This window comes from Yersinia aleksiciae (genome assembly GCF_001047675.1).
GTDB lineage: Bacteria > Pseudomonadota > Gammaproteobacteria > Enterobacterales > Enterobacteriaceae > Yersinia > Yersinia aleksiciae.
The window spans coordinates 169,050-226,720 of record NZ_CP011975.1 but is presented as its reverse complement, the minus strand read 5'-3'; the positions used below and the strand labels follow the sequence as shown (position 1 = coordinate 226,720).

The window sequence follows — 57,671 nt, the reverse complement described above, 5'->3', positions numbered from 1 at the left end:
TTACAGCGCAACCCATTCTCGCTTGGGAATATGTAGGCAGTGTGCATCTGCTCAAGGGGTTGTGACCAATGGCTATATTGTGCCGATAGTTGTCTGTCAGGGTAGTTTTCATGTGGTCCTAATCCTATCCAGTCAACTCTTTCTGCGATATCTGATAATTGACAGCACATACCGATTCTTGCCGGAGGGGGGAGTGCTGTCGCCACTTGCGTACGGACATCAATGGTCATACGGCCTTGCTGATCAAAACGGTATAGCCAATGGGTGTGCAATAACCGTTGACCTGCATACTCGTAGCTATATTCGGCACTGATTTGTATTGAGCTGGATAAACTATCGGCCTGCAATGATAAACAACGCGGCTCTAAATGATACATTCCCGCTTTCTCCCAGCGCTCAACCCAGGCGTTGGGATCGATACGAGTGGCTTCACTGATACCAATATCGTTATCAAGCGGCGCACGGACAAACTGATCGCATAGCGGGCTGAGTAACATTGGATTTTCGCCCACCCACCACTGTTCTAACAACCCAGATTGACGATTGAACTGCCAGCGCTGCTGTTGGTGTGTCACCATAATGTGGTGTGTGTCTTGGTGTAGTTGAAGGGGGCTTAGTGCATTGTCTTCGGGTAAAGGACTTGGTTGCGTAGAAAGGGCCTGCGGTAAATGCCACTGATGCCATGCGCTACGATGATCACTTGGCGACCAAGGCGTTTTGCTCACCTGTCTGATCTCAACGTTCAACCATAAATTGTCAGGATTATCGATGATAGGCAACTGCTCGGCCAGTGTGTAATGGCGTGTACTTTCGGGGAGTAAATACAGCGTGAGGCTACCTTCTAGCACGATTTCACCTCCGCATTCAATGCGCCAATAGAGGCGTTCATTGTCGCTGCTTCTGAACAGATATTCACTGGTGATACTGATCACCAGTGGTGTGGTACTCACCAATGAAAATTGGAAGAATTGTTGCGCGCACTGCGCTTCGTACAAGCTTGGATGCGGGCTGCGGTCAGGGAAGACTAACCCATTCATACAGAATTGGCGGTCATTGGGTCTATCGCCAAAATCACCACCATATGCCCAATAAGGCTGACCATGCTCATCATGGCGGGTGAGGCTTTGATCTACCCAATCCCAAACAAATCCTCCTTGTAGCCGAGGATATTGGCGGAATGCTTGCCAATAGCGGGCAAAACCGCCGAAGCTATTACCCATTGCATGGGCATATTCACACAAAATTAATGGGCGAGACTCATCCGGTAAGCCAACCCATTTCTTAATTGACCATTTGGGTACCGCAGGAAAAGGCTGGTCTTCATCTACACGGGCATACATGGGGCATACAATGTCGGTAGCGGGAGTGTTTGCGCCGCCCCCTTCATATTGTACTGGACGAGTAGGGTCACTGCTTTTAACCCAACGATAGAGAGCATCATGGGTTGCACCATGACCTGATTCGTTGCCCAACGACCAGATAATGATACAAGGGTGGTTGCGGTCACGCTGAACCATCCGTGTCACTCGCTCGCTGAACGCAGAGAACCACTGCGGATTGTCTGCTAAACGCCCCATAGGCTGCATTCCATGTGTTTCGATATTGGCTTCGTCAACCACATACAGACCATAACGATCACATAATCGGTACCATAAGGGGTGGTTTGGATAGTGGGAGCAGCGCACGGCATTAAAGTTATGTTGCTTCATCAGGATAATGTCTTGCCGCATGCTTTCTTCATCTATTACCTGGCCGGTTTGCGGATGGTGTTCATGACGATTAACGCCACGAACCAGTATCGCTTTACCATTAACCTTTAGCTGGCCCTGATGAATGGCAACCTGTCGGAAACCGACATCATAGGCTTCAGCCTCAATCAGTTCATTTCTGTTATTAAGCAGGGAAACAACAGCACGATACAGTGTCGGCTGCTCCGCGCTCCATAATGAGGGCTGTTCGACTCGCAAGCACAGGCGGGTGCGATCCGAATAATGGCCACGTTCGTCAATCACCTGAGTCCCCAGAGGTTGTTGCAAGCTCGCAATCAACTTATCGACTAGCCAAAGTTGCACGCGGACTTGATAGGCTTCGGTGACGAGTGGGTCATTGATATCAAGCGGTGGGATGTTAATCGCTGCCATCACATCTAAATTGGCAAAGCTGAACTCCGGGGATAGATGAGTCGCGATATGGATATCACGCAAGTGAATCTCTGGCTTATGCAGCAAACTGACATCACGAAAAATACCGCTCATGCGCCACATATCTTGATCTTCCAGATAGCTGCCATCACTCCAACGCAGCACTAAAACGGCGATACGGTTATTTCCTGCCTGCAAATAAGGAGTGAGATCGAATTCAGCGGGCAAGCGGCTGTCTTGGGAGTAACCGACCCATACCCCATTGCACCACAGATAAAACGCTGAATTAACGCCATCAAAAATAATGCGCGTTTGACCTGACGCAAGCCAATCTGGCGCTAACGTAAAATCACGGGAATAGCAGCCAGTTGGGTTCTCCTTCGGCACGTAGGGTGGATCAACGGGAATAGGGTATTGGACATTAGTATAAATTGGCGTGTCATAGCCATGGAGCTGCCAATTGGCGGGGACTGGCAGTGTCTTTACCCCCGCTAAATCTTGATCAATCCAATTATCAGGGACGTGCTCCGGCTGAGTAAAATAGCTAAACGACCACAGCCCATTAAGCAACTGCCGCTGTGCAGAAGGTGAGTCACTTTGTGCTGCGTTAATGTCACGCCAACTCTGAAAGGGGGGATGCGCCTCAAGGCGATGATATTGCGTCACTTGCGGGTTCTCCCAGTCCCTACGAGACAAAATCTGCGATAGGGTTGGCTTAGCCTGCTGTTGAATCCTCTGCTGTGACGTCATGATATCAACCTCATTTCTGCGATAATTATCTTGTTTTAGTCAGCGATAAAAAAGAATGTTATGCGCTCACAATTGCGATGCCAACAAGATGAATTCAGTGGCAGATAAAGTAAATAGCTGTTGGTTAAATAGTCGAGAGTGATCGCATTTATTCGTTTTTAGTCGTAAATGGCGCGGTTGTCTGACGTATCGTGAGCTTGGTGGCTAATAATAAAGTTTCAGAAGGGGGCTCGATGATATGGTGCAACCGGACTATCAGGCGGGAGACGCTCTCTTCACCCAAAAGTTTGAAATTTTGCCTAATGGTGGTCAGTGGCGGCTGGAAATAGGCGCTGTCTGCGGTGTCATCGTAACCAATAACGGAGACCTGACCAGGCACATCGACATTATGCTCATGCAGTGCACGTAACACGCCAAGCGCCATTTGATCGTTAGCCACTAAAATGGCACTAAATGGGATGTGGCTGGTAATGAGTTTCTGCGTTGCCTGATAACCACTTCGCGCGTCCCACTCCCCGTGATAGACCGCCTGCGGTGCTAATGAAGCACTGCTCAGGGCCTGTAGCCAGCCCTGATGGCGCAATTGAGCTGAAATGGCATCTTTCGGCCCACAGATCAGTGCTATTTGTTGGTGACCTAGGGCAATGAGATGTTCTGCCCCCTGAATGGCACCGACTTTGGGATCAAACAAAACACTGAAAGTGGCAGATTGGGGGTCCACGTCCAGAAACAATACCGGAGTTCCAGCACATTGCTGGACAACCTTCTGACTGCGCGTTGGTTTCAGAGGAACATTCACTAAAATGGCATCAACTCGCTGAGCTAATAGCTCATTTATGGCCTGCTGACAGGCATGGTCACTGTGGTCATCTACCATGGCAATGACGATTGAGTACCCCAACTCACGGGCTTTGCTTTTTATTGCTGCTGCGATTTGCGAGGGGGCATGTAGAGAGAGGTCCGTGGTTGCTAGCCCTAGGGTCAGACTATGCTTGCCTGCCAATTGCTGCGCCACCCGGTTAGGAACATAGTTCAGGTCAGTCATGGCCTGTTCAACCTTACTGCGGGTTTTGGGTGAGACATGAGCCGCCTGATTTAAAACACGTGATACGGTTTGATAGGAAACACCAGCTTGGCGTGCAACATCATCTAAAGTGACAGATTTAGGCCTCATGTCTCTCTCTCGGGGTAGGTGGCTGCTTATTCTAGCAAAATATTAAGATAAACTTTTAGCGCTGACGGATAAACGTGATGAAAAGCAGACCATTTAGCGCATTTTGATATTATTTTTCCTAAATGCACCAGTGCACCTTGATTCAGGGGGGAATTAATTTGGCGATTATTCCGTGTAAAAAAGAGCATCAAGAGTATAATAAATGGCTTTTTTGGCTCTATTTTAGGCAGCTGATCAAGAATCTTGTGTTTGCTTGCCAAAAAGAGTTGCTATTAAAAGCCGGTCATGAGTTAATGCGTCTCGGCCTGTGGTACAGACCTATTTATGCACGACATCTTGAGTAAAGTGGTTCATATTTAAAGCGTTATCGTTGATAGCTCTTCACTGACGAATTTCCTTCATAGTGCCTCCATAAGTAACGACTGATAACCGGCTATAACACGCCCATGGTGGCAAAATTTTTTAATAAAGGAAATAAACATGTCTAACATGATGAAAGGTCAAGTAAAGTGGTTCAACGAGTCTAAAGGCTTCGGTTTCATCACTCCAGCTGATGGCAGCAAAGACGTGTTCGTTCACTTCTCTGCAATCCAAGATCAAGGCTTCAAGACCCTGGCTGAAGGCCAGAATGTACAGTTCTCTATCGAGAACGGTGCTAAAGGTCCGTCTGCAGCAAACGTAACTGCAATCTAATTGGCCTTTGGCTGATTATCAAAAAACCCGCTAAGGCGGGTTTTTTATTATCTCGCGTAAAGTAAAATCGACTGTACACAGTAAATTTTTGATGTAAAAACCCCTCCGAACGAGCTAGTCGTTCTTTTAGTTCCACTGACTGACTCAAGTCTACTTGTTATACGAACAACTGCCTCTCTCGCCTTAAATAAATTCACCAAAAGCATACCGTTCCCTGTTCGTAAGCCTTATCATTCTCATTTGATTCTGTACTATACCCTTTATACTTAAAGTCGCAGGGGGGCTAGCTGCAACTCCAATGACTTGGGTATACACTAGTGGCATTGATTTAATCGAAGGTAATATCATGAAAGTGAATGATCGGGTGACAGTAAAAACCGATGGCGGCCCACGACGTGAAGGGGTTGTTTTAGAGGTAGAGCAGTTTAGTGAGGGCGTCATGTACCTGGTTGCACTGGAAGATTATCCAGCAGGTGTCTGGTTCTTTAATGAAATTGATAGCCATGATGGCACTTTTGTTGAGCCGTTGCACAAGTAGCATCGGGTGTTGTATTAGCGCTTTACAATAAAAAACCGGAGGAAGGTGTCTGCCTTGCCTCCGGTTTTGCTATTTACTGTTATCACTCTTAGCTTGGCTGAATTTTAGTGGCTAATAACTCAGAAGGTTTCCCAATTTAGCGAGTCATCACCTGACTTCTTATTCACACCCTTGCTGTTTTGACCTGTTGGCGCAGGTATTGATGTTTTAATCTTAGAGGCAGGTTTATGGCCATTTAGATGGAACACCGCAACAGCTTGCGTCAGTACTTCAGCTTGTTGTTCCAGAGATGCTGCCGCAGCGGAAGCTTCCTGCACTAAAGAGGCGTTTTGTTGCGTCACGTTATCCATTTCCGAAACAGCTTGCGCAACTTGGCTAATACCACGACTTTGCTCATCAGAGGCAGAAGCTATTTCACCCATAATATCAGTGACATGAGTGACGGCTGTTACAATCTCGCTCATTGTTTTACCGGCATCAGACACCAGAATTGAGCCATCACCAATCAAGTCAACAGATGCCTCAATCAATAACTCTATCTCTTTAGCGGCATCTGCACTGCGTTGTGCCAGATTGCGCACTTCGCTGGCGACCACGGCAAAACCACGGCCTTGTTCACCAGCGCGAGCGGCTTCTACGGCAGCATTCAGTGCCAGAATATTGGTTTGGAAAGCGATACTATTAATGACATTGGTAATTTCAGCAATTTTCATTGAGCTGAGGGATATTTTATCCATTGTGCTGACGACATCATCAACGATATCCCCACCTTGGGCCGCTTTAGCCGAGGCATTCGCAGCCAGTTGGCTAGCATGGTGTGCATTTTCTGCGTTTTGTTTCACTGTTGCGGTGAGTTGCTCCATGCTGGCGGCAGTCTGTTCAAGTGAGGCGGCTTGCTGCTCAGTGCGTGCCGAGAGATCGGTATTGCCCAGTGCGATTTCGCTGGAGCCTTGGTAAATAGATTCAGCACTGCTGCGAACAGCTTCGACCGTAGTGGATAATGAATCCTGCATTTGCTGAATATTGTTGCCCAATACACCGATCTCATTGCGGCCAAAGGCAACGGGCGTTTGCGTCAGATCACCTTGAGCAATGCGCTGAATGCGTTCTACCAGCCAGTTAATCGGCTTGATGATGACCCTGCTGATCACTAAAAAAGCGATCAACGTTAATAAGATCGCCAGGATAAAGGCCCCCCCCATCAGTAGGTAACCGAGGCGCGCTTCTTGCTGGGCGGTCTGATTAATTTGGGTCGCCCGTTCTGTACGATATTTAACCGCTTTTAGCAGTGGCTCATTGTAAGCACTGTCCAACTGATTGAGTTTTTCAGCTTCAAGGGAGATAACTTCTTCAAAATGTCCCTCTTTGGTCGCGTCGAGCATGAGTTTCATCCCGTCGTCGCGATACTGTTCATAGGCTTTTTTCAGCGGTCCATCCAGAGCGGTGTCAGTTTCAGATTTAATCGGGCGGTTATAGTAGAGGTCAAACATTTGCTGTGACTGAGCAATCCAGCCTTCAGCACTTTTCAAACCCTGCTGGTAACCCTCGGTATCACCGATACGTGCCGATGATGCTGCCTGAATAAGAATAAGGCGTGCAGTGCGCAGGTAATTAGAGCTATTAGACAGGCCCAGTCGGATATCCAGCTCTTGGGTTGCTTCTTCAAGTGATTGATTACTCTGCTTTAAAAAGTAGCCGGATGTTCCAATTGCCGCTGCAAATAACAGCAGTATCCCTGCCAAGATGGCGATAAACAAAGTGACCAGACGCATGTTATTAACAAACAATACTTTTGTCTTTGTATCCAGTTCTGGCGTTATTTTTCGTTCCAATGGCTGATGCGTACTTCCACGTTTCATTGTCAGTTCCGTTTCTATAGTCGCTCGAGGAAAGGTCCTTGCCTGCCATACCCTGCTGACTTGAAGTGGCAGCTTGGTTCGCTGTCACTTCGATCACTTTGGGCGCAGGCATCGCTACTTAAAATTCATCCACCCCTATATTTAAAATAATCCAAACTATCCTTTAAGAACCTATCGGCAACGGCCCTAAAATCGTTAGGGCTATAAATGAGATCACGATCGCAATTTAGATTAAAGATTCCTTACATTTCTGTAATTGAGTCAATGACTTGATAGTCGATTTTCGGAACCAAAGCGCAGTCGGAGAATGGCGGGGGATTGAGGTTACTCGGGAGTCATCTTTTCCCGTGATGAGATCCGTGAGGATAATATCCACTCATTCAAAGAAATTAATTAGTTACCAATATTAAAAATATTAATCTTTATTATTTAATTCACTTGGTTTGGTTTAGGGTTTGTTTAGGAATATAAGCTTTACATAATAATCACTCGCAACTATACTCTTGAAAAAATCAGATGGAGAAACTAATGGATACGCAAAGTAGTAGTCAAATAAGCAAGGCAAGCTAACTCATCTCCCTACTGATTTGTTGCTTGCCGAAAAATGGCGGGCAGCACCCTCTCTCTATTTCCTGAGCTGTGCAACCCCAATAATGTTTTAACTCGATAAGAAATTATCGAGGGTATTAATTTGGGTTTTTATTATGAAATTTAACAGCCACGCACTATTTCCTCCCGGCGTAGACATGGGTTCTTGCTGAGTAATACCTTAGGTATCTCTCTCAGCACAATTACCTGTGTGCTAAATAGCACATGATTATTCTACCAATGATTAGATCATGGAGAGAATCATGGCAATAACTCCTTTTGTCGTAAATTTATTATTGGCAATGTGCCTCGGCGCGTTAATTGGTGCTGAAAGGCAATGGCGTCAACGTATGGCGGGTTTACGTACCAATGCATTGGTCGCCACCGGTGCTGCAGTATTTATACTGAGTTCTTATGCCACCTCACCGGACAGTCCTGGGCGTATTGCCGCTCAAGTTGTTTCCGGAATTGGATTCCTTGGGGCGGGCGTCATTATGCGCGAAGGCATGAATATCCGAGGATTGAATACCGCAGCAACACTTTGGTGTTCAGCGGGTATTGGTGTGCTTTGTGGTCTGGGATTGTATTGGAATGCAGTGGCGGCGACTGCGGTTATTCTGTGCGCCAATATATTGCTGCGGGAAGCTGCACATCGTATTAACTTGCAGCCCCAGCAACAAGCCGTAGATTTAGAAGTACGCTACCGGATCCAGGTCACCTGCGGGACAGCGGATGAGATATTGGTCCGTACATTGATTTTACAGGCGTTAAATGGTGTGGCATTACGGTTACAGTCACTCTGTAGTGCCGATATTGCTAAACCTGGTCAATTGGAAGTTTGTGCAGAGATAGTAGCAACACCCGCAGCACAAAAAGAAATTGAGGGTATTGTTTGCCGTGTCAGTCTGGAACGCAGCGTTAGCTCTATTCATTGGCGTATTGCATCTGAATTACCGGCATAATTAATAAAATAAATTAATCTCTATTTCAATCAATAATAAATAGCACTGACCCATGTGGTAGTAAGGAGTTGTTATGGACGATCACCCCGGAGTTAACTTAATTAGCTGCTGCTAATTAAATATAAATTGGCAGCGCAATAATAGTTCAGCACAAACCATCCAAACTTTATCTCAGTATTTGAGTGGGTAAGCCCTGTGCGTTTAGAATTAAAAGAGAAGCGTTATGACCAAATTTAAAAAGACAGCTACCGGCCGCAGCAATAATAAAAAACCTTTTACTATTGCATTAGAGGCTAAGAATAGCTTGGATCAAACATTATCCAAGTTAAATGCCAATCTAAATGGCCTGACTGAAGAAGATGCTAAAGAGCGGTTAGAATTATACGGTATCAATCAAGTTGCACATGAAAAAGCGCCACCCGCTTTGACCCAATTACTGTCTGCATTTAATAACCCGTTTATTTTTGTGTTGATGGTTTTGGCGACCATTAGTTTCTTTACCGACTATTGGTTGCCATTGCAAAAGGGCGAGGAAACCGATCTGGTAGGCGTCACTATTATTGTCACCATGGTATTGATCAGTGGATTATTACGTTTCTGGCAGGAGTTCCGGACTAATAAAGCCGCAGAAGCACTGAAATCAATGGTGCGCACCACCGCAACGGTGTTGCGCCGGAGTAGTCATAGTGCTCAGCCAGCAAAACAGGAAATTGCGATTAAGCAATTGGTACCGGGCGATATTATTCTATTGTCAGCCGGAGATATGATCCCCGCTGATTTACGGCTGATTAAATCCAGAGATCTATTTATTAGTCAGGCGATTCTGACAGGCGAAGCCATACCTATCGAAAAGTACGATGCCATGGCGGCCATCAGTTCAAAATCAGTCGATGCAGATGCCAGTAGTGAGAGCGAACTTCTTGAATTGTCCAATATCTGTCTGATGGGAACTAACGTTGCCAGTGGAACGGCAATGGCAGTGGTGGTTGCTACTGGCGGGCATACTTATTTCGGGTCGCTTGCTAAGTCGATTGTGGGTAATCGTGCGCAAACGGCTTTTGATCGCGGGGTTAACAGTGTCAGTTGGTTATTGATCCGCTTTATGTTGGTAATGGTCCCAATTGTATTGCTGATTAATGGCTTTACCAAAGGGGATTGGACCGAGGCAGCACTCTTTGCATTGGCGGTTGCGGTGGGGTTGACCCCAGAAATGTTGCCGATGATTGTCAGCTCTAACCTGGCGAAAGGCGCAATTGCAATGTCACGGCGTAAAGTTGTGGTTAAGCGATTGAACGCAATACAAAACTTTGGTGCCATGGATGTGTTGTGCACGGATAAAACCGGCACGTTAACGCAAGATCGTATCATTCTTGAGCACCATTTAGATGCCAGTGGCAGTAATGACCAGAAAGTGTTGCAACTGGCGTGGCTCAACAGTTTCCACCAAAGCGGCATGCGCAATCTGATGGATCAAGCGGTCATCAAGTTTAGCCGAGGCAAACCCGAGATAGATGCGCTGCGTGGTTTTAATAAAGTGGATGAGCTGCCCTTTGATTTCATCCGCCGTCGTTTGTCGATCGTGGTAAAAGATGAGCAGCAACATCAGCGCTTAATCTGTAAAGGTGCGGTGGAGGAGATGCTGAGCATCTGCACCCAAGTCCGCGAGGGGAACGAAATCCTCCCCTTGGATGAGTGCCGCCGCGCCGAATTACTGGCACTAGCCACGCAATATAATGAAGACGGTTTTCGTGTGTTGCTGCTGGCGACCCGTGAGTTAGGGACGCAAGCCAGTGAGTTGCCGTTAAATATTGCTGATGAACGTGATCTGGTGGTGCAAGGGTTACTGACGTTCCTCGACCCACCGAAAGAGAGCGCCGAGGCGGCGATCACCGCGTTGCGTGAAAACGGCGTCGCCGTCAAAGTGTTAACGGGCGATAACCCAATTATTACGGCAAAAATCTGTCGTGACGTGGGGCTGGAACCGGGCGAGCCGCTGAGTGGTCGTGAGATTGAAACCATGGACGATGAAACGCTGGCGCGGGAAGTGGAGTTGCGCACGGTGTTTACCAAGCTGACGCCGTTACAAAAATCGCGGGTGCTGAAAATGCTGCAAAGTAATGGGCATACTGTGGGTTTTCTGGGGGATGGCATCAACGATGCTCCGGCGTTGCGCGATGCTGATGTGGGGATTTCGGTTGATACCGGCACGGATATTGCCAAAGAGTCAGCAGATATCATTTTGTTGGAAAAGAATCTGATGGTGCTTGAGGAGGGGGTCATTATTGGGCGTGAAACCTTCGGTAATATCATCAAGTATCTGAATATGACAGCCAGTTCTAATTTCGGTAATGTATTCTCGGTATTAGTTGCCAGCGCATTTATTCCGTTTTTACCGATGCTAGCTATCCACCTACTGTTACAAAACCTGATGTATGACATTTCCCAGCTTTCACTGCCATGGGATAAGATGGATAAAGAGTTTTTACGTAAACCGCGCAAGTGGGATGCTAAAAATATCGGCCGCTTTATGCTGTGGATTGGGCCAACTTCATCCATTTTTGATATTACAACCTTTGCATTGATGTGGTTTGTTTTTGCCGCAAACAGTGTCGAGCATCAGGCTTTGTTCCAGTCAGGCTGGTTTATTGAAGGTTTGTTGTCGCAAACATTGGTTGTCCATATGTTGCGCACACAGAAGATTCCGTTTATTCAAAGTACGGCGGCGTTGCCAGTGCTGTTAACGACAGGGGTAATCATGGCGATCGGTATCTATATTCCGTTTTCACCGCTGGGAACCTTGGTCGGCTTAGTACCACTACCATGGGAATATTTCCCATGGCTAGCAGGGACTCTGATCAGCTACTGTGTTGTTGCGCAACTGATGAAACAATTCTACATTCGCCGTTTCGGTAAGTGGTTCTAACTGCAGTCATGTTTACATAATATGATTTGATAGATAGATAGATAGATAAATAGATAAATAGATAGCTAACCGGGGCCAATTGGCCCCGGAATAATGACGATGATCCGCCAGTTTTCTATTCATTGCTCACGCGAATCACCAGCTTGCCAAAGTTTTTACCTTCCAGTAGGCCAATAAAGGCTTGCGGCGCATTTTCTAACCCATCAACCAAGTCTTCGCGGAACTTGATTTTTCCCTGATCAACCCACAGTGTCATTTGTTGCAGGAAATCGTCGAAGTGGTGGCCGTAATCATCAAAAATGATAAAGCCTTGCATCCGAATCCGTTTACGCAAAATGATGCTTTGTAGCAGAGGCATCCGGTCTGGGCCATCAGGTAATTCAGTGTCGTTATAGCGGGATATTAAGCCGCAAACAGGAACGCGAGCGCGTGGGTTCAGCAATGGTAATACTGCGTCAAATACTGCACCGCCGACATTTTCGTAGTAGATATCAATGCCTTCGCCGCAAGCACTCTCCAGTTGCTGTGCAAAATCTGTTGCCCGATGGTCAATACAGACATCGAAACCCAACTCATCCACAACATAGCGGCATTTTTCGGCTCCGCCAGCAATGCCAACGACTTTGCATCCTTTCAGTTTACCTATTTGCCCAACGACAGAACCGACAGCTCCGCTCGCAGCAGCAACCACCAATGTTTCACCGGCTTTGGGCTGACCAATATCCAATAATCCCATATAGGCGGTAAAACCGGGCATACCTAGCACCCCTAATGCGCGTGAAGGATGGGAGAGCTGTGGCCCTAGATTGCGGATGCCCGAACCATCGGATAGAACATAATCTTGCCAGCCGCTTTGCGCGAGTACCCAATCACCAACCTGAAAATCGGGATGGTTTGAAATTTCAACTCGGGAGACGGCACCACCGACCATGACGTCACCCACTTTAACCGGCGCGGCATAGGATGGTGCATCACTCATCCTGCCACGCATATAGGGATCAAGAGACAGATAACGGGTACGCAGCAATACCTGGCCAGCCGCGGGTTGTGGGATGGGTTGTATATCTAACGTGAAATTTTCGTTGGTCGGCGTGCCGTGAGGCCGCGAAGCCAACAGAATACGGCGGTTATTGGTTTTATCTTGAGGCATCAGATTCCCTTACTTTGATAGAGCTATATATGGATGCTAAAAAGAGTGAGTGCAGAAAATCATAGTAGAACTCTTTAGGGGGGCTTTGCTAATAGTGCGGAAGCCGAAAAATGGCACTGTAAGTTAGGTAGGACAGTGCCATAAGCCGAAGTTGGCGAGTGAACTAAAGTGGGACGATCAGGACATCCACGGTGCTGGTATTGATCAGCCGGGCCGCTGAGCAAGAGAATTTATTCATCAAACGGGTGCTGTGGTTGCCACAGATGACTAAATCAATATGCTGTTGCCGGCAGTAGTAAGCCAGGCTATCGGCGAATTCACCATGAACTACGGTTCGACTCTTAATGGGATAGTCAGCATTAATCGCCAACTCCTCCATAAATAACTGTGCTTCTTCTTGTAACACCGATCGCAAATCACCGAGCATAGGAGCAGCATAGCTGCTGTACATTTCGGGTTCTGTCGTCAATGTGATGAGCGAAACGTTGCCGTTATAGGGGCGAACGATAGAAACGGCTTTATCAACCAGTTGTTGGCTTTCGGGTGAAAGAGCAACTGCGACCAGTACATTGCTGTATCCCATCATTAGGCTCCCATAAGCACGACTATTGATTAAAGATTAGGGGATCACACATTTCAGAAATGGGATATTAATCACGTTTGGCCGCAACCGGCTAAAAAAGTGATTTATTGCAGTAAGTTAATTAATTTAGCAATCAAAGAATCGCGCGTGAAACTTATACCTCAAACATTATTAATTAATTTATCTTACATTTTATTCACAAGTCCTTGCAAAAATGCGGATATGAACCAGAGTTGAAAACGTGGCTGAGAAAATGTGTCCAATTAAGCAGGCATGAAACATACGGTTACCTCTGTTGCCTTTTTTAATACGTGACGTGAATCTTTTTAACGCTAAAAGGTAAATTGGCTAATAAACGATCGATAAAGGGTGTTGCTTGAAATCGCATAAGTATTCGTTAAAACAAAATAGTTTCGCTTGGTTACTTATACTCTTGCCGAGTAATTAAGTGACTTTATAGTCCTTAATGCTAATTATTTCGGGTTATGACAGATTTTTGTTCTGCTATTTTACTTTAGAAATTCATTTGTTCGAATTGATCTAAAAACAGTAAGAATTAGGGCTATATCCTTAGTTTTTTAGCTCTTTTCTGACTTCTGGTTGTTTTTTGAACGCGTGCGTGGTTAGAAAATGAGCGATTGTGGTGGGCAGTAGCAACTTTTTATTTTATTTTTGTGATCTTCGTCACATTACATTTAAAATGAATCACTAGTCACATTGTATGTGCTAACGATTCGGGAGTAGAGTTGGCCTCCTTTAGGAATAATCCTAATATTTTGTAAGCAAAGTTCCATGACGTAGGTGCATTATCAGAGCAGCACAAAACAGAGCTGCCAAGCCTACGACATGTTGTTTCATACCCAAATGGTATTTTTGTAACGTAGCACCAGTAAATTTCAATTACTTTTAGTTCTATAGGTTCTAATTAACTGTACAACGGGAAGGATCCCAGGTCTTGGGTGAAAAATATTATCATCCAACTTATGTGTTAAAACATAATCAGTCGGGATGTGTAAAATGAGTACGTCTGAATTACTCAAACATATTTATGATATTAATTTGTCATATTTGCTCTTAGCGCAACGGTTAATTAACGATGAGAAAGCCTCAGCGATGTTTCGCTTGGGAATTACTGACAGCATGGCCGATGCATTATCACAGTTAACTTTACCGCAGATGGTTAAATTGGCTGAGACTAACCAATTAGTCTGTCATTTCCGTTTCAGTGATCACAATACTATTCATCATCTGACGAAAGAATCTCGTGTGGATGACTTGCAGCAAATCCACACCGGAATTTTATTGTCGAGCCACTTACTCCACGAACTATCGTTAAAAGACGGTAGCGCGCCCAAGAAAAGAGCATGACAGATGGTTGAGAAAAGTATTGTCCAGGAAGCCAAAGACATTCATTTGGCAATGGAGTTGATAACCTTAGGTGCGCGTTTACAGATGTTGGAAAGCGAAACGCAACTCAGTCGAGGGCGTTTAATTAAGCTCTACAAAGAGCTGAGAGGCAGTCCACCACCGAAAGGAATGTTACCGTTTTCGACCGATTGGTTTATGACTTGGGAACAAAATATTCATTCATCGATGTTTTATAACGCCTATAGCTTCTTGCTAAAAAGCGGTCAATGCACCGGTGTTGAGGCCGTTATTAAGGCTTATCGTCTCTATCTTGAACAGTGCCCTGATCAGGCGGGAATCCCGCCATTGCTGGCGTTAACCCGTGCCTGGACGCTGGTTCGATTCGTTGACAGTGGTATGTTGCAGCTCTCTGGTTGCAACTGCTGTGGTGGGACTTTTATCACCCATGCACACCTGCCACGAAACAGTTTTGTTTGTAGTCTCTGCCAGCCACCTTCCCGCGCAGTAAAAAAACGTAAACTTTCTCCGCAATCTGCCGATATAACTTCACAACTGCTGGATGAGCAGGTTAGACGCGCAGTTTGAGTTTCTTTGGTTTGTCTGAATTTTTGGTTACAGCCGCGGTATGGATACCGTTTCTGTAGCCAGTTAATGGCAATCCATCACACTCAAAAGGTGCTAACACCTCACCTTCCACCCACACACTTTGCTAAGGATATCGCGTGTTAGTTATTTTGGGTTATATCGTGGTCTTAGGTGCGGTTTTTGGGGGCTACATGATCGTTGGTGGTCACCTTGGCGCACTTTACCAGCCAGCTGAATTTTTAATAATCGGTGGGGCAGGTATTGGTGCATTTATTGTGGGTAACAATGGTAAAGCAATAAAAGCCACAATGAAGGCGATGCCAAAATTGATGCGCCGCTCTAAATATAACAAAGTCCTATATATGGACTTAATGGCGCTGCTGTACCGCTTATTAGCAAAATCCCGCCAACAGGGAATGTTGTCACTGGAACGGGATATAGAAAACCCTCGTGAAAGTGAAATTTTCTCTAATTATCCGAGGATTTTGGCCGATAAGTTATTAGTCGAATTTATTACCGACTATTTACGGTTAATTGTCAGCGGAAATATGAACGCTTTTGAAATCGAAGCATTGATGGATGAAGAGATCGACACCCATGAGCAAGAGTGTGAAGTTCCCGCTGGGAGTTTGATGATGGTGGGGGATTCTCTCCCTGCATTCGGCATTGTTGCTGCGGTGATGGGGGTCGTTCATGCCCTGGCTTCCGCAGACCGACCTGCCGCAGAACTTGGCGCGTTAATCGCCCATGCGATGGTGGGGACGTTCCTGGGTATTTTGCTGGCCTATGGATTTATTTCCCCTTTGGCGACCTTATTGCGTCAACAGAGTGCAGAAACCACCAAAATGATGCAGTGCATCAAGGTGACACTGCTTTCCAGTCTGAACGGATATGCACCGCAAATTGCCGTGGAGTTTGGTCGTAAAACGCTCTACACCACGGAACGTCCATCGTTCATTGAGTTGGAAGAGCATGTGCGCAGAGTGAAAGCTCCGGCACCGCAAACGACAGAAGAGGACGCATGAAGCATCAGAACCATCCCGTTATTCTGGTCAAAAAGCGCAAGGCCAAGCATGGTGGTGGTCACCATGGTGGGTCATGGAAAATCGCTTACGCTGACTTTATGACCGCGATGATGGCCTTCTTTCTGGTGATGTGGTTGCTCTCGGTTTCCAGCCCGCAACAGTTGACGCAAATTGCAGATTATTTTCGTACGCCATTGAAAGTCGCGCTGACCAGCGGTGATAAAAGCAGTTCTAGTACCAGCCCAATTCCTGGGGGCGGTGATGATCCCACCCAGCAAATGGGCGAGGTGCGCAAGCACATAGATTCAGAAGAGAGTCGCAAAGAAGAGTACCGCCTCAATAAATTGCGGGAAAAGCTGGATCAACTGATCGAATCTGACCCAAGACTGAGAGCGTTGCGGCCGCATTTGTTGATTAACATGATGGAAGAAGGTCTGAGAATTCAGATTATTGATAGTCAAAATCGGCCGATGTTCAAGATGGGGAGCGCACAGGTTGAGCCGTATATGCGCGATATTTTACGTGCCATAGCCCCGATCCTGAATGACATACCGAATAAAATCAGTCTGTCTGGCCATACCGATGACCTGCCTTACGCCAACGGCGAACGGGGTTATAGCAACTGGGAGTTGTCAGCGGATCGTGCCAATGCGTCGCGCCGTGAATTGCTGATTGGGGGGTTGGATGAGGGCAAAGTGCTGCGCGTGGTGGGCATGGCTTCGACTATGCGCCTCAAAGAGCAGGCATCGGATGATCCAGTCAACCGCCGTATCAGTATCCTGGTGCTGAACAAACAGACTCAACATGATATTGAGCATGAGAATTTAGATAACAGAGCGTTGGATATCGAAAAAGCGGAAAGCTTGAAGCAGATTGAGGCGACGGGCACTGCTCCGGCAGCGACATCAGCGGTTACCGCTGCGACACCGTCCGCACCAGCGGCAATATCTACTGGGCAATCGGTCGCCACCGGATCGGCCGTTTCAACCACGGGACCACAACCGGCGAAAGCAGCACCGGATGTTCCAGTGAAAGTACCGGCATCGCCAGTATCTATATCGCCAACAACAGCATCGCCAATAACAGCACCACAAACACAACAATCGAGCACGGGGAACATCACTCCAGCTGCCACTGGGCCAACGACATCGTTGCCAGCGGCACCTGAAAGTCATGCACCGGTCTCTCCGACAAGCCGCGACGCACAGTAGAGGTGACACCGTGAGCATGGATATTACCGCGTTTTATCAGACGTTCTTTGATGAAGCAGATGAACTGCTGGCGGATATGGAGCAGCACTTGTTATTGCTGGACCCGCTGGCACCAGACAATGAACAACTCAATGCCATTTTCCGTGCTGCTCACTCCATCAAAGGTGGGGCAGCGACCTTTGGTTTTACGGTATTGCAAGAGACAACCCATCTGTTGGAAAACCTGTTGGATGGTGCCCGCCGCGACGAGATGCGCTTGAGCACTGATATCATCAACCTGTTTTTGGAAACGAAAGATATTATGCAAGAACAGTTGGACGCCTACAAAACCTCGCAGGAACCCAATGCGGAAAGCTTTGAGTACATCTGCCACGCATTGCGCCAATTGGCACTTGAAGCCTTAGAACAACAGACTGCGGGCAATGTTCCAACTGCCGCGCAGGGCAGTGGGGCGGCAACTGCTGAAGCGAAAGCGAGCGGCAAGTCACCGGCCTTGGTTCAGGGCGGTATGCGCATTCGCCTGTCTGGCTTGAAAGAGCAAGAAATCCCGCTGATGCTGGAAGAACTGGGCAATCTGGGCGAAGTCAAAGACCCCCACCAGACAGCTGATAGCCTTGAAGCGACCTTGATTACCTCGGTCAATGAAGATGATATCAGCGCGGTACTCTGTTTTGTGCTGGAACCGGAGCAAATTAGTTTTGTTCAGGCTGAGTCAGAACCTGCGTCAGAAGTACCAGAGGTAGAGGTGGCTGTTGTTGCCGTCGCGCCTCAAGCCGCCGCACCTGTTGCTGAAGTCAAAACCGCCGCAAAAGTGGATGCTGTTGCAGTACCCGCTAGCCCAGAGCATGTGAAGCCGAAAGCGAAAGCCAGTGAATCCACCAGTATCCGTGTCGCAGTGGAGAAAGTTGACCAGTTGATTAACCTGGTGGGCGAGCTGGTTATCACCCAATCCATGCTTGCACAGCGCTCCAGCATACTGGACCCGGTGATTAACGGTGATTTGCTCAATAGCATGGGGCAGTTGGAGCGCAATGCGCGTGACTTGCAAGAGTCCGTTATGTCGATCCGAATGATGCCGATGGAGTATGTTTTCAGCCGCTTCCCGCGTTTAGTGCGCGATTTGGCCAGCAAGCTCAATAAGCAGGTTGAATTGACGTTACTGGGTAGCTCAACCGAACTGGATAAAAGTCTGATCGAGCGCATTATCGACCCATTAACCCATTTGGTTCGTAACAGTCTCGATCACGGCATTGAAGATGCAGAAACTCGTATCGCCGCCGGTAAACAGCCGGTGGGCAATCTAACACTGTCCGCTGAGCATCAGGGCGGCAATATTTGCATCGAAGTTCTTGATGATGGTGCAGGGTTGAATCGGCAGAAAATCTTGGCGAAAGCGCAGTCTCAAGGGATGGCGGTCAATGAACATATGAGCGATGAAGATGTCGGGATGCTGATTTTCGCACCGGGTTTCTCCACCGCTGAGCAAGTGACTGATGTTTCTGGCCGTGGCGTCGGGATGGATGTGGTTAAGCGAAATATTCAGGAGATGGGCGGCCATGTGCAAGTCAGTTTCCAGGCGGGTCTTGGCACCTCGATCCGTATCTTGCTGCCATTGACGTTAGCTATTCTTGATGGCATGTCCGTCAAAGTCAGTGATGAAGTCTTCATTTTGCCACTCAACGCCGTGATGGAATCGCTGCAACCGCTGGCAGAAGATCTGCACCCACTGGCGGGTGGGGAACGGGTGTTACAAGTGCGCGGCGAGTATCTCCCGCTGGTTGAACTGTATCGAGTATTTGACGTTGAAAATGCTAAAACTGAAGCCACTCAGGGCATTGTTGTGATTCTGCAAAGTGCCGGTCGTCGTTATGCACTGCTGGTAGACCAATTGATCGGTCAACATCAGGTGGTGGTGAAAAACCTGGAAAGTAACTATCGGAAGGTGCCAGGAATTTCAGCTGCGACCATATTAGGTGATGGCAGCGTGGCGTTAATTGTTGATGTGTCAGCTTTGCAGGCCCTAAACCGGGAAAAACGCGTCACGGTTGAAGATACCGCCGCCGCATAGCAAATGTCCCTGTATAGCGCCTGTATGGAATCCATATGTAAACAGGTGCAGGGCCGTGAATGATGTTCTCGGCCCTGAAAAAAAACATAAATTCAACCTACTGATTGAAGGGTAAACACATGGCAGGACTAGCAACCGTCACGAAGCTGGCTGGCGAAACGGTAGGACAAGAGTTCCTGATTTTTACGCTGGGCGACGAAGAGTACGGCATTGATATTCTCAAAGTGCAAGAGATCCGTGGTTACGATCAGGTGACCCGCATTGCTAACACCCCAGCATTTATCAAAGGTGTCACCAACTTACGTGGTGTCATCGTGCCTATTATTGACCTGCGGGTTAAATTTGCACAAAAGGGCGTCAGTTATAACGAAAATACCGTGGTGATTGTGCTGAATCTTGATCATCGTGTTGTCGGTATTGTCGTTGATGGTGTGTCTGATGTGCTGTCATTGACCAATGAACAGATCCGCCCAGCCCCTGAATTTGCCGTCACTTTGGCGACGGAGTACCTGACAGGTTTAGGTTCTCTTGGCGAAAGAATGCTGATTTTGGTGGATATTGAGAAGTTGCTGAGCAGTGAAGAGATGTCGTTGATTGATGCAGTAGCGAAGGGGTAAAGTTTTGGCTTAGCGATCGGTTCGGTTGTTATCACTTCAGTGTTCACCTTGCCTCTGATGCCTCAACCGCCAATGGGGTCACAAGCGCGTGCCCCCATTGGAGCCCCCGCGCTTGCGCACGCATCGCTTGCCTGCTTCGCAGGTTCCCTCATTCATCGTTTCGGCTGACGGACGGCTTTATTCGCATCCCTGCTCATGGCGCCTAAAACGGGCGTCCTGCCCGTTTTCCTTGCCTTCTCTCTTCATTCGGCAGCTCAAATGTGCTTTAAACATCAAGGTCAAAACCAAGGGTCTTGATGTTGAGCGCAATCAACCGAAACCAGATCCAGTCCTAAACGAAAACCAACCCAAGTGCTAACCAGCCCCCTTAACTGTGAAAAAAATAATCCCCCTCTCCAGTAAAGTTCCCCCCCTTAATGCCGATAACACACTTAATTAGGCGTCTTGTGATTTGGCGTACCCGTATTTTGACATACCTATGTTTTGACGTACTTATGAAGGGACAACATGTTTAAGCGTATGAAAGTGGTCACCAGCCTGCTGCTGGTGTTAGTGCTATTTGGTGCCTTACAGCTGGTTTCCAGCGGGCTTTTCTTCAACTCCCTAAAAAATGACAAAGAAAACTTCGCTGTTTTGCAAGTTATCCGTCAGCAACAATCGGTGTTGAATGAAAGCTGGGTCAATCTGCTGCAAACACGTAATACACTGAACCGCGCAGGCATCCGCTACATGATGGATGTCAATCACACCGGCAGCGGCCCTACGGTCAATGATCTTTTGGCTTCAGCCAAAGGCACACTGGGTGTGGCGGCAGACCGTTTTAAACAATATGAACAAATTCCGCTGGATAGTCAGCAAGATGCAGAATCAGCTAAAAAATTAAAACAGACCTATGACCAATACTTTGGCGCACTGACTGAGCTTATCCAATTGATGGAAGCGGGCAAGATCAACGAATTCTTTGATCAGCCAACCTCCAGTTTCCAGAATGCTTTTGAGCAGGATTACAACACCTACCTGACACAAAACGACCGCCTGTATGCTTCCGCCGTGGAAGATAGCAACCAGTCCTTCAGCTTTGCGATGGGGGTCATTATCACCGTATTGATCGCGGTGTTAGCGGTGATTATCGTGGTATGGCTGGGTATGCAGCACATCTTGATTAATCCGCTGAAACACCTGATAGAGCACATCAAACATATCGCCAATGGTGATTTGACCCAAACCATCGAAGTGCATAGCCGCAATGAAATGGGCACCTTGGCTGCCAGCCTGAAACACATGCAGTCTGAATTGGCGACTACCGTTAACGACGTGCGTCTAGGCGCTGATGCCATTTACAGCGGGGCATCTGAAATTGCCGCCGGTAACAACGATCTGTCCGCGCGTACCGAACAGCAGGCGGCCTCGCTGGAAGAGACTGCGGCCAGCATGGAACAGTTAACCGCCACGGTGAAACAGAATGCTGAAAATGCCCGTCAGGCAAGCCAACTGGCACTGAGTGCATCAGAAACCGCGCAAAAAGGCGGGAAAGTTGTGGCAAATGTGGTGCAGACCATGCACGAAATCGCCGGTAGTTCACAGAAAATCGCCGATATTACCAGCGTCATCGACGGCATTGCCTTCCAGACCAATATTCTGGCACTGAACGCCGCCGTAGAAGCGGCCCGTGCCGGTGAGCAAGGCCGCGGCTTTGCCGTGGTCGCTGGTGAAGTGCGCAATCTGGCGCAACGCAGCGCACAAGCAGCAAAAGAAATTAAGGGCTTGATCGAAGATTCGGTTAACCGTGTCGATATGGGGTCAGTACTGGTTGAAAGTGCCGGTGAAACCATGGGCGATATCGTTAATGCCGTCACGCGCGTCACGGACATCATGGGTGAAATCGCTTCCGCCTCTGATGAACAAAGCCGCGGTATCGACCAGGTTGGTCAGGCCGTCACCGAGATGGACCGCGTGACCCAGCAAAACGCCTCGTTGGTGGAAGAGTCTGCTTCTGCCGCCGCAGCACTGGAAGAGCAAGCCAGTATGTTGACCCAATCCATGTCCGTATTCGTTTTGCGTATGGATAACGGTAGTAGCACAAAAAATGTGAGAAAAACCAAGCAGCCGACACAGGATCTGAGCGGTACTGCTAAAAAGACACTGGGAAGTGACCTGCAAGATAACTGGGAAACTTTCTAGACGTCCTCCCCTACACAAAAAATAGATAAAGCCGGCCAATGAGCCGGCTGAGAAGAGGTTACGATGTTTGGCCGAATCCGGATTTCTACCAGCTTTTTCCTGTTACTCATCTTGATCTGCTCGATACAGTTAATTTCAAGTGGTCTGTCATTTACGGCGTTTCGCTCAGACTACCAAAACTTAAATCGTGTGGATCTCAGTAGTCAGCAACGGGATGCATTAAGCCTCAGTTGGGTATCCTTGCTTCAGGCGCGTAATACCTTAAACCGAGCGGGGACTCGCTCGGCTCTCAAAGTCCCTCAGGAGCAAGTTAACGCATTAATGGGCAATGCCCGCAGCTCATTGCAGAAAGCAGATCTCTATTTTAATCAGTTCTTGGCGGTGCCGCGCTTGGATGAGAGTGACACCGGTGGTGAGCTGATGGATGCCACCAAAAACAGTTATCAGAATTTACGGGTCTCGTTACGGCAATTAATCGATTTTCTGGAAGCCGGTAACCTACAAGGCTTTATGGACCAGCCCACCCAGAAAACACAGGATCTGTTCGAAGCAGATTTTTTGCAGTATTTGCAATACGCCAATGAGGTGATTGCCGAGGCGGGTACCGAGAATCAGCAGGCTTACCATCTCTCCATCTGGATATTTGGTGGCGCGATTTTGATGGTGATTCTGATGGCGATCTCTTCGCTGGTCTGGTTACGCACCATGTTCGTCAACCCACTGAAGATTATGCGCGCCCATTTCGATCGCATTGCTGAGGGGGATTTATCGGCCCAGATCGATGTCGCTGGCCGCAATGAAATCAGCCAACTATTCGCCAGTTTGCGCACCATGCAGCACTCGCTAATCACCACTGTTAGCCACGTCCGTGATGGGACCGAATCTATGTTGACGGGGATTCAGGAGATCTCGGCGGGTAACAATGATCTGTCCGCGAGAACAGAGCAGCAGGCCGCATCACTGGAGCAAACCGCCGCCAGTATGGAGCAACTGACCGCCACCGTGAAACAGAATGCGGATAACGCGCGTCAGGCAACACAGTTGGCGCGAGATGCATCGGGAACCGCCGCGAAAGGGGGCGAGTTGACCCGCAGTGTCGTCACCACCATGCATGATATCGCGACCAGCTCGAAGAAGATTGGTGCCATTACCAGCGTGATTGATGGTATTGCCTTCCAAACTAATATTCTGGCATTGAATGCCGCCGTTGAAGCCGCCCGCGCCGGTGAACAGGGGCGTGGTTTTGCGGTCGTGGCAGGTGAAGTGCGTAATTTGGCCCAGCGCAGTGCGCAGGCAGCAAAAGAAATTAAAGTGTTGATCGATGAATCGGTCAGCCGTGTTAGCCAGGGGTCCACACTGGTTGAAAATGCGGGTACTACCATGGAAGAGATCGTTCGCTCAGTGACTCGGGTTACCGACATTATGGGTGAAATCGCTTCCGCCTCGGATGAACAAAGCCGAGGTATTGAGCAGGTTTCACTCGCGGTAACACAGATGGATCAGGTCACTCAGCAAAACGCCGCATTAGTGGAAGAGGCTGCGGCTGCGGCTAACGCACTGGAAGAGCAGGCAAGTATGCTCTCCAATGCAGTGTCTGTTTTTCGTTTGGAGCAGGATAGCGACAGCGGGGAGGGGCAAGGCAGTAGTAAGCAATCTGTTGTAAAAGCAACGGTCGCAAAGGAAATCCCAGATTGTCAAATGACGTAACCAAGACTGTGTTGTGGGGGGAGGCTGGATGAAATCATCATCGATGAAACAATCGTCTTTAAATCAAGCTGCTCAGCCATCACCCCAAGAGTCTGGGTCGATCCTGACCCAGATGATTCAACGGCTCCCGCTGTCGGATGTCCACTTCCGGCGCATTTGCCAACTTATTTACCAGCGAGCCGGGATTGTCCTGGCCGATCACAAACGGGAAATGGTCTATAACCGCTTGGTCAGGCGGTTAAGATTGCTGGATATCAACGATTTCGGTCAATACCTGGCTTTGTTGGAGAGCGACCCGAATAGTGCAGAGTGGCAGGCATTTGTGAATGCCTTGACCACCAACCTGACGGCATTTTTCCGTGAGGCGCACCATTTCCCGATTCTGGCTGAACATGCTCGCCAGCGTGCGGGAAACTATTCGGTATGGAGCACGGCAGCCTCGACCGGTGAAGAGCCTTACTCCATCGCCATGACATTAAGTGATGCGTTGGGAAATCGGGCCGGATCTTGTCAGGTCTTGGCCAGTGATATCGATACGCAAGTGCTGGAGAAAGCGACCAGCGGTGTCTATCGGCAGGATGAACTGCGTTCATTGTCGGCGCAACAGATGCAGCGCTATTTCTTGCGTGGCACAGGCCCTCATCAGGGCATGGTGCGGGTGCGGCCAGAGCTGGCCAATATGATTCAGTTCCAGCAACTTAATCTATTGGCACCAGAGTGGGCATTACCGGGACAATTCGATGCTATTTTTTGCCGTAACGTGATGATTTATTTTGATAAAGAGACGCAGGAGCGCATTCTGCGTCGCTTTGTCCCTTTGCTAAAACCCGGCGGCCTGATGTTTGCGGGTCACTCGGAGAATTTCAGTCAAATTAGTCGGGAATTCTATTTGCGCGGGCAGACCGTTTATGGACTGACCAAGGAGAGGTGATGAGTAAAATCAGAGTATTGTGCGTTGATGATTCTGCATTGATGCGTCAGCTAATGACAGAGATTATCAACAGTCACCCAGATATGGAAATGGTTGCAGCGGCACCTGATCCTTTGGTCGCCCGCGATTTGATCAAAAAATTCAATCCGCAGGTATTGACGCTCGACGTTGAAATGCCGCGCATGGATGGCTTGGATTTCCTTGAGAAACTGATGCGGTTGCGGCCAATGCCGGTGGTGATGGTTTCATCATTAACCGGTAAGAACTCCGAGATCACCATGCGGGCGCTGGAGTTAGGGGCGATCGATTTCGTCACCAAACCGCAGTTGGGTATCCGCGAGGGGATGCTGGCTTACAGCGAGTTAATTGCGGAGAAGATCCGTACTGCCGCGAAAGCCCGCCTGCCGCAACGCGGCCCAGAACATGCTCCGGTGATGCTGACCCACACCCCGTTGCTCAGTAGTGAAAAGTTAATCGCAATTGGGGCATCGACGGGGGGGACTGAAGCTATCCGTACCCTATTGCAACCCTTGCCGCCAACCAGTCCGGCGCTATTGATTACTCAACATATGCCACCGGGTTTTACCCGTTCATTTGCTGAGCGGCTCAATAAATTGTGCCAGATTACGGTGAAGGAAGCAGAAGACGGTGAACGTGTATTGCCCGGACACGCCTATATTGCACCCGGTGATCGACACATGGAACTGGCGCGTAGTGGGGCAAACTATCAGGTGCGCATCCATGACGGCCCGGCGGTGAATCGCCATCGGCCCTCGGTCGACGTGTTATTTCGCTCGGTGGCGCAGTATGCAGGGCGCAACGCAGTGGGGGTGATTCTGACCGGTATGGGCAATGACGGTGCAGCCGGTTTACTGGAAATGCATCGGGCAGGGGCTTATACCATTGCACAAAACGAAGCCAGCTGTGTGGTCTTCGGGATGCCGCGTGAGGCTATTGGCATGGGCGGCGTGAATGAAGTGCTGGATCTGAATCAGATAAGCCAGCGGATGTTGGCACAAATCAGTAGTGGCCAAGCCCTACGTATATAACCCCCTTCGTTCTTGACATTGCAGCGGTGTTAACCGCGCGCGCCCGAATCACTTACTTATGTAAGCTCATCGGGATGTGTTTGCTTGCTGCAATACCAATGTCTTTGGGGATAGATCAGGTGTAAGTCGGTTTTGGTCGTTAATCGCTCAGTGATGAGCAACAAACTTTAGGAGTGGGTATGGCGGATAAGAATCTCAGATTTTTGGTGGTAGACGATTTTTCGACCATGCGTCGTATTGTCAGAAACCTGCTGAAAGAGCTGGGTTTTAACAATGTGGATGAAGCCGAAGATGGTGTCGACGCATTGAATAAATTACGAACGGGTGGTTTTGATTTTGTGGTTTCTGACTGGAATATGCCAAACATGGATGGCTTAGACCTGTTGAAAACGATCCGTGCTGACGGTGCTCTGAATTCTCTGCCGGTTTTGATGGTTACTGCCGAAGCTAAAAAAGAGAATATCATCGCAGCAGCGCAAGCCGGTGCCAGTGGTTATGTAGTGAAGCCTTTCACTGCCGCTACCTTGGAAGAGAAACTCAATAAGATCTTTGAAAAGTTGGGTATGTAAGGAGGCGGAATGAGTAACCATCAAATGCCCGCATCAGATGCGGCATCAGCCAGTGATATTATTAGCCGTATTGGTAGCCTGACGCGGATGTTACGCGACAGCCTGCGCGAGTTAGGTTTGGATCAGGCGATTGCTCAGGCCGCAGAAGCCATTCCGGATGCCCGTGATCGTCTGGACTACGTGGTCCATATGACAGCGCAGGCCGCAGAGCGAGCATTAAATTGCGTCGAAGCGGCCCAGCCACGCCAGAATGAGCTGGAGTCATCGGCGAAAGCGCTCAAAGTTCGCTGGGATGAGTGGTTTGCTAATCCAATCGAGCTTTCTGATGCGCGTTCGCTGGTCACGGATACCCGTGATTATCTGGATGTGGTCCCACAGCACACCTCATTTACCAACGCCCAGTTGTTGGAGATCATGATGGCGCAGGATTTCCAAGACCTGACCGGTCAGGTTATCAAGCGCATGATGGATGTGGTGCAAGAGATTGAGAAGCAACTGTTGATGGTCTTGATGGAGAACATCCCAGATATGCCGTCCAAACCGCAAAAGCCGACCGACAGTCTACTTAATGGGCCGCAAATGGATAAAACCGGTGCAGGGGTGATTGCCAATCAAGATCAGGTTGATGACCTGCTGGATAGTCTGGGCTTCTAAGCGACCAGATAACCCTAATATAACTACAGATGAGAGGGGGTTCTCATCTGTAGTCGTTCCGATCTGCAGTCAACCCTCAAGTTGGCTGACCCAGGCTGACAGATAACCCTCATCCAATAAATAACCCACTAATTACCGCGTTGTTCCATCCATAGACTGACTGAATGTTTGTCATGCTAAGCAGCAATTTTTATCTCTTATCCATCTCTCTGATACGGAACGCTCACGCTGAATAGGAATATTGGCTGTGTCTGAAGATAGCGATCTGGAAAAAAGCGAGGAACCCACAGCCCACAAGCTGGAGAAGGCTCGCGAGAAAGGCCAGATCCCGCGCTCGCGCGAACTGACCTCGATGCTGATGCTCGGGGCCGGTTTGGCGATCTTGTGGTTTGCCGGAGAGTCGATGGCGCGACAACTGGCCGCCATGATTGCGCAAGGGCTGCATTTCGATCACGGCGTCGTCACTAACGATAAGCAAATGCTGCGACAACTGGGCATGTTGCTGCGTCAAACACTGATAGCCCTGGTGCCGATTTTTGCCGGATTGGTGATAGTGGCACTGGCCGTTCCGATGCTGTTGGGGGGCGTGCTGTTTAGCGGTGAATCGATCAAATTTGATCTGCAACGCATGAGCCTGATTTCAGGTTTAAAACGCATGTTCTCTTCTCAGGCGTTGGCTGAACTACTGAAAGCGATTTTGAAGGCGACGCTGGTCGGCTGGGTGACCGGCATATTTTTGTGGCATAACTGGCCAGACATCATGCGCTTGATTGCGGCCCCGCCGGTGGCAGCGTTAGGTGATGCGCTCCACTTAATTATTATCTGCGGACTGGTGGTGGTCTTAGGTCTGACACCGATGGTCGGCTTCGACGTATTTTTCCAGATAACCAGCCATATCAAAAAATTGCGTATGACCAAGCAGGAGATTCGGGACGAATTTAAAGATCAAGAGGGTGACCCCCATGTGAAAGGGCGTATCCGTCAGCAGCAACGCGCGATGGCCCGCCGCCGCATGATGGCAGATATCCCTAAAGCTGATGTCATCGTCACTAACCCGACGCACTATGCGGTCGCTTTGCAGTACAACGAGGCAAAAATGAGTGCGCCCAAAGTGTTAGCGAAAGGCGCGGGGGCGGTTGCACTGCGAATTCGTGAACTGGGCGCGGAGCATCGTATTCCTTTATTAGAAGCGCCGCCGCTGGCGCGGGCACTGTTCCGGCACAGTGAGGTTGGACAGCACATTCCCGCCACCCTTTATGCTGCGGTGGCGGAAGTGCTTGCCTGGGTCTATCAACTGAAACGTTGGAAGCGGGAAGGTGGGTTAATTCCGAAAAAACCTGAACATCTGCCAGTGCCGGAAGCACTGGATTTTGCAACAGAGAGTGAGACTGACTAATGGCAAATTTGGCCGCCCTGCTTCGTTTACCGGGCAACTTTAAAGATACGCAGTGGCAGATCCTTGCTGGGCCAATCCTGATTCTGATGATCTTGTCGATGATGGTCTTGCCACTGCCACCCTTCATCCTTGATTTGCTGTTTACCTTCAATATCGCGCTCTCCATTATGGTGTTGCTGGTGGCGATGTTTACTCAGCGCACACTGGATTTTGCGGCATTCCCCACTATTTTGCTGTTCTCAACCTTGCTGCGCTTATCCCTGAACGTCGCCTCCACCCGTATCATTTTGATGGATGGTCACACCGGGGCCGCAGCGGCGGGCCGAGTGGTTGAAGCATTTGGTCACTTCCTGGTGGGCGGTAACTTCGCCATCGGTATCGTGGTATTTATCATCTTAGTTATCATCAACTTTATGGTGATCACCAAAGGGGCGGGGCGTATTGCTGAGGTTGGCGCGCGCTTTGTTCTGGATGGGATGCCCGGTAAGCAGATGGCGATCGACGCCGACTTAAATGCGGGGCTGATTGGCGAAGATGAGGCAAAAAAACGCCGCTCAGATGTGACGCAAGAGGCTGATTTCTACGGTTCCATGGACGGGGCCAGTAAATTCGTGCGCGGTGATGCGGTTGCCGGGTTAATGATCATGGTCATTAACGTGGTCGGCGGTTTACTGGTTGGGGTACTTCAGCACGGTATGGCGGTAGGCCACGCGGCAGAAACTTATACCTTGCTGACCATCGGTGACGGTCTGGTCGCGCAAATTCCCGCTTTGGTGATCTCCACTGCGGCGGGGGTCATCGTGACCCGCGTGAGTACCGATCAGGACGTCGGCCAGCAGATGGTCACCCAGTTGTTCAACAACCCACGGGTGATGGTATTAAGTGCTAGCGTACTGGGTTTGCTCGGCATGGTGCCGGGGATGCCAAACTTTGTGTTCCTGCTGTTCACCGTCGCCTTGCTGGCATTGGCCTGGCGTTTACGCGGTAAGCAGACACAAAAACCGGCTGCCGCAGAAGCACCGGTGATTCAGGATCAACAACAAGCGGCTGAAGCGACCTGGTCAGATGTTCAGTTGGAAGATCCGCTGGGCATGGAAGTGGGCTATCGCCTGATTCCGATGGTGGATTTCCAGCAAAATGGCGAGTTGCTGGGGCGCATCCGCAGCATCCGCAAAAAGTTTGCCCAAGAGATGGGCTATCTGCCGCCCGTGGTGCATATCCGCGATAATCTGGAACTGCCACCGGCCAACTACCGGATATTAATGAAAGGGGTAGAGATTGGCAGTGGCGAAGCCCATCCGGGGCGCTGGCTGGCCATCAACCCAGGCAATGCGGTCGGGACATTACCCGGCGAGGCCACCCATGATCCAGCCTTTGGTCTGGCGGCGGTCTGGATCGAAAGTGCCTTACGTGAGCAGGCTCAGATTCAAGGTTTTACCGTGGTTGAAGCCAGTACCGTGGTGGCGACCCACCTGAATCACCTGATTAGCCAATTTGCCAGTGAACTGTTTGGCCGTCAGGAGACCCAGCAACTACTGGATCGGGTCACACAAGAGATGCCGAAGCTGACAGAAGACTTGATTCCCGGCATCGTGACCTTAACCACGTTGCACAAAGTGCTGCAAAATCTGCTATTGGAGCGGGTATCAATCCGCGATATGCGCACCATTATTGAGACATTAGCGGAGCACGCGCCAAATCAAACTGACCCTTACGAGCTGACCGCCGTAGTGCGCGTCGCACTGGGGCGCTCTATTGCACAACAGTGGTTCCCCGGTACCGGTGAAATTCAGGTTATTGGGCTGGATGCTGCATTGGAGCGCTTGTTGTTACAGGCGCTACAAGGTGGTGGTGGTTTGGAACCGGGTCTGGCTGATCGTCTGCTGGAGCAATCCAAACAGGCGCTGCAACGGCAAGAGATGCTGGGTGCACCGCCAGTGCTGCTGGTTAATCATGCATTGCGTGCACTATTGGCCCGCTTCCTACGCCGTAGTTTGCCGCAGATGGTGGTGCTGTCTAATCTGGAAATTGGTGATAATCGCCAGATCCGTATGACCTCAACGATAGGAGCTGCTTGATGCCGACTCGTCTCTCTCACGTGATGTTTGCTGGTCTGCTTTCAGTCTGTTTGTTGCCATTGAATGCCGTGGCATCTGGGAGTTGGGTGGCAGACGATATTGGCGTAACCCAGGGTTTGCGCGGTGTGGCGACCTCTGCCAAGCCGCTACAATCACCGACGGCGCTGTCTTTGGATAATGCACGGATTGTGTCAGTAGGCTGGCGCTACCAATTAATGTCAGCAGCACCAGATGGCTTACAGGTGAAGTTATGCACCCCCACTCGCTGTATGCCCCTTGAGGGCGGCAGCGGCCAAAGTCGGGGGTTGGCCGGTGAAGCGGCAGCGACTCAACTGACGTTTGTCTACTTCATGGCTGGCAAAGGTCGGGTCAACCCGCAGCTACAAGTGATCAACAATCAGGTCATGGTTAATTATCGCTAACCCCATATGGGGTGAGTGCAAGTGAAACAGAAATCGTAAGGGAAATGCCCCTCTTTGATTTCTGCGACTGGCGCTGCCTGAGTCATCGACAGTGCCAACATCCCGCAAAACAGCAAACCCCACAACATCGTTACTCTCTGCTTTTTCATCTCTCCTCCTCGCAACCAAGCAAACAGTGCTTAGCCATCACAGAGTAGCGCGACGCAAAAAAAGAGAAAAAACCCTTTTTTGAGTAGGTAGGAAGTTAATGGAGTAGGAACTTAAAAATGGGGAGCAGAGCAGAGGAGTCGCACAGAGACAAACCCCGCGATGCGGCAGTTAATCTCTGTGGCAGATAAATTCGTTCAGGCTGTGTGGGGAGTGTCAAATGCCGATTTTACGGCCCAGCAAGCTGGCACCTTTGGCGTGACCGTCAGGCCCATACAGTGACTGACCGTGGCGTGTGTTCAGAACAGCCAGCGCCTGAGTATTATGCTCAATGTGCTGTTGCAGCAGTAACCCGTTGTGTAGGTTGCCATACTGAAGGTGTTCGGCCAGTTGTAACATCCGTTGCCACCGCTCGGCGAGCGCCTGATTGTTGCTATAGGGCGCGTGAATCTTGGCCGCAGTTTCAGCGGTGAGTCGGGTTTGATCCAGATACGCCAGCGTCGCCAGGATTGAACTTTTTTGTTCAGTCACCCCTTGCAGCACCATGCCTTGAATCCGACCCGCGCAAAGTAATTGCTGCTCTTGTGCCACGACCGTGGTCAATGATTCTAGCAGTTCCAATTGCTGGTCCAGATTGATCTGTAATCTCTCCACCACGACTTTTCCTTTACGATGAATACGGTTTTTTGGTACTAGCGCTATGACTAACTGTTCTTGAGGTCATCCGCGACATTTTTCAGTAGGGCATCGGCAATTTTACCGGTATCCATGGTCAGTTGGCCTGAACGGATAGCCTGTTTTAACGTTTCGACACGTTCTACATTGATATCCTGACTGCCCGGTTGCATCAGTTTTGCCTGCGCATCACTCAATTTAACCTCTGTACCGCTTACTTCTGTTTTTGTCTGGGTAGAAGGCTTACGCGACTGTTGCGCAATGTCACTGATTTCCCGTGTCTGCACTTTTGTTGCTGGTGATAGCGGTTGAGTGCGTTCAATACTCATGTTGTGTTGCTCCCTCTAGAGCGGGATTGACGTTGATCGACCCGCAATGTGATGGCGGGATTGTCACTGTTTTTACCCGCAAATAACTGCATATTAACGTTATCGGCAAAGGTTAAAAAAACTTTAATCATGATACCCAAAGAACTTGACGTTGCAGCTAACAACCCTGCAACTTTAAGGGCGAAGGGTTATAGCATAATGCGAATGGTGCCATCCTCGGCCACTGTACCACTGACTATCTGACCTGATGCCATGCGCACGCGAACGTTATCTTGAATGGCTGCATTGTTCATCGCTTTGCCATTGCTGTTGACATTAAACCCTTCCCCCTGCGCGAGCACCTGCACATCCTGCCCCGATTTTATGATCCACAGACGGCGCAACATATTGCGGGTCAAGGGTTGTCCGGCATTGATGTGCCGCAAACTGACTGCGCCTTGCGCAAAGTGCGGATCCAGCAAGGCACCGGGCGGCAGGGTATCCAATCGGCCTTGCTTCATCTCAACATCCTGTGCGCTGATTTTCGCGCCAGCCGCCAGTTGACGACTGGCGACAGCATAGCGGCCACTGACCTGAACTTGTGTCTGGACAAAACGGCGCACGCCATCACAGCGTACTGACAGGCTGATATTCCCCCAAGGGCGAGCGTTGGTCGGCAGCGTGATTTCCGGCATTTCGCATTGCGGCCACTGGCTTTGCGGCGTCTTGATGATGACGTTAACCTGGCTCTCTTTATCAGGATATTGCTGCTGGAAGAATTGATTCACCTGCGCGGATAAATCTGCCGCTATCACCTGATGGCTGAATACCTGGCTGACAAGCAGTAGCCCCAACGCTAAGGTTTTGGCGATATCTCTTTTTATTACCATCACTTCCTTCTCCAGCGCCGCAATCGGGTAATCCCAGGCGCTGTCTTCGAGATACAGCCCCCTTTTATCCCTTAGTGTACCCGTACCTTTATCAGGTTAAGGGGATAAATAGCGACGCATTTTGCTCTTATTCTGGCGATAGGCTTTCCTATACGACGTTTATGCTGTCGACTCCAAATTCTAACCTTGCGGGGGGACTATGCTCGACAAACTGGACGGTGCTCTGCGTTTTCAACAAGAGGCGCTGAACTTGCGCGCTCAACGACAGGAGATCCTGTCGTCTAACATTGCGAATGCGGATACACCTGGCTTTCAGGCACGTGATATTGATTTCTCCAGCCAACTGAAAAAAGTGATGGAGCAAGGACGTGCTAGCGGAACAGGGGTGTCGCTCAGTTTAACGTCAGCCCGTCATATCCCGGCAAGTACGGTTCAACCCCCTGATCTTGATCTGTTATTCCGCGTACCGGACCAGCCATCAATGGATGGCAACACCGTGGATATGGACCGTGAACGTACCAACTTTGCCGATAACAGCCTGAAATATCAGACTGATTTGACTGTGATTAGCAGCCAAATCAAAGGGATGTTGTCAGTGTTACAACAAGGATAAGACGCATGTCTTTACTGAATATTTTTGATATTGCCGGTTCAGCATTATCAGCTCAGTCGCAACGACTGAACGTCAGCGCCAGTAACATGGCTAACGCCGACAGCGTGACTGGCCCAGATGGTCAGCCTTACCGCGCTAAGCAAGTGGTGTTTCAGGTTGCAGCTCAACCGGGGCAGGAGACGGGGGGCGTGCGTGTGTCACAGATTGTCGATGACCCTGCACCGGATCGTTTGGTGTTTCAACCGGGTAACCCGCTGGCTGATGCCAAGGGCTACGTCCGTATGCCTAACGTGGATGTGACCGGCGAAATGGTGAACACCATCTCCGCCTCGCGCAGCTATCAGGCCAATGTTGAAGTGCTGAATACCACCAAATCTCTGATGCTCAAGACGCTGACACTGGGTCAATAACAGGAGTCTGTATAGATGGCCATTACCAATTCACTGACTGATAGCGATTACGGCATTAACAGCAGCAGTGGCACGAGTTCCACCACCAGTGGCAGCACCAGTCAGGATCTGCAAAACAGCTTCCTGACGTTGTTGGTGGCACAGTTAAAAAATCAGGACCCGACCAACCCAATGCAAAACAACGAGTTGACCACGCAATTGGCGCAGATCAACACCGTGAGTGGCATTGAAAAACTGAATACCACACTGGGTTCTATTTCCGGTCAAATTGACAGCAGCCAGTCCCTGCAAGCCAGTAGCTTGATTGGTCACGGGGTGATGATCCCAGGCACCAATGTGCTGGCAGGCAGTAAAGATGGCGTCGTCACCACGACACCATTCGGCGTTGAGCTGGATCGTGCGGCTGACAAAGTGACTGCCACCATCAGCGATAAGAATGGTCAGGTGGTGCGCACTATTGAAATTGGCAGTCTGACGGCGGGTGTCCATGCCTTTACGTGGGATGGCTCATTGGATGCCGGTGGCAATGCCCCGGATGGCGCTTACACCGTGGCGATTGCTGCCAGTAATGCTGGGGCATCCATGGTGGCGACGCCGTTAAGTTATGCCGTAGTCAACGGGGTCACTCGTGGCAGTGATGGTGCCAAACTGGATCTCGGTCTGGCGGGAACTATCACCATGGATAAAGTGCGCCAGATTTTGTAGGTCAGTGATTCGTCTGAAACAGTAGCAAAACCAATACGACGGTGGGCCAGGGATTCGAACTGAAGCACCCTCAATTTAACAGCAGCCTTTGATATGTCATCAATGTGCAAGGTCTGTAACGGACCCCGAATTTAACGGAGAAGAAAATGGGCTTTTCTCAAGCAGTCAGCGGTTTGAACGCAGCATCCAGCAATCTGGATGTGATCGGTAACAATATCGCCAACTCGGCGACGTCAGGTTTTAAAGCCGGCTCAGTTTCTTTTGCCGATATGTTTGCAGGTTCTCAAACCGGTATGGGCGTAAAAGTCGCGGGGATTACTCAGGACTTTAATGACGGTACTGCCACCACTACAAACCGTCGTCTGGATTTGGCGATCAGCCAGAATGGTTTCTTCCGGATGCAAGACAGCAGCGGCGGTATCTTCTATGCGCGTAACGGCCAATTTAAGCTGGATGCGGATCGCAATATCATCAACATGCAGGGCCTGAGCTTGACCGGCTATCCGGCAACCGGGACGCCGCCAACCATTCAGCAGGGCGCGAACCCCGTTCCGCTGTCTATCCCGCAGGATATGATCTCTGCTAAAGCCACCACCTCCGGCTCCATGGTGGCGAACCTGACCTCCACCCACGACATCGTTCCAGCCGCTCCGGCCTTCGATCCCGATAAGCCTGACACTTACAGCTTCGTCAACAACATGACCACCTACGATACCTTGGGTAACCGCCATGAGATCAATGTGTACTATGTTAAGCGTACTGAAAGTTCGGTCGATGGTAACTCTTGGGACGTCTATACCCGCGATAGCAGCGCTAATCCAGCGCAAACAGCCCCCTTACTTCGCGGCTCCATGCTGTTTGATACCAATGGTGCGCTGAAGACGGTCACCAATGGGGCGAACCCCGCCAGTGCCACTGACTTTACCCTGACTATCCCAATGGGGATCGTGAACGGCGCAACAGCCGCGCCCTTCACGCTGAGTGTGGCAGGAACTAAGCAGCAAAATACCGGCACCGACAGCATTGTTTCACAAAACCAAACCGGCTATGCGGCAGGTGAGTTCACCGGCTTTCAGATCAACAACGATGGCTCTGTGGTGGGTACCTACTCAAACTCACAGACTCAGTTGCTTGGCCAAATCGTGATGGCTAACTTTGCCAACCCAGAAGGGCTGTCATCTGAAGGCGACAACGTGTGGAGAGAGACGTTGGCCTCCGGTAACCCAATGCTGGGAACGGCGGGCGGTGGTGGTTTCGGTACCTTGACCAGTGGTGCGCTGGAGTCCTCTAACGTGGACTTGAGTAAAGAGCTGGTGAACATGATTGTGGCGCAACGTAACTATCAGTCCAACGCACAGACCATCAAAACCCAGGATCAGATCTTACAAACTCTGGTTAGCCTGCGTTAATCGAACTGACGGGATAAGCTCATGGATCACGCAATATATACCGCGATGGGCGCTGCGCGACAGTCGCTGGATCAGCAGGCGGTCACGGCAAACAATCTGGCTAACGCATCTACGCCGGGGTTCCGCGCGCAGTTGTCTGCCATGCGTGCCGTACCAATCGACGGGCCGAGCATGGCAACCCGCACCATGGCGGTAGCATCGACGCCCGGCGTGGATATCAGCCAGGGGACGATGAATTTCAGCGGTCGACCGCTGGATGTGGCTTTGCAGCAAGAGGGTTATCTGGCGGTGCAACTGCCCGATGGCACTGAAGCCTATACCCGCAACGGCAATATTCAGGTTGCGGCAAACGGCCAAATGACGGTGCAAGGCTACCCGCTAATGGGTGACAACGGTCCGATCGAAGTGCCTCCGCAAGCAGCAGTGACCATTGCCGCAGATGGCACCATCTCGGCACTGAACGCCGGTGATTCACCCAATACCATTGCGCAACTGGGCCAGATCAAACGGGTGCGAGCAACGGCGGGTGAAGTGATGCACGGTGATGACGGTTTATTCCATCTGACCCCTGCGACACAACAGGCGCGTGGTGCTCAGTTGGCCAATGACCCGCTGATTAAAATCATGCCGGGTGTGCTGGAAGGCAGTAACGTGAAAGCGGTTGAAGCCATGACTGACATGATTGCCAATGCCCGCAGTTTCGAAATGCAGATGAAAATTATCCACAGTGTGGATGAAAACGAACAGCGCGCTAATCAGCTGTTAGCAATGGGCTAAGCGCGCAGGCGCAGAGGAATAAACTGATGATCCGATCACTATGGATTGCCAAAACCGGTTTGGATGCACAGCAAACCAACATGGACGTCATCGCCAACAACCTGGCGAACGTCAGCACCAATGGCTTTAAACGCCAGCGTGCGGTATTTGAAGATTTGCTGTACCAAACCATGCGTCAACCGGGTGCACAATCCTCCGAACAGACCACCTTGCCGTCGGGTTTACAGATTGGTACGGGGGTTCGTCCGGTGGCAACTGAGCGTTTGCACAGTCAAGGCAACCTGTCCAAGACCGATAACACCAAAGATATCGCCATTAAAGGTGAGGGGTTCTTTCAGGTGCAGATGCCTGATGGCACCAATGCCTATACCCGCGATGGTTCTTTTCAGGTTGACCAAAACGGCCAGTTAGTGACCGCCGGTGGTTTCCAGGTTCAACCCGCCATCACCATCCCAGCGAATGCCTTGAGCATGACCGTGGGCCGTGACGGTATCGTCAGTGTCACCTTGCAAGGGCAGACCGCCACACAGCAAGTGGGGCAACTGACACTGACCACCTTCATTAATAACAGCGGCTTGGAAAGTGTGGGTGAAAACCTGTATCAGGAAACCGCCAGCTCCGGTGCGCCGAATGAAACCACGCCGGGTCTTAACGGCGGCGGCTTGCTGTATCAAGGTTATGTTGAAACCTCGAACGTCAATGTGGCGGAAGAGTTGGTCAATATGATCCAGACGCAACGTGCCTATGAAATCAACAGTAAAGCGGTTTCAACTTCCGACCAGATGTTGCAAAAACTGACCCAACTGTAAATCTGCTTTCGGGGGGCCATCGCGCCCCCTGATTGCCGCAGAATAATGAGTATTCGGGGCTGACCTCGCCAGCCTCTCACCGGTAACAGGACTGATAATCAGAGATGGACAGAAAGCCGCTGCGCAAATCAGGTGGATTGAAATGGGTCTGCATGCCGTTGACGGCAATGCTACTCAATGGCTGCGCGTATATTCCGCATAAATCACTGGTGGATGGCACGACCTCTGCACAGCCAGCACCGGCCAGTGCGCCATTACCAAATGGCTCTATTTTTCAGGCTGCCCAGCCGATGAACTATGGTTATCAGCCGCTATTTGAAGACCGTCGCCCACGTAACGTCGGTGACACGCTGACCATTACCTTGCAGGAAAATGTCAGCGCCAGTAAAAGTTCCTCCGCCAATGCCAGCCGCAATGGCTCAAGTAAATTTGGTGTGGCGACTGCGCCTCGCTATTTGGAAGGCTTGCTGGGCAATGCCCGCGCCGACATGGATATCTCCGGCGACAACACCTTTGGTGGCAAGGGTGGGGCGAATGCCAATAACACCTTCAGCGGCACCATCACCGTGACGGTGGATCAAGTGCTGGCGAACGGCAACTTGCATGTGGTGGGTGAGAAACAGATCGCCATCAATCAGGGGACCGAATTTATTCGCTTCTCTGGGGTCGTCAACCCACGCACCATCAGCGGCAGCAATACCGTGACCTCAACGCAGGTGGCTGATGCACGCATTGAGTATGTGGGTAATGGTTATATCAATGAAGCGCAAACCATGGGCTGGTTGCAGCGGTTCTTCCTTAATATCTCGCCGTACTAAGAGGCCCTAAGATGCGTAAACAGTCACTTGTCACACTTATTATTACGCTGTTCTCGCTAGTGTGGATGCCCGCGCAAGCAGAGCGTATCCGCGATTTGGTGACCGTTCAGGGAGTGCGTGATAACGCGTTGATCGGTTATGGCCTGGTGGTGGGGCTGGATGGCTCCGGTGACCAGACCATGCAGACGCCGTTTACCACGCAAAGCCTGAGTAACATGTTGTCGCAACTGGGGATTACCGTACCGCCGGGCACCAACATGCAGCTCAAAAACGTAGCTGCGGTGATGGTCACGGCTAAGTTACCGGCATTTTCCCGCGCCGGACAGACCATTGATGTGGTGGTCTCCTCCATGGGGAACGCCAAAAGTATTCGTGGCGGCACACTGCTGATGACCCCACTGAAAGGGGTGGATAATCAGGTTTACGCCTTGGCACAGGGTAACGTGCTGGTGGGCGGCGCAGGGGCCTCATCCGGTGGCAGCAGCGTGCAAGTTAACCAATTGACCGGCGGCCGCATCAGCGGGGGGGCCACGATTGAACGTGAACTGCCAACCACCTTTGGCTCCGATGGCGTGATTAATCTTCAATTGAATACCGAAGATTTCACCCTGGCACAGCAAGTCAGTGACGCTATTAACCGCCAACGCGGCTTTGGTTCGGCGACCGCGATTGATGCGCGCACCATTCAGGTTTTGGTGCCACGCGGTAACAGTTCGCAGGTCCGTTTCCTGGCCGATATCCAGAATATACCGGTGAATGTCGATGCCGGTGATGCCAAGGTGATTATCAACTCCCGTACCGGTTCGGTGGTGATGAACCGCAATGTGGTGCTGGACTCCTGTGCGGTGGCGCAAGGGAATCTGTCGGTGGTGGTCGATAAGCAAAATACTGTCAGCCAGCCGGATACGCCTTTCGGCGGCGGTCAGACGGTGGTGACACCGAACACCCAGATCTCTGTTCAGCAGCAAGGTGGCGTGTTGCAGCGAGTCAATGCTAGCCCGAATCTGAACAATGTGGTTCGTGCGTTGAACTCGCTGGGGGCCACACCGATCGATTTGATGTCTATCTTGCAAGCGATGCAAAGTGCCGGCTGCCTACGGGCTAAATTGGAGATTATCTGATGAGCGATCTGATGGCAATGTCCGGTACAACCAATGAAATGTTAGGGGCGGCCTATGATACCCAATCACTGAGTGCGCTAAAACGTGACGCGGCAAGAGACCCCGAGGGGAACCTGAAAAAGGTGGCCCAGCAGGTGGAGGGGATGTTTGTGCAGATGATGCTGAAAAGCATGCGTTCGGCCTTGCCGCAAGATGGCGTGATGAACAGTGATCAAACCCGGCTCTATACTTCGATGTATGACCAGCAGATTGCTCAACAAATGTCGGTCAAGGGGTTAGGTCTGGCCGACATGATGGTGAAGCAGCTGTCAGGCTCCACCTCGCCAAGTGAAACCGCGGGTACCACGCCGATGTTGCTGGATGATGAAGTCTTGCAGACGTTACCGGCTCAGGCATTGGCTCAAATGGTGCGTCGGGCCATGCCGACAGTACCGACCAACAATGTCGCGTCACTGCCACAAGGCCCCGGTAACTTTGTGGCGCGGATGTCGATTCCGGCACAAATTGCCAGTCAGCAGAGTGGCATCCCTCATCAACTGATTATGGCGCAGGCTGCGCTGGAGTCCGGCTGGGGTCAACGTGAGATCCCCACCGCAGACGGCAAAACCAGCTACAACGTCTTTGGTATTAAAGCGGGCAGCAACTGGGATGGACCGGTCAGTGAAATTACCACCACCGAATATGATCAGGGTGTGGCGACGAAGACCAAGGCCCGCTTCCGGGTCTATGGTTCTTATGTCGAGGCGGTCAGTGACTACGTTAAATTGCTGACCCAAAATCCACGCTACGCCCATGTTGCCGCCGCACAAAGCCCTGAACAGGGCGCACATGCACTGCAACAAGCCGGTTACGCCACTGACCCGCAATATGCCCAAAAGTTGGTGAGCGTGATTCAGCAGATGAAGAGTGCCGGTGAGCAGGCGGTGAAAGCCTATAGCAGCGACCTAAGCCAGCTCTTCTAAAAATAGGCTATTTTATGGGTCATTTTGGGATTGGGCAGTGCTCGGCGTCGTCACGTACTACGTGTACGCTCCGTTGCCTGTGCGCTGACCGCACCCAAGCTGCCTGCGACAATAACGCCTATTGGATAAATATCAACTGGCTATTCTCACCGTAACGGTGCACGTCTTGACTCATTGGATTGACTGGTAATAACCCCCATATTTTTACTCAAGTTTTTCAATGTCGGGCCGATAATCATTACAGGCTGTGCGGGGGCTTAGGTCTCCTCAGGCAGTATCCCAATATGAATAAATGCAGGTGCATGATGTTAATTGCCTGCTGTAAAAGGATCTCTTCATGTCCAATAGTTTAATGAATACTGCGATGAGTGGTCTGAGCGCAGCGCAATATGCCCTGAGCACCGTCGGCAATAATATCAGTAATTTCCAGGTGGCTGGCTATAACCGCCAGAACGCCATCTTTGCGCAAAACGGTGGAACATTAAGCCCCGCAGGCTTTATTGGTAATGGCGTGACAGTGACCGGTGTGAACCGCGAATATAACTCCTTTATTACCAACCAATTACGCACTTCACAGACGCAAAGCAGCGGCTTGACTACCTATTATCAGCAAATTTCGCAAATCGATAACTTGCTGTCCAACTCCTCCAATAACCTCTCGGTCACCATGCAGGACTTCTTTAGTAACCTGCAAAATTTGGTGAGCAACGCGAGCGATGACGCTGCGCGTAAAACGGTCTTGGGCAAGGCAGAAGGGCTGGTTAACCAGTTCCAGAATGCGGATAAATATCTGCGTGACATGGATACAGGCGTCAACCAAAAGATCACCGAAAGCGTGACCAAAATTAATAACTATGCCGAGCAAATCGCTAAGTTAAATGATCAGATTACTCGCCTGCGCGGGAGCAGTGCCAGCGAACCCAACGCCTTGCTTGATCAGCGCGACCAACTGGTGACTGAGCTGAACCAGATTGTGGGCGTGACCGTCACTCAACAAGATGGTGATGCCTATAACGTCGCTTTTGCCAGCGGCTTGCCATTGGTACAAGGCTCCAGTTCTTACAAAGTTGAAGCCATCCCATCCAGCAGTGATGCCACTCGGCTTGCCATTGGTTACAAATATGGTAGCGGTGATGTGATCGAAGTGGATGAAAGCCGCCTGACCACAGGTAGCCTCGGCGGCACCCTGAAATTCCGCAGTGAAGCACTGGATAGCGCGCGCAATCAATTAGGCCAACTGGCCCTGACGATGGCGGATAGCTTTAACACACAGCATAAAGCTGGGTTTGATATCAATGGCGATCCAGGTGAAGACTTCTTCAGCTTTGCTCAGCCCAATGTGCTGAAAAATGCGAAAAATCAGGGTGATGCCAGCCTGACGGTGAGCTATGCCGATACCTCGAAAGTCAAAGCCAGCGACTACAGCGTGGAATTTGATGGTACCAATTGGCAGGTGACCCGACTGTCGGATAACACCAAAGTGCCAGCCAATCCGGTGCTCGATGGCAGTGGCGATACCACTGGTTTGAGCTTCGACGGTCTCTCCGTCAGCATTGATAACGGCACCGGTGGCGCGCAAGCCAAAGATAAGTTCTTGGTGAAAACCGTCTCGAATGTGGCGGCTAACCTACAGGTTGATATTACCGACTCCAGCAAAATTGCCGCTGCCGGTACGGCGGATGGTGGTGAGAGTGACAACGTTAACGCCAAAGCTTTACTGGACCTGCAAACCAAGAAACTGGTGGAAGGTAAAGCCACCCTCTCGGGCGCATACGCCGGATTAGTCAGTAATGTCGGTAACCAGACCAGTACCGCAAAAACCAACAGTACGGCGCAAGCCAATATTGTGACCCAGTTGACCGCCGAACAGCAGTCTATTTCCGGCGTGAATCTGGATGAAGAGTACGGTGATCTACAGCGTTTCCAACAATATTATTTGGCGAATGCGCAAGTGATTCAAACGGCCTCGACGCTGTTTAATGCGCTATTGGATATACGTTAACGCCTTGTCTGCGGCACGCCTTCGCTGCCGCGACTTATCTTATTTTGCGTTTAGCCAGTTTGTTCGTTGAGACCCTTAACTGGCTGAACTGTTACTAAAAGGAACCGACATTGTGCGCTTAAGTACTAACATGATCTATCAGCAAACTATGCAGGGCGTGACCAATGCTCAATCCCTTTGGATGCAGTCGGGCCAGCAGCTTTCCAGCGGTAAGCGCGTGGTTAACCCCTCTGATGATCCTATGGCTGCGTCACAAGCGGTGATGGTGTCGCAATCTCAATCGGAAAATAACCAATATACGTTGGCACGTAGCTTTGCCCGTAATGAGTTGTCACAAGAAACCACAACACTGGCGCAGGTGACCAGCACCATTCAGTCGATCCAAAGCGTCATTATCAGTGCTAAGTCTGACGTGCTGAGTGACGATGATCGGGCCTCTTACGCCACTCAGTTGCAGGGCTTAAAAGATCAGTTGGTCAATCAGGCCAACTCGACGAACGGCAGTGGTCGTTACACTTTTGCCGCGTTTAAAAGTGATCAACCGCCCTTTGTGGTCAGTGCCACCGGTGAGGTGACCTATCAGGGTGGGGATGTTGCCATCGAGCAAAAAGTGGATGCCAACCGTTCGATGACCATCGGGCACACTGGATCCAGTGTTTTTATGGCGCTGACCAGTAATGCAAAACCTGAACCTGATGATGCTGCGGGTAATCCGGTCGCCTCTGAAGCCAATATCTTTAATACCATCGATACGGTTTTAAAATCGCTGAAGACGCCACTTTCAGGGGCCACCGATGCGGTAAAAGAGCAGGCAGACGCTGAGATGGATCAAGGGATCCGTGGCATGGCCAACTCATTGAATAATGTGTTGTCGGTTCAGTCTGAAGTCGGTACTCAACTGCAAGAGTTAGATAGCCTGGATAGCTTGGGCAGTGATCGCACCTTGAGTAATAAGCAGCGGCTGACTGACTTAGTGGATGTGGATTATACCGCAGCCGCCTCCGCTTACGTCATGCAGCAGGCGGCATTGCAAGCGTCTTACACCACCTTTACCAATATGCAGGGCATGTCTCTGTTCCAGTTGAATAAGTAATCCTACTTTAACCTGTGGGCTCGGCCCACAGGTGCTCTCCCCAAAGGTTATCCGCTCGCCATTCCACCCAACACGGCAGCCAGACGGTCAAAGAACTCGCTAAACAGGTGCTCAGCAAAGGGGGCCAGCAGCGGCATGACTAATCCCAACGCCAAAATACCCACCGTCAAGGTCAGCGGGAAACCGATCACGAACACGGAAAGTTGTGGCGTCATGCGGTTCAGCATCCCTAAGGCTAAGTTCAGGGTTAACAGCAGGGTAATCAGCGGCAAGGCCAGCATCAGGCCATTCATAAAGATTAATGAACCGGTCTGCGCCAAGGTCATAAAACCGCTGCCATTCAACGGCTCAAACTGAATAGGCAGGGTATGGAAACTGTCGGCTAGCAGCGAGATTAGCCATAAATGGCCATTAAAGGTGAGAAATAGCAGCATCGCCAGCAAGTTAAGCAGGCGGGATAATACTGAGGTATTTGGCCCGCCGGACGGGTCAAAGAAGGTGGCGAATGACAGCCCCATCTGCAAACCAATGACTTCACCGGCCAGTCGAATGGCGGCAAAAGCGAATTGCATGGTCAAACCGATCGTCACACCAATCAGGATTTGTTGGGCTGCGACCCAAACCGCACCACTGGAGGCTAAGGGAATATTGACCGGCGGTAGCGCAGGGGCAATCAAAAAGGTAATTAATACCGCCAGACCCACTTTGACTTTGCGATTGATCTGCTTCTCGCTTAACACTGGCGCGGTGGTGATCAGCGCCAGTACGCGAATTAATGGCCAGAAGTAGTGGCTGACTAAGGCGGCGAGTTGGGTGGTATCAAGGGAGAGCATATTTTTGAGAACCCGGCCTAGCCGATCAACGTGGGCAGGCTGGTAAACAAGTTACGCATATAGTCCAGTATCAAGCTCAGCATCCACGGGCCAGCGATCACCATAGTGCCGAATACCGCCAGTATTTTTGGGATAAATGACAGTGTCATTTCGTTAATCTGGGTTGCGGCCTGCAACAGGCTGACAATCAGGCCGCTGATTAGCGCAGCCAGTAATAATGGCGCGGCCAGAGCCAGCGCGACCTTCATTGCCTCGACGCCGAGGGCCATTACCGATTCAGGTGTCATGATATCTCCGCCTTTCGCCTAACGAGATGAGTACAATTTAAAAATGTAATCAAATTGCCCTAAATAGTTCGCGTTACAGGAAGGCGGCCACTGAGTGATTCCCCCGGAGCTTACATCAGTAAGTGACTGGGGTGAACGAAGGTAGCCAACGCACATGTAGCGTAAAATATGACGGTCAATTAGCTATAGAAACTTTGCGCCAGCGAACCCAACAGCAACTGCCACCCATCCACCAGCACAAAAAGCATCAGCTTAAAGGGCAGTGAAATACTGGCAGGCGGCACCATCATCATCCCCAGCGCCATCAGCACACTGGCAACCACCAAGTCGATAATGAGGAAGGGAATAAAGACGGTAAAACCGATTTGGAAGGCGGTTTTCAGCTCACTGGTGACATACGCAGGCAGCAGAATCCGCAGCGGCACCATTTCTGGCCCTTCCAAAGGCGGCAGATTGGCTAAACGGGCATAAAGCGCCAGATCAGACTCACGGGTCTGACGCAGCATAAATTCGCGCAGCGGTTGCGAGCCTTTATCCATCGCCACATCCATGCTGATCTTGTCCTGACTGAAGGGCAGATAAGCATCCTGATACACCTTGTCGAACACGGGCGACATAATAAAGAAGGTCAGAAACAGCGCCAGACCCAGCATCACCTGATTGGGTGGTGCAGAAGGGGTACCCAAGGCGTTGCGCAACAAACCCAGCACAATAATAATGCGGGTAAAGCTGGTCATCATCAGCAAGGCGGCGGGCAGGAAACTTAAGGCGGTGATAAAGACCAAGGTCTGCACGGGCAATGACCAGCTCTGCCCACCATTTGCCAGGGGCTGGCTGATAATGCCAGGGAGTTGCGCAAAAACCGCTGGGGAGCAGAGTAAGGTGAATAGCAGCAGGGGGGCTTTATTGAGTAGCAGGCGGAGTAACATCATGCCGTTTTTTCCGGATGTTTCGATTTTTTGTTAAACAGATGGTGGTTCAGTAGCTGGCGAAAATCGGCCGGTTTGGCACGCTTCGCTGACAACTCACTCGCGCTGTCATCAACCGGCGGGCGGGGCAGTGTATGGAGTTGCGTCACCTGTTGTGATGTCACACCCAACACCAGCCAAGTGTTATCCACTTCGACAATCACCACCCGTTCGCGCTGGCCCACCTGACAACTGGCCTTCACATTCAATAACGTGTTGTTGCGCGCTTGCGGCGCAAAACCCAGACGGCGCACCAGCCAGGCCCCACACAGAATCAGCAGCAAAATGCCGCCCAACACACTACCGACCTGTGTTAGCACCGATCCTGCGGGTATGGCGGGGGCAGTTTGTTGCACCGCAATCCCCGGATGACTCGCGGCAAAACCGGTCGTCGGTACGGGGGCGGTTGTGATAGGCGTATTCGTTGTGACCGGCATAGCCACAACCCCCGTCGCCTCGGCTGCGGGGGTCGTCGTCTCAGCAGTGACCGTCTGTGCTGCGCTCATTAGCGGCTCAGGCGACGCATACGTTCTGATGGGGTAATGATATCGGTGATACGAACACCGTATTTATCCGCCACCACCACCACTTCACCCTGAGCAATCAGATAACCATTAATCAAGATATCCAGCGGTTCACCCGCCAGACCATCCAGTGAGACCACTGAACCTTGCGACAGGCGCAGCAGCTCTTTAATGGTCATTTTGGTACGACCCAACTCAACGGTCAGTTTTACCGGGATATCCAATATCAAGTCGATATCTTGCAGGTTACCCATGGCGTCCGGCGCTTCCAGTGATTTAAATACGCCGTCGGTGGTGGCCGTGGGTTTATCCATCGCCTGCTGCTCATTAAACGCATCAGCCCACAGATCGTCTACGGATTCTTTTCCATCGTCAGACGGAAGCTTAGGGTCACTCATTTGGGCTGTTCCTCATTCAGAGCATTCAAAATAGGGTTAATCAAATGTTCAACACGCAGGGCATATTGCCCGTTTAATGTCCCGTACTGACTGGTCAGTACCGGTACGCCGTCGACATGACCAATCAGTCGATCCGGTTTATCTATGGGGAGAACATCCCCTGGCTGTAGCTTGAGTATCTGCGACAGTCTCAGCGGGATATCAACAAAATTCGCCACCAGTTCCAGCTCTGAATGCTGCACCTGCTTGACCAGCGTTTCACGCCAATGGCTATCTTCCTGACGGGAGTTTTCCAATGGCGGATTGGTCAGCAGCTCGCGCAACGGCTCAATCATGGCAAACGGAATACAGATGTTAAACTCACCACTCAACGCACCGATCTCCACATGGAAAGGGGTGCTGACCACGATATCGTTGGGGGAGGTGGTGATATTGGTGAATTTCACCTGTATTTCAGAACGGACGTACTCCACATCTATCTTATAGATAGGTGCCCAGGCATCACGGTAAGCATCCAACGCCAGCCGCAACATCCGATTGATCACCCGTTGTTCGGTGTGGGTAAACTCGCGTCCTTCAACTTTCGTCGGGAAGCGGCCATCACCACCAAATAAGTTATCAACTGCGATAAACACCAAACTTGGGGCGAACACGAACAGCGCCGTACCGCGTAAGGGTTTCAAATGTATCAAGTTGAGGTTGGTTGGCACCGGCAGATTACGGGCAAAATCATGATAAGGCTGGATTTTGATCGGGCCGACTGTGATATCCGGGCTGCGGCGCAACAGGTTAAACAGCCCCATGCGGAACTGACGGGCAAACCGCTCATTGATTATCTCCAGCGCTTGCAGGCGCTCACGCACCACACGTCGCTGGGTCGTGGGATCATAAGGTTTAACGTCTGTTTCAGTACCCGTGACAGCTTCAGGTTCTTCACCCCCGCTGTCGCCATTTAACAGTGCGTCAATCTCTGCTTGTGAAAGAATGCTATCGCCCATAATGATTATCGCAGTATGAATGCGGTAAACAGCACATCGCTGACTACCTGATTAGGTTGGCCTTTAACCATTGGCGGGCTAAGTACGTTTTTAATTTCACCGACTAAGCGCTGTTTGCCTTCTTCATTCGAGAGGCTATCGGCGGACTGACGGGAGAGCAGCAACAGCAAGCGGCTGCGCACTTCCGGCAGATAGTCATTGAGTTTTGCGCGAGTGGTATCGTCGGGCAGTCTTAAGGTTAATCCGATATAAAGCACCCGATCCAGATTGTTATCTGGCGTGATCAGATTGACCGTAAAGGTCTCCAGCGGCATGAATACCGGGATAACAGGGACGACTTTCGTGGTGGTCGGTTTGCTTTTGTTCAGCAACCACCAGCTATAACCGCCGCCCGCAGATGCTGCTACAGCAACCAGCACCAACAGGATGACCCAGATCGAACTCTTACGCTTGGCCGGGAAAGTATTTTCAGACATGGAGAAGACAAATTCCTGTTTCGGTATCAAACCGGTGGATCACGATAATAACGTGGGGCAAATGACCCCAGGTTATCCGAATTATTACTGATGATTATCCCGCGTATCCTCAATGCCAATAGGCAGAATAGGTGGCGAAAAACGGCCTAGCTTGCCCGTTTGTCACCTTTTGGCGAAACTCACACCCCTTTTAGGCGAAAATATCAACACCGCCATTGCCGTTAGCCAGTGATTGCAATGCGGCTGGCGTGACCAATGCGGTGTTGGCAAGGGCGTCGACCGACGCAGTGTCACCGTAGGCGGGCTGGTTACGTGCGGCGAAACCTTGCTGGTTTTGTTGGCTCTGCTGCTGAGCTTGTTGCCACTGTCCTTCACTGCCGACACTGCTCTGGCCCAGTTGAATGCCACTTTCAGCCAGTGCGCTGCGTAAACTTGGCATTGCGGCTTCAAGGGCGGCGCGGACTTGGCTGTGGGCTGAAGCAAAGTGCAACTGAGCCTGGTTATCTTCCATCTTCAAGCTAATCTGTAATGCACCTAGCTCCTGTGGATGTAACCGCAGTTCGGCGTTCTGCTGACCATTGCGGCTGAACATCACCACTTGTTGCCCCAGCGACTGTTGCCACTCTTGGCTACCCAATTGGGCGCTTAAATGACCACTGACCGGCACACTGACTTGAGCGCCAGTGGTGGTCAGCACCGGGCTGGAGATGGGCGGAAGAGCCGGAGTCACCGCCGATGAACTGACGAAGGTTTTATCCAGCGTCGAGGTGGCCGTCACGGCAGTATCCGCCGGTGCTGCCAAGGGTGCGTTTTTCACACTCAGGGCGCTATCGGCATCCTGCGACGTCAAGCGGGCCAGCTTATCTTGTGCGGTTTTGCTTTTCGCGCTGCCAGTAACTAGCGGGTCACTGCCCACCGCTTTATCACTTTTCACATTGCCGGCGGTAGTGAGGGTGCTGCCAATCAGGGCGGCTAAACCTTTATCTTGCGAGGTCAGGTTAGTGAGCGCGGCCAAATCTTGCTTGGTGCTGGTTTTGCTGCCACTCAGGCCGCTGTCCTCTGCCAATGCAGTTTTTTGCCCTGTATTGGCGGTACCCAATGTGGTGGCAACCTGATGCGGCAACATCGCCAGCAAGGTTTGCAAGGCGCTGAGGTCCGCTTTATCGGCGGTTTTATCCCGTGCACTGTCATCGTCAACCGTGGTTTTCTTCAGGTTAGCGGCTTCACCGCTTTGCCCTGCGTGAGTCAGACCTGCGGGTAGCGTGGCGCTGATATCGCCCAATGCCGCGAGTAACTGATTCAGCTTGCTGTTGCCAGTGGTTGATTTTCCACCCTCAACATCGGCGGTAAGATCCGTGGTGGCGGCCAGCGATGATTTCAGTGTCGAGGCATCTATGGCGGTCAGCTCTTTACCCAGTTGATCGCCCAACAGTTTGGCAAAATCAGCCGGTAGCCCGGCATCGGTAAATAGCGCTGCAATAGAGGAAGAGGATGCAGCGCCCTCGGTTTCACTGGCGGTCGCAGTGGCAGGCAGTAGGGACAGATTCATGAATTAAGACTCCTTTGTGAGGCGCGCTGGGCGAACTCATCCATCAATTTTTGATCCAAACGGTTCTCATGCAGGCGCTGAGTGGTTTCAGCACGCTCTTGCAGGGTTTCAAACGCGTTTAGCCGTTGCTGCTTCTCTTGCCAATGCTTGACTGCCTGTTCAACTTTGACATTCCACTGAGCGAGCTGATGACGATGCTGATCAATAGCTTGCTCCAGTGTTTGAATAAACTGCTGATAATTTTGCCAACTGGAGGAGGCCATGCCGTTACTCAGCGTGTCATTCAATCGCACCCGATACTCATCCTGATACGAGAGCAACATCGAGAGTTGCTGCTCAGCATTATGGTAGGACAAGCGAACTTGCCCCAGTTGAGTGGTTGCCTGTTCGACCGCCTTTTGGGCGAGGTCGCGCAAGGTGACGAGAGGTGACTGACTTTTCATGCTACTCCCCATTTATTATTCCCTTCGTGCTTGACGACGCGGGGTTATTAGCCTGGAAACAAACTCTTCAGGTGCTGGCAGGCATCGTCGTAACTGCTACGTTCATACATGCCTTGCTGCAAGAAGATCTCCATCTGTGGATAGAGCGCAATGGCTTTATCCAGCAAGGGATCGCTACCGGCCGCATAAGCACCGACACTGACCAAATCGCGGTTACGCTGAAAACTGGCCAGCAGCTGCTTGAACTGACGAACTTTGCTGTAGTGGTTCTCGTCGATAAGCGATGTCATGGCACGGCTGATCGAGGCTTCAATGTCGATGGCCGGATAGTGACCGGATTCAGCCAGACGCCGTGATAACACCACATGCCCATCAAGAATGGCGCGCGCGGAGTCAGCAATAGGGTCCTGCTGGTCATCGCCTTCGGTTAAGACGGTATAAAATGCGGTGATAGAGCCACCACCGGTGACGCCGTTACCAGCCCGTTCAACCAATGCGGGTAATTTGGCGAATACGGAGGGTGGATACCCTTTGGTCGCCGGCGGTTCGCCGATGGCGAGGGCGATTTCACGCTGCGCCATGGCATAGCGGGTCAGGGAGTCCATAATCAGCAAGACGTGCTGACCGCGATCGCGGAAATCTTCGGCGATGCGAGTGGCGTAGGCGGCCCCCTGCATACGCAACAACGGCGAGACATCGGCAGGGGCGGCAATCACCACCGAGCGGGCGCGGCCTTCAGGACCTAAAATGTTCTCGATAAAATCTTTAACTTCACGGCCACGCTCACCAATCAAGCCAACCACAATCACGTCCGCTTGGGTGTAGCGGGCCATCATGCCCAGTAGCACACTTTTCCCTACCCCAGAACCGGCGAACAGCCCCATCCGCTGCCCGCGACCCACGGTCAGTAGGGCGTTGATGGTGCGCACGCCGACATCCAATACCTGCTCAATGGCGGTACGCTGCAAGGGGTTGATAGGGGGGGTGATCAGTGGCGCGCGATAGCCGGTTTCAGGTGCTGGCAAGCCATCAAGGGGTTTGGCACTGCCATCCAGAACGCGGCCCAGTAATTCAGGCCCCAGTGGCAGTTGTTTGCTGGCGGAAGCACCGCCAGTGGTAATGCGCGCATAGACTCTCGCGCCGGGGACAATGCCTTCAACTTCTTCCAGCGGCATCAAAAACAGTCGTTGGCCGTTAAAACCGACCACTTCGCTCTCAACTTCCTGCACTTCACCATTATCGTAGCGTTCGATAAGGCAAGTTGCGCCCAAAGGCAGTTGCAGTCCGGTGGCTTCCAGCACCAGCCCGGTAGCACGGGTTAACCGCCCATAGCGGCGAATCGTGGTTGATTGACTGATGCGCTCTTCGAATTTATCCAAAGAGGTGAGCCAGCGACCCAGACGGGCAGTCATCATAACTCTCCCGGTGCAGCCAGTCGGCAGAGTTCATGCCAACGGGTGGCCAGACTGGCATCAAGATCACCCTCTTCAGCGCTCACCTTACAGCCGCCCGGATGAATTTGGCTATCACCCAGTAAGCGCCAGCCATTGAGGCTGAGAGTGGAACCTAAACGCTGCTCGACGATGGCTAAATCTTCGGGGTTGACCCGCAATTGTGGCTTACCGGCAAACATGGGCTCTTGTTGAATCAGTTGCTGGATCTGGGCCAGTAAAGCGGTGCCATCACAAATGGCGGGCTGCCCCAGAATTTGTTTCGCCGCCGCCAGTGCCATTTGCATTAATCTGGAGGCGATCACGCTATCCAGCGCATCAAGGGTGCTTTGAAAGTCATTCACCAACAGCTGCCAGTGGGCGGTCATCGGAGCCAGCTCTTTTTGAGCATCAGCGAGTGCCTGCTGATGACCCTCTTCCAGTCCGGTTTGGTAACCTTTATCCAACCCTTCTTGCAGCCCTTTGGCGAACCCCTGTTGACGACCCTGCTTCTCCGCTTCGAGTTGCAAATTCAGCAGTGTTTGCTGCTCATCAACCTCAGTTGGCTCCGCATCAGTGCCTGGTTCATCAGTAAACAGCATACTGATATCCGGTGCGATATCCGCCGGTGTGGTTTCTGATTGACTGGCAAAGTCATTGAGTGACCAAGGTTGCCAGGGCAGGGATTTAATCCGATCAGACATAGATATCCTCGCCGCCGCCAATGACTATCTCGCCGCTCTCCGCCAGACGACGGACGATAAGCAAGATGGCTTTCTGTTCGTTTTCCACCAGTGACATGCGCACCGGCCCACGGGTTGCCAGATCGTCGCGCAGGATTTCTGCCGCACGCAGTGACATGTTGCTGAGGAAGCGCTCGCGCAGTGCCTGATCGGCACCTTTCAAGGCGATCAGCAGTGATTCGTTGTCGATCTCTTGTAGCAAACGCTGAATGCTGCGGTCGTCGACACTGACCAGATTCTCGAACAGGAACATCTCGTCGATAATCTTCTGTGCCAACTCGCCGTCGTATTCGCGCACCGCGTCCATAACCGTCTCTTCCTGCTGCGTTTTCATCAGGTTGATAATCTCGGCTGCGGTGCGGATACCGCCCATTTTGCTGCGTTTGAGATTCTGACCATCGAGCAGGTTGTTCAGCACTTCAGTCAATTCAGCCAACGCCGCTGGTTGGACACCGCCAAAGGTGGCAATACGCAGCATGACGTCGTTGCGCAGACGCTCGTCGAACAGTGCCAAAATGTCGGCCGCCTGAGCGCGTTTCAGATGGACCAGAATGGTGGCGATAATCTGCGGATGCTCGTCGCGGATCAGATCGGCCGCCATCTGCGGCTCCATAAAGTTGAGCGTTTCCATGCCACTGGTGGTTTCGCGCGACTCCAGAATGTCTTCCAGCAAGCTGGAAGCACGCTCTTCGCCCAGTGCTTTTATCAGCACGGTACGCAGGTAGTCGCTGGCGTTAACACTCAGCGCAGCATATTGTTCAGCATCCTCTTCAAACTCAGCCAGGACATCGACCAACTGCTGGTGTGAAACCTGACGCATACTCGCCATGGTGGTACTGAGTTGCTGTACTTCGCGCGAGGAGAGATGCTTAAACACCTCGGCAGCATGGTCTTCACCCAGTGTCATCAGCATGATGGCGCTTTTTTCAGTTCCGGTCAGGCTCATTGGTCATTACTCATCCATTGACGGATAACCAACGCGACAATACGTGGGTCTTTATCCGCAAGTTCGCGTATACGCTGGGCCTGAACTTCAGCACTCACACGCTGCTGATTCTTCTTACGCAGGGCCAGCTCTTCTTTACTTTGCTTCACCGTCTCAGCGGTCTGCGCGGTCTGCACCATGCTATTGACCGAAGCGGCGGCTTTATCGGCAATCTGTTTCTTGGCAATCATTGGGCGCACCAGTTTGCGCCACAGGATCCATGCCACCAGCAAGATAAGCAGATAACGACCGCCATTCAGCAACTGATCAAAGAATGATTGCTGTTTCCAGAAGGGCAGGGAGATGCCGCTACCATCGTCGGTGGCATTAAAGGGAGTGTTGACCACATTTAAGGTGTCGCCACGGTCGGTAGAGAAGCCCATCGCCTCGCGCGTCAGTGACTCCACTTGCGCCAATTGATCTTTCGACAAGGCAACTGGCTTGCCCGCTTTATCACTGCCGTAATTGACGACAACCGCCACCGACAGGCGCTGCACCATGCCCGCTTGTTGCTGGGTATGACGAATGGTGCGGTCAACTTCAAAGTTAGTGGTTTGGTCGTGACGGCTATTACTGGAGGTTGCTGTTGATCGAGCCGCCGTGGTCGCCGCTGGGCGATTCGCGGCATTGGCGTTGTTCGCAGCCGCGCCGGCAGCACCTGCCGCAGGGGCTGGCTGAGGCACTTCAATCGGCGCGACGGGCGTAGCAGAGGGCTGATTGGATAATGCACCTGGCACGCCGCCAACATTAGTACCGCCCAACTGCTCGCTGGTGCTGACTTGCTGGGAACGTACCGCACCTTTATTGGCCGCCTGATTCGGCTTGTACTCTTCGTCGGTCTGCTCGCGGCTGGCAAAATCAACTTGTGCCGTCACCTGCGCATGAATATTTCCACTACCGACCATTGGCGCGAGGATAGTTTCGATGCGGCGCTGGAAGCGGTTTTCGACTTCATTGGTAAACTTGAGCTGCGCGGCATTTAAATCGCGACCAGCACTGTCGGATTGCGTCAGCAGACGACCGGTTTGGTCAACGACCGTCACATTGCCCGGCGGTAAACCGGCGACACTGCTGGAGACCATATACACGATAGCGTTGATCTGGCCGTCATCGAGTGCGCGTCCAGGTTGCAAGGCGAGTGTCACCGAGGCTGTCGGGGATTTTTGTTCACGGACGAATAGCGAGGGTTTTGGCATCGCCAAATGAACCCGCACATTCAGTACCGGCCCGAGTGTGCCGATAGTGCGGGCCAGCTCACCTTCTAATGCCCGCTGGTAGTTAATTTGCTCACTGAATTGGCTGATACCAAATTTTTCTTGATCCAGTAATTCAAAACCGACCGCACCGCCTTTCGGCAGCCCTTGTTGCGCCAAACGCAGACGGGTTTCATGTACCTTGTCTGCTGGGATCAACAATGCGCCGCCATTATCAGCGAAACGGTAAGGAATATTCAGTTGTGTCAGTTGCGTCACAATGTCGCCACCGTCACGATCACTCAGATTGCTATAAAGGACGCGGTAATCTGGGCTTTTCGCCCATAACATCAGCGCGACAATAATCGCGACAGCCGCTGCCGCAGCAATCAGCAGTGGGATTTTTGGATTCGCGCGTAGGCGTGCCAGCGTCGTCGTAAAAGCATTATCACGATTTTCACCGCCAGTTATTGAGGCATTCATACACGTCCTTGGCCAAGCTGAACAACGTTTGAGTGAGTATTTTTTATATAACTAATGTGTTGGAACAAAAGAGACTCCCAAGTGCTGTGAGCAATAAAGCATCAATAGCTGTTCTCCCCCTTTTATGGGCATGCCATTATTTGCTGTAACGCCTGAATTCGATGGGTCAATAAGCTGGTATTTTTGGGCCTAATTAGCCGCTTTAGCACAAAAATGGTGTGTTAGGGTGTCATCCTGAAAATAGTGATACGTGATAGCGGGTGCGTAACTGCCCCAACGGAATCACTTGCCGCACTGTTTTTCGATCAAAATAGTGATTTGACCAACGACCTATTCGGGGATGAGCATGTCTGTTCAAGGTATTGAAGGGGTTTTACAGCAGTTGCAGGTCACAGCATTGCAGGCATCGGGTTCGGCGAAAACATTGCCCGTTGAGGCCGGTTTTGCCAGCGAATTGAAAGCGGCTATCGGTAAAATCAGTGAAACCCAGCAACATGCCCGGACTCAGGCGCAGAATTTTGAATTGGGCGTCCCCGGTGTTGGCTTGAATGACGTGATGGTGGATATGCAGAAATCATCAGTCTCTTTGCAACTGGGCATTCAGGTACGTAATAAGCTGGTTGCAGCTTATCAAGATGTGATGAATATGGGGGTGTGACGCGAGTGGCGTCACTGAACTCACTCTGTTTGGTGTGATAAGGCCCATAAATATAATGACGCTGTTGTGCCATAAGGGGCATAGCGGCGGCGGTATTTTTCGAAGCGTTCGCGTGGCAGAGTTTTATGGCGATATAAATTCATCATGCCACGGCGGATCGCCAAATCACCCCAACTGAGCACATCCGGGCGGCAGAGTGATGATATCAGTAGCATCTCTGCGGTCCAAACACCTACACCATTGAGGCTGGATAGCTGAGTAATGACGTCATTATCGGGTAATTGCGCAATAGCGGATAAATCCAGCGAGCCATTAAGTGCAGCATCCGCCGCGCCTTTGATATATCCGGCCTTTCTCATCGTCATACCACATCCCTGAATAGCCTCTGCTGATGCTTGCGCCACAGTAAATGGCGTAATCGTTCCCAGTAACGTCACCAAACGGGCATTAACCGTGAGCGCCGCTTTAACGGATATCTGCTGATCAACAATATTTCTGATCAACGCGGCAAAGAGATCAGGGGATAATGGACGAGCGATCATCCCTAAACGGTCAATGGCGGCAGCCATTTTTTTATCCCGCCGTTTAAGATGATTGATTTCTGTTTCACCGTAGCTGTAGAACACGTATTTACTCCAGTCAGCGCCTAAGAAAAGGCAAGGCTAAATAAAATCCTAACACGCATTTGGGCGCTATTTAGCATAGCGTCACTTTAGCGGGATGACTCTCTCTTTCTTGCTTTCTAAGCCGTCTCTGCCAGTGAAATATTTTGGTGCCCCACTTTTTGCAGTAATGCTGAGATATCAATGGCATCGACTTTATCCGCTTGCAGATGAGCAACGGCATATTCATGCCAGATACCGGATTGCAGGAACAGAATAAACAGCTCTCGATCCAGATGATTTTCATTCACCATGTTAACCATGATATTCAGCGCTTCAGATAACAATTTCCCTGGTTTATAAGGACGGTCAGCTGCGGTTAGGGCTTCAAATACGTCGGCAATTGCCATCATCCGCACAGGAATACTCATCTGTTTATAGGTCAGTTGGTAAGGGTAGCCTTTACCATCCATCCGTTCATGATGCCCGCCTGCAATCACCGGGACATTCGCCATGGTGCGCGGGAAAGGTAATTTTTTGAGCATCACAATGGTCTGCATAATGTGCTCATTTATTTTGTAACGGTCCTCCTCTGTCAGTGTTCCACGGCGAATACTGAGGTTATAAATCTCACCACGGTTATAGAGAAAGGTTGGCTCTTGCATTTTGAAATCATAATATTCTGGGCGCTTACTTTTATTATCGCGATAAATAATATGCTCTTCTTTATCTGCCAGCAGAGGCTCTTGTACCGGCAATGAAGGCGCAGACTGCCTGGTCTTGCGCACGCGTTCTTCATGGGCGATACCGGCGTTATCATCCAATGTCCGCGTCCAATGGTAACCTGCAATGTGTTGGATCCGCGCAATGGCTTCATCAGACATAAATTCGCCGCCGATATTACAGTGCGCAATAAAGTAAAAATCTTCATCCAACTGGTGGAGTTCGTCAGCCAATGTTTGCTGATCGGCTTCGCTGGCGGTGACAGTGGCATGACGACGTAAGAAGGCAATCTCTTTTTCACGTTTTAATACTTCAAAACGCATACGTATTTCGTGAATACGATCGTAAATTAACTCCAGTTTTGTCGACTTATCGACGACAAATTCAGGGGTGGTTATCTTGCCACAGTCATGTAAC

Annotated in this window: 55 protein-coding genes (2 of these 55 cut by a window edge); 31 read left to right on the top strand and 24 right to left on the bottom strand. The window is 50.7% G+C overall.

Annotated elements, in window-relative coordinates; genetic code table 11:
* Together ACZ76_RS01215 and ACZ76_RS01210 are read right to left on the bottom strand one after the other, a co-directional pair.
* A protein-coding gene (locus ACZ76_RS01215; protein WP_048616069.1) for a beta-galactosidase crosses the window boundary here: on the bottom strand, window positions 1–2,891 show its 5' portion. The gene continues 256 nt to the left of window position 1, outside the view; the window shows 2,891 of its 3,147 coding nt (coding positions 1–2,891); its start codon is at window positions 2,889–2,891; its stop codon lies beyond the left edge, outside the window.
* A 148-nt stretch (window positions 2,892–3,039) separates the two neighbouring features.
* Entirely contained in the window at window positions 3,040–4,065 is a 1,026-nt protein-coding gene (locus ACZ76_RS01210) for a LacI family DNA-binding transcriptional regulator (protein ID WP_048616067.1), read from the bottom strand.
* A 480-nt stretch (window positions 4,066–4,545) separates the two neighbouring features.
* Here ACZ76_RS01210 and cspE point away from each other — a divergent pair, with 480 nt between their 5' ends.
* Together cspE and dsrB are read left to right on the top strand one after the other, a co-directional pair.
* On the top strand, window positions 4,546–4,758 hold the full coding sequence (cspE, locus tag ACZ76_RS01200; RefSeq protein ID WP_002210893.1) for a transcription antiterminator/RNA stability regulator CspE: 213 nt from the start codon (window positions 4,546–4,548) through the stop codon (window positions 4,756–4,758).
* Between the two features lie 346 nt (window positions 4,759–5,104).
* Entirely contained in the window at window positions 5,105–5,296 is a 192-nt protein-coding gene (dsrB, locus tag ACZ76_RS01195) for a protein DsrB (protein ID WP_005277391.1), read from the top strand.
* Between the two features lie 119 nt (window positions 5,297–5,415).
* On the opposite strand, the gene ACZ76_RS01190 is transcribed toward dsrB, so the two are convergent.
* Window positions 5,416–7,155: a methyl-accepting chemotaxis protein gene (locus ACZ76_RS01190; protein WP_048616061.1), complete on the bottom strand. Its 1,740-nt coding sequence runs from the start codon at window positions 7,153–7,155 to the stop codon at window positions 5,416–5,418.
* A gap of 851 nt (window positions 7,156–8,006) precedes the next feature.
* Here ACZ76_RS01190 and ACZ76_RS01185 point away from each other — a divergent pair.
* Both ACZ76_RS01185 and mgtA read left to right on the top strand, forming a co-directional pair.
* On the top strand, window positions 8,007–8,705 hold the full coding sequence (locus tag ACZ76_RS01185) for an MgtC family protein (RefSeq protein WP_048616060.1): 699 nt from the start codon (window positions 8,007–8,009) through the stop codon (window positions 8,703–8,705).
* 223 nt (window positions 8,706–8,928) lie between these two features.
* Entirely contained in the window at window positions 8,929–11,628 is a 2,700-nt protein-coding gene (mgtA, locus tag ACZ76_RS01180) for a magnesium-translocating P-type ATPase (protein ID WP_048616058.1), read from the top strand.
* Window positions 11,629–11,743: 115 nt separating this feature from the next.
* Here mgtA and ACZ76_RS01175 read toward each other — a convergent pair whose 3' ends face one another.
* Complete coding sequence (locus ACZ76_RS01175; RefSeq protein WP_048616056.1) at window positions 11,744–12,778, bottom strand: NADP-dependent oxidoreductase; 1,035 nt, start codon at window positions 12,776–12,778, stop codon at window positions 11,744–11,746.
* Between the two features lie 163 nt (window positions 12,779–12,941).
* Complete coding sequence (uspC, locus tag ACZ76_RS01170) at window positions 12,942–13,361, bottom strand: universal stress protein UspC (protein WP_048616054.1); 420 nt, start codon at window positions 13,359–13,361, stop codon at window positions 12,942–12,944.
* A 1,017-nt stretch (window positions 13,362–14,378) separates the two neighbouring features.
* Here uspC and flhD point away from each other — a divergent pair.
* The 15 genes from flhD to ACZ76_RS01095 all read left to right on the top strand — a co-directional run bounded on the left by flhD (window position 14,379) and on the right by ACZ76_RS01095 (window position 31,222).
* The gene (gene flhD, locus ACZ76_RS01165) at window positions 14,379–14,729 is read left to right on the top strand and encodes a flagellar transcriptional regulator FlhD (RefSeq protein ID WP_032813040.1); all 351 of its coding nucleotides are present in this window, start codon (window positions 14,379–14,381) and stop codon (window positions 14,727–14,729) included.
* A gap of 3 nt (window positions 14,730–14,732) precedes the next feature.
* On the top strand, window positions 14,733–15,314 hold the full coding sequence (gene flhC, locus ACZ76_RS01160) for a flagellar transcriptional regulator FlhC (RefSeq protein ID WP_048616048.1): 582 nt from the start codon (window positions 14,733–14,735) through the stop codon (window positions 15,312–15,314).
* Window positions 15,315–15,451: 137 nt separating this feature from the next.
* Window positions 15,452–16,339, top strand: coding sequence for a flagellar motor stator protein MotA (gene motA / locus ACZ76_RS01155; protein WP_048616046.1), 888 nt, complete (start codon window positions 15,452–15,454; stop codon window positions 16,337–16,339).
* Window positions 16,336–17,550: a flagellar motor protein MotB gene (gene motB, locus ACZ76_RS01150; RefSeq protein WP_048616044.1), complete on the top strand. Its 1,215-nt coding sequence runs from the start codon at window positions 16,336–16,338 to the stop codon at window positions 17,548–17,550. The genes motA and motB overlap by 4 nt, the downstream gene beginning before the upstream one ends.
* A 16-nt stretch (window positions 17,551–17,566) precedes the next feature.
* Window positions 17,567–19,618 (top strand): chemotaxis protein CheA, encoded by a 2,052-nt coding sequence (gene cheA / locus ACZ76_RS01145; protein ID WP_048616042.1) that lies wholly within the window; start codon window positions 17,567–17,569, stop codon window positions 19,616–19,618.
* A 119-nt stretch (window positions 19,619–19,737) separates the two neighbouring features.
* Window positions 19,738–20,235, top strand: a complete 498-nt coding sequence (gene cheW, locus ACZ76_RS01140) for a chemotaxis protein CheW (protein WP_048616040.1) — start codon at window positions 19,738–19,740, stop codon at window positions 20,233–20,235.
* 507 nt (window positions 20,236–20,742) lie between these two features.
* Window positions 20,743–22,416, top strand: coding sequence for a methyl-accepting chemotaxis protein (locus ACZ76_RS01135; RefSeq protein ID WP_048616038.1), 1,674 nt, complete (start codon window positions 20,743–20,745; stop codon window positions 22,414–22,416).
* A 63-nt stretch (window positions 22,417–22,479) separates the two neighbouring features.
* Complete coding sequence (locus tag ACZ76_RS01130) at window positions 22,480–24,123, top strand: methyl-accepting chemotaxis protein (RefSeq protein ID WP_048616036.1); 1,644 nt, start codon at window positions 22,480–22,482, stop codon at window positions 24,121–24,123.
* A gap of 112 nt (window positions 24,124–24,235) precedes the next feature.
* Window positions 24,236–25,054 (top strand): protein-glutamate O-methyltransferase CheR, encoded by an 819-nt coding sequence (gene cheR / locus ACZ76_RS01125; protein ID WP_048620140.1) that lies wholly within the window; start codon window positions 24,236–24,238, stop codon window positions 25,052–25,054.
* Window positions 25,054–26,103 carry a protein-glutamate methylesterase/protein-glutamine glutaminase gene (locus ACZ76_RS01120; protein WP_048616034.1) on the top strand — a complete coding sequence of 350 codons (1,050 nt, stop codon included), beginning with the start codon at window positions 25,054–25,056 and terminating at the stop codon, window positions 26,101–26,103. The genes cheR and ACZ76_RS01120 overlap by 1 nt, the downstream gene beginning before the upstream one ends.
* Before the next feature lie 179 nt (window positions 26,104–26,282).
* On the top strand, window positions 26,283–26,672 hold the full coding sequence (gene cheY / locus ACZ76_RS01115) for a chemotaxis response regulator CheY (protein ID WP_048616032.1): 390 nt from the start codon (window positions 26,283–26,285) through the stop codon (window positions 26,670–26,672).
* A gap of 9 nt (window positions 26,673–26,681) precedes the next feature.
* The gene (gene cheZ, locus ACZ76_RS01110) at window positions 26,682–27,326 is read left to right on the top strand and encodes a protein phosphatase CheZ (RefSeq protein WP_032815463.1); all 645 of its coding nucleotides are present in this window, start codon (window positions 26,682–26,684) and stop codon (window positions 27,324–27,326) included.
* A 247-nt stretch (window positions 27,327–27,573) separates the two neighbouring features.
* Window positions 27,574–28,722, top strand: coding sequence for a flagellar biosynthesis protein FlhB (gene flhB / locus ACZ76_RS01105; RefSeq protein WP_048616029.1), 1,149 nt, complete (start codon window positions 27,574–27,576; stop codon window positions 28,720–28,722).
* Window positions 28,722–30,800: a flagellar biosynthesis protein FlhA gene (flhA, locus tag ACZ76_RS01100; protein WP_048616027.1), complete on the top strand. Its 2,079-nt coding sequence runs from the start codon at window positions 28,722–28,724 to the stop codon at window positions 30,798–30,800. Before flhB ends, flhA begins: the two co-directional genes overlap by 1 nt.
* Complete coding sequence (locus tag ACZ76_RS01095; protein WP_048616026.1) at window positions 30,800–31,222, top strand: flagellar protein FlhE; 423 nt, start codon at window positions 30,800–30,802, stop codon at window positions 31,220–31,222. The genes flhA and ACZ76_RS01095 overlap by 1 nt, the downstream gene beginning before the upstream one ends.
* Here the strand turns inward: ACZ76_RS01095 and ACZ76_RS19300 are convergent.
* The 4 genes from ACZ76_RS19300 to flgA form a co-directional block, all read right to left on the bottom strand.
* Window positions 31,219–31,371 (bottom strand): hypothetical protein, encoded by a 153-nt coding sequence (locus ACZ76_RS19300; RefSeq protein WP_156312865.1) that lies wholly within the window; start codon window positions 31,369–31,371, stop codon window positions 31,219–31,221. The genes ACZ76_RS01095 and ACZ76_RS19300 overlap by 4 nt on opposite strands.
* Window positions 31,372–31,585: 214 nt before the next feature.
* Entirely contained in the window at window positions 31,586–32,026 is a 441-nt protein-coding gene (locus ACZ76_RS01090) for a flagella synthesis protein FlgN (RefSeq protein ID WP_048616024.1), read from the bottom strand.
* A 47-nt stretch (window positions 32,027–32,073) separates the two neighbouring features.
* Window positions 32,074–32,373: a flagellar biosynthesis anti-sigma factor FlgM gene (flgM, locus tag ACZ76_RS01085; protein ID WP_048616021.1), complete on the bottom strand. Its 300-nt coding sequence runs from the start codon at window positions 32,371–32,373 to the stop codon at window positions 32,074–32,076.
* Between the two features lie 188 nt (window positions 32,374–32,561).
* Window positions 32,562–33,242, bottom strand: coding sequence for a flagellar basal body P-ring formation chaperone FlgA (gene flgA, locus ACZ76_RS01080; RefSeq protein WP_048616019.1), 681 nt, complete (start codon window positions 33,240–33,242; stop codon window positions 32,562–32,564).
* Window positions 33,243–33,441: 199 nt separating this feature from the next.
* On the opposite strand from flgA, the gene flgB reads away from it, so the two are divergent.
* The 11 genes from flgB to flgL all read left to right on the top strand — a co-directional run bounded on the left by flgB (window position 33,442) and on the right by flgL (window position 43,961).
* Complete coding sequence (gene flgB, locus ACZ76_RS01075; RefSeq protein ID WP_048616017.1) at window positions 33,442–33,855, top strand: flagellar basal body rod protein FlgB; 414 nt, start codon at window positions 33,442–33,444, stop codon at window positions 33,853–33,855.
* A gap of 5 nt (window positions 33,856–33,860) precedes the next feature.
* Window positions 33,861–34,265 carry a flagellar basal body rod protein FlgC gene (gene flgC / locus ACZ76_RS01070; RefSeq protein WP_048616015.1) on the top strand — a complete coding sequence of 135 codons (405 nt, stop codon included), beginning with the start codon at window positions 33,861–33,863 and terminating at the stop codon, window positions 34,263–34,265.
* Between the two features lie 15 nt (window positions 34,266–34,280).
* The gene (flgD, locus tag ACZ76_RS01065) at window positions 34,281–34,970 is read left to right on the top strand and encodes a flagellar hook assembly protein FlgD (protein ID WP_048616013.1); all 690 of its coding nucleotides are present in this window, start codon (window positions 34,281–34,283) and stop codon (window positions 34,968–34,970) included.
* A gap of 146 nt (window positions 34,971–35,116) precedes the next feature.
* Window positions 35,117–36,379, top strand: a complete 1,263-nt coding sequence (gene flgE / locus ACZ76_RS01060) for a flagellar hook protein FlgE (RefSeq protein WP_048616012.1) — start codon at window positions 35,117–35,119, stop codon at window positions 36,377–36,379.
* A gap of 21 nt (window positions 36,380–36,400) precedes the next feature.
* Complete coding sequence (locus ACZ76_RS01055) at window positions 36,401–37,156, top strand: flagellar basal body rod protein FlgF (protein ID WP_048616010.1); 756 nt, start codon at window positions 36,401–36,403, stop codon at window positions 37,154–37,156.
* A 26-nt stretch (window positions 37,157–37,182) separates the two neighbouring features.
* The gene (flgG, locus tag ACZ76_RS01050) at window positions 37,183–37,965 is read left to right on the top strand and encodes a flagellar basal-body rod protein FlgG (protein ID WP_048616008.1); all 783 of its coding nucleotides are present in this window, start codon (window positions 37,183–37,185) and stop codon (window positions 37,963–37,965) included.
* 104 nt (window positions 37,966–38,069) lie between these two features.
* Window positions 38,070–38,783 (top strand): flagellar basal body L-ring protein FlgH, encoded by a 714-nt coding sequence (gene flgH, locus ACZ76_RS01045; RefSeq protein ID WP_048616006.1) that lies wholly within the window; start codon window positions 38,070–38,072, stop codon window positions 38,781–38,783.
* Window positions 38,784–38,794: 11 nt separating this feature from the next.
* A complete protein-coding gene (locus tag ACZ76_RS01040; protein WP_048616004.1) occupies window positions 38,795–39,904 on the top strand; it encodes a flagellar basal body P-ring protein FlgI in 1,110 nt (369 codons plus the stop codon).
* On the top strand, window positions 39,904–40,866 hold the full coding sequence (gene flgJ / locus ACZ76_RS01035) for a flagellar assembly peptidoglycan hydrolase FlgJ (RefSeq protein WP_048616002.1): 963 nt from the start codon (window positions 39,904–39,906) through the stop codon (window positions 40,864–40,866). Before ACZ76_RS01040 ends, flgJ begins: the two co-directional genes overlap by 1 nt.
* Before the next feature lie 337 nt (window positions 40,867–41,203).
* Window positions 41,204–42,868, top strand: coding sequence for a flagellar hook-associated protein FlgK (gene flgK / locus ACZ76_RS01030; RefSeq protein WP_048616000.1), 1,665 nt, complete (start codon window positions 41,204–41,206; stop codon window positions 42,866–42,868).
* A 112-nt stretch (window positions 42,869–42,980) separates the two neighbouring features.
* Window positions 42,981–43,961, top strand: a complete 981-nt coding sequence (flgL, locus tag ACZ76_RS01025; protein WP_048615998.1) for a flagellar hook-associated protein FlgL — start codon at window positions 42,981–42,983, stop codon at window positions 43,959–43,961.
* Window positions 43,962–44,008: 47 nt separating this feature from the next.
* Here the strand turns inward: flgL and fliR are convergent, their stop codons facing one another.
* From fliR to fliF, 13 genes are all read right to left on the bottom strand, one after another.
* Complete coding sequence (fliR, locus tag ACZ76_RS01020) at window positions 44,009–44,794, bottom strand: flagellar biosynthetic protein FliR (RefSeq protein ID WP_048615996.1); 786 nt, start codon at window positions 44,792–44,794, stop codon at window positions 44,009–44,011.
* A gap of 17 nt (window positions 44,795–44,811) precedes the next feature.
* Entirely contained in the window at window positions 44,812–45,081 is a 270-nt protein-coding gene (gene fliQ / locus ACZ76_RS01015; protein ID WP_048615994.1) for a flagellar biosynthesis protein FliQ, read from the bottom strand.
* A 179-nt stretch (window positions 45,082–45,260) separates the two neighbouring features.
* Entirely contained in the window at window positions 45,261–46,013 is a 753-nt protein-coding gene (gene fliP, locus ACZ76_RS01010; protein WP_048615992.1) for a flagellar type III secretion system pore protein FliP, read from the bottom strand.
* Entirely contained in the window at window positions 46,010–46,555 is a 546-nt protein-coding gene (fliO, locus tag ACZ76_RS01005) for a flagellar biosynthetic protein FliO (protein ID WP_048615991.1), read from the bottom strand. The genes fliP and fliO overlap by 4 nt, the downstream gene beginning before the upstream one ends.
* Window positions 46,555–46,971: a flagellar motor switch protein FliN gene (gene fliN / locus ACZ76_RS01000; protein ID WP_048615989.1), complete on the bottom strand. Its 417-nt coding sequence runs from the start codon at window positions 46,969–46,971 to the stop codon at window positions 46,555–46,557. Before fliN ends, fliO begins: the two co-directional genes overlap by 1 nt.
* Entirely contained in the window at window positions 46,968–47,969 is a 1,002-nt protein-coding gene (gene fliM, locus ACZ76_RS00995) for a flagellar motor switch protein FliM (RefSeq protein ID WP_048615987.1), read from the bottom strand. Before fliM ends, fliN begins: the two co-directional genes overlap by 4 nt.
* A 5-nt stretch (window positions 47,970–47,974) precedes the next feature.
* Window positions 47,975–48,445, bottom strand: coding sequence for a flagellar basal body-associated protein FliL (fliL, locus tag ACZ76_RS00990; protein ID WP_048615985.1), 471 nt, complete (start codon window positions 48,443–48,445; stop codon window positions 47,975–47,977).
* A gap of 190 nt (window positions 48,446–48,635) precedes the next feature.
* Window positions 48,636–49,994 carry a flagellar hook-length control protein FliK gene (locus ACZ76_RS00985; RefSeq protein ID WP_048615983.1) on the bottom strand — a complete coding sequence of 453 codons (1,359 nt, stop codon included), beginning with the start codon at window positions 49,992–49,994 and terminating at the stop codon, window positions 48,636–48,638.
* Entirely contained in the window at window positions 49,991–50,437 is a 447-nt protein-coding gene (gene fliJ / locus ACZ76_RS00980; RefSeq protein ID WP_048615981.1) for a flagellar export protein FliJ, read from the bottom strand. Before fliJ ends, ACZ76_RS00985 begins: the two co-directional genes overlap by 4 nt.
* A 47-nt stretch (window positions 50,438–50,484) precedes the next feature.
* A complete protein-coding gene (fliI, locus tag ACZ76_RS00975) occupies window positions 50,485–51,849 on the bottom strand; it encodes a flagellar protein export ATPase FliI (protein WP_048615979.1) in 1,365 nt (454 codons plus the stop codon).
* On the bottom strand, window positions 51,849–52,571 hold the full coding sequence (fliH, locus tag ACZ76_RS00970) for a flagellar assembly protein FliH (protein ID WP_048615977.1): 723 nt from the start codon (window positions 52,569–52,571) through the stop codon (window positions 51,849–51,851). Before fliH ends, fliI begins: the two co-directional genes overlap by 1 nt.
* Entirely contained in the window at window positions 52,564–53,556 is a 993-nt protein-coding gene (gene fliG, locus ACZ76_RS00965) for a flagellar motor switch protein FliG (RefSeq protein ID WP_048615975.1), read from the bottom strand. The genes fliH and fliG overlap by 8 nt, the downstream gene beginning before the upstream one ends.
* Entirely contained in the window at window positions 53,553–55,271 is a 1,719-nt protein-coding gene (gene fliF / locus ACZ76_RS00960; protein WP_048615973.1) for a flagellar basal-body MS-ring/collar protein FliF, read from the bottom strand. Before fliF ends, fliG begins: the two co-directional genes overlap by 4 nt.
* Window positions 55,272–55,617: 346 nt before the next feature.
* Here fliF and fliE point away from each other — a divergent pair, with 346 nt between their 5' ends.
* On the top strand, window positions 55,618–55,929 hold the full coding sequence (gene fliE / locus ACZ76_RS00955) for a flagellar hook-basal body complex protein FliE (protein WP_048615971.1): 312 nt from the start codon (window positions 55,618–55,620) through the stop codon (window positions 55,927–55,929).
* Window positions 55,930–55,949: 20 nt separating this feature from the next.
* Here the strand turns inward: fliE and ACZ76_RS00950 are convergent, their stop codons facing one another.
* Both ACZ76_RS00950 and ACZ76_RS00945 read right to left on the bottom strand, forming a co-directional pair.
* Window positions 55,950–56,555, bottom strand: a complete 606-nt coding sequence (locus ACZ76_RS00950; RefSeq protein WP_048615969.1) for a DNA-3-methyladenine glycosylase family protein — start codon at window positions 56,553–56,555, stop codon at window positions 55,950–55,952.
* Window positions 56,556–56,671: 116 nt separating this feature from the next.
* On the bottom strand, window positions 56,672–57,671 hold the final stretch of the coding sequence (locus ACZ76_RS00945; RefSeq protein WP_048615967.1) for an HD domain-containing phosphohydrolase. The gene runs 1,961 nt beyond the window's last position; the window shows 1,000 of its 2,961 coding nt (coding positions 1,962–2,961); the start codon falls outside the window, past its right edge; the stop codon is at window positions 56,672–56,674.

What these genes read in the sequence shown, in the direction of transcription:
- flgA (WP_048616019.1), bottom strand. Translation starts at nt 33,242, where the DNA reads ATGGTAATAAAAAGAGATATCGCCAAAACCTTAGCGTTGGGGCTACTG.
- ACZ76_RS01210 (WP_048616067.1), bottom strand. Translation starts at nt 4,065, where the DNA reads ATGAGGCCTAAATCTGTCACTTTAGATGATGTTGCACGCCAAGCTGGT.
- fliJ (WP_048615981.1), bottom strand. Translation starts at nt 50,437, where the DNA reads ATGAAAAGTCAGTCACCTCTCGTCACCTTGCGCGACCTCGCCCAAAAG.
- motB (WP_048616044.1), top strand. Translation starts at nt 16,336, where the DNA reads ATGAAGCATCAGAACCATCCCGTTATTCTGGTCAAAAAGCGCAAGGCC.
- fliI (WP_048615979.1), bottom strand. Translation starts at nt 51,849, where the DNA reads ATGACTGCCCGTCTGGGTCGCTGGCTCACCTCTTTGGATAAATTCGAA.
- flhC (WP_048616048.1), top strand. Translation starts at nt 14,733, where the DNA reads ATGGTTGAGAAAAGTATTGTCCAGGAAGCCAAAGACATTCATTTGGCA.
- cspE (WP_002210893.1), top strand. Translation starts at nt 4,546, where the DNA reads ATGTCTAACATGATGAAAGGTCAAGTAAAGTGGTTCAACGAGTCTAAA.
- flhA (WP_048616027.1), top strand. Translation starts at nt 28,722, where the DNA reads ATGGCAAATTTGGCCGCCCTGCTTCGTTTACCGGGCAACTTTAAAGAT.
- fliE (WP_048615971.1), top strand. Translation starts at nt 55,618, where the DNA reads ATGTCTGTTCAAGGTATTGAAGGGGTTTTACAGCAGTTGCAGGTCACA.
- flgJ (WP_048616002.1), top strand. Translation starts at nt 39,904, where the DNA reads ATGAGCGATCTGATGGCAATGTCCGGTACAACCAATGAAATGTTAGGG.
- ACZ76_RS19300 (WP_156312865.1), bottom strand. Translation starts at nt 31,371, where the DNA reads ATGAAAAAGCAGAGAGTAACGATGTTGTGGGGTTTGCTGTTTTGCGGG.
- cheZ (WP_032815463.1), top strand. Translation starts at nt 26,682, where the DNA reads ATGAGTAACCATCAAATGCCCGCATCAGATGCGGCATCAGCCAGTGAT.
- mgtA (WP_048616058.1), top strand. Translation starts at nt 8,929, where the DNA reads ATGACCAAATTTAAAAAGACAGCTACCGGCCGCAGCAATAATAAAAAA.
- fliM (WP_048615987.1), bottom strand. Translation starts at nt 47,969, where the DNA reads ATGGGCGATAGCATTCTTTCACAAGCAGAGATTGACGCACTGTTAAAT.
- fliH (WP_048615977.1), bottom strand. Translation starts at nt 52,571, where the DNA reads ATGTCTGATCGGATTAAATCCCTGCCCTGGCAACCTTGGTCACTCAAT.
- flgM (WP_048616021.1), bottom strand. Translation starts at nt 32,373, where the DNA reads ATGAGTATTGAACGCACTCAACCGCTATCACCAGCAACAAAAGTGCAG.
- fliQ (WP_048615994.1), bottom strand. Translation starts at nt 45,081, where the DNA reads ATGACACCTGAATCGGTAATGGCCCTCGGCGTCGAGGCAATGAAGGTC.
- ACZ76_RS01130 (WP_048616036.1), top strand. Translation starts at nt 22,480, where the DNA reads ATGTTTGGCCGAATCCGGATTTCTACCAGCTTTTTCCTGTTACTCATC.
- fliG (WP_048615975.1), bottom strand. Translation starts at nt 53,556, where the DNA reads ATGAGCCTGACCGGAACTGAAAAAAGCGCCATCATGCTGATGACACTG.
- fliR (WP_048615996.1), bottom strand. Translation starts at nt 44,794, where the DNA reads ATGCTCTCCCTTGATACCACCCAACTCGCCGCCTTAGTCAGCCACTAC.
- fliP (WP_048615992.1), bottom strand. Translation starts at nt 46,013, where the DNA reads ATGATGTTACTCCGCCTGCTACTCAATAAAGCCCCCCTGCTGCTATTC.
- flgH (WP_048616006.1), top strand. Translation starts at nt 38,070, where the DNA reads ATGGACAGAAAGCCGCTGCGCAAATCAGGTGGATTGAAATGGGTCTGC.
- ACZ76_RS00985 (WP_048615983.1), bottom strand. Translation starts at nt 49,994, where the DNA reads ATGAATCTGTCCCTACTGCCTGCCACTGCGACCGCCAGTGAAACCGAG.
- flgG (WP_048616008.1), top strand. Translation starts at nt 37,183, where the DNA reads ATGATCCGATCACTATGGATTGCCAAAACCGGTTTGGATGCACAGCAA.
- flhD (WP_032813040.1), top strand. Translation starts at nt 14,379, where the DNA reads ATGAGTACGTCTGAATTACTCAAACATATTTATGATATTAATTTGTCA.
- cheW (WP_048616040.1), top strand. Translation starts at nt 19,738, where the DNA reads ATGGCAGGACTAGCAACCGTCACGAAGCTGGCTGGCGAAACGGTAGGA.
- ACZ76_RS01190 (WP_048616061.1), bottom strand. Translation starts at nt 7,155, where the DNA reads ATGAAACGTGGAAGTACGCATCAGCCATTGGAACGAAAAATAACGCCA.
- flgC (WP_048616015.1), top strand. Translation starts at nt 33,861, where the DNA reads ATGTCTTTACTGAATATTTTTGATATTGCCGGTTCAGCATTATCAGCT.
- ACZ76_RS01120 (WP_048616034.1), top strand. Translation starts at nt 25,054, where the DNA reads ATGAGTAAAATCAGAGTATTGTGCGTTGATGATTCTGCATTGATGCGT.
- dsrB (WP_005277391.1), top strand. Translation starts at nt 5,105, where the DNA reads ATGAAAGTGAATGATCGGGTGACAGTAAAAACCGATGGCGGCCCACGA.
- flgB (WP_048616017.1), top strand. Translation starts at nt 33,442, where the DNA reads ATGCTCGACAAACTGGACGGTGCTCTGCGTTTTCAACAAGAGGCGCTG.
- fliL (WP_048615985.1), bottom strand. Translation starts at nt 48,445, where the DNA reads ATGTCTGAAAATACTTTCCCGGCCAAGCGTAAGAGTTCGATCTGGGTC.
- cheR (WP_048620140.1), top strand. Translation starts at nt 24,236, where the DNA reads ATGATTCAACGGCTCCCGCTGTCGGATGTCCACTTCCGGCGCATTTGC.
- fliO (WP_048615991.1), bottom strand. Translation starts at nt 46,555, where the DNA reads ATGAGCGCAGCACAGACGGTCACTGCTGAGACGACGACCCCCGCAGCC.
- ACZ76_RS01095 (WP_048616026.1), top strand. Translation starts at nt 30,800, where the DNA reads ATGCCGACTCGTCTCTCTCACGTGATGTTTGCTGGTCTGCTTTCAGTC.
- ACZ76_RS01055 (WP_048616010.1), top strand. Translation starts at nt 36,401, where the DNA reads ATGGATCACGCAATATATACCGCGATGGGCGCTGCGCGACAGTCGCTG.
- cheY (WP_048616032.1), top strand. Translation starts at nt 26,283, where the DNA reads ATGGCGGATAAGAATCTCAGATTTTTGGTGGTAGACGATTTTTCGACC.
- ACZ76_RS01175 (WP_048616056.1), bottom strand. Translation starts at nt 12,778, where the DNA reads ATGCCTCAAGATAAAACCAATAACCGCCGTATTCTGTTGGCTTCGCGG.
- flgD (WP_048616013.1), top strand. Translation starts at nt 34,281, where the DNA reads ATGGCCATTACCAATTCACTGACTGATAGCGATTACGGCATTAACAGC.
- cheA (WP_048616042.1), top strand. Translation starts at nt 17,567, where the DNA reads ATGGATATTACCGCGTTTTATCAGACGTTCTTTGATGAAGCAGATGAA.
- ACZ76_RS01040 (WP_048616004.1), top strand. Translation starts at nt 38,795, where the DNA reads ATGCGTAAACAGTCACTTGTCACACTTATTATTACGCTGTTCTCGCTA.
- fliF (WP_048615973.1), bottom strand. Translation starts at nt 55,271, where the DNA reads ATGAATGCCTCAATAACTGGCGGTGAAAATCGTGATAATGCTTTTACG.
- ACZ76_RS01185 (WP_048616060.1), top strand. Translation starts at nt 8,007, where the DNA reads ATGGCAATAACTCCTTTTGTCGTAAATTTATTATTGGCAATGTGCCTC.
- ACZ76_RS01135 (WP_048616038.1), top strand. Translation starts at nt 20,743, where the DNA reads ATGTTTAAGCGTATGAAAGTGGTCACCAGCCTGCTGCTGGTGTTAGTG.
- flgK (WP_048616000.1), top strand. Translation starts at nt 41,204, where the DNA reads ATGTCCAATAGTTTAATGAATACTGCGATGAGTGGTCTGAGCGCAGCG.
- fliN (WP_048615989.1), bottom strand. Translation starts at nt 46,971, where the DNA reads ATGAGTGACCCTAAGCTTCCGTCTGACGATGGAAAAGAATCCGTAGAC.
- uspC (WP_048616054.1), bottom strand. Translation starts at nt 13,361, where the DNA reads ATGGGATACAGCAATGTACTGGTCGCAGTTGCTCTTTCACCCGAAAGC.
- flgE (WP_048616012.1), top strand. Translation starts at nt 35,117, where the DNA reads ATGGGCTTTTCTCAAGCAGTCAGCGGTTTGAACGCAGCATCCAGCAAT.